This is a genomic window from Rhodoglobus sp. GW821-FHT12B09 (assembly GCF_058809925.1).
Map to the genome: position 1 here is coordinate 192,572 of NZ_JBXATB010000003.1, position 55,825 is coordinate 248,396.

The 55,825-nt window shown below is 69.8% G+C and carries 54 protein-coding genes and 2 tRNA genes (2 of these 56 cut by a window edge); 25 read left to right on the forward strand and 31 right to left on the reverse strand.

Going from position 1 to position 55,825, the window contains the following annotated elements; translation table 11 throughout:
* The 6 genes from AC1RTC_RS08065 to serS all read right to left on the reverse strand — a co-directional run.
* On the reverse strand, positions 1-303 hold the 5' portion of the coding sequence (locus AC1RTC_RS08065) for a hypothetical protein (protein ID WP_493154998.1). It extends 75 nt beyond the left edge of the window; the window shows 303 of its 378 coding nt (coding positions 1-303); the start codon lies at positions 301-303; its stop codon lies off the left edge, out of view.
* Positions 304-386: 83 nt separating this feature from the next.
* A tRNA-Ser gene (locus AC1RTC_RS08070) sits at positions 387-477 on the reverse strand.
* Positions 478-577: 100 nt separating this feature from the next.
* The gene (locus tag AC1RTC_RS08075; RefSeq protein ID WP_493154999.1) at positions 578-1,867 is read right to left on the reverse strand and encodes an LCP family protein; all 1,290 of its coding nucleotides are present in this window, start codon (positions 1,865-1,867) and stop codon (positions 578-580) included.
* A gap of 58 nt (positions 1,868-1,925) precedes the next feature.
* Positions 1,926-2,010, reverse strand: a tRNA-Ser gene (locus tag AC1RTC_RS08080).
* 59 nt (positions 2,011-2,069) lie between these two features.
* Positions 2,070-2,873, reverse strand: coding sequence for an HAD family hydrolase (locus AC1RTC_RS08085; RefSeq protein WP_493155000.1), 804 nt, complete (start codon positions 2,871-2,873; stop codon positions 2,070-2,072).
* Complete coding sequence (gene serS / locus AC1RTC_RS08090) at positions 2,870-4,138, reverse strand: serine--tRNA ligase (protein ID WP_493155001.1); 1,269 nt, start codon at positions 4,136-4,138, stop codon at positions 2,870-2,872. The genes AC1RTC_RS08085 and serS overlap by 4 nt, the downstream gene beginning before the upstream one ends.
* Positions 4,139-4,177: 39 nt before the next feature.
* Between serS and AC1RTC_RS08095 the strand changes: the two genes are divergently transcribed.
* Positions 4,178-5,167: a diacylglycerol/lipid kinase family protein gene (locus AC1RTC_RS08095; protein ID WP_493155002.1), complete on the forward strand. Its 990-nt coding sequence runs from the start codon at positions 4,178-4,180 to the stop codon at positions 5,165-5,167.
* Positions 5,168-5,170: 3 nt separating this feature from the next.
* On the opposite strand, the gene AC1RTC_RS08100 is transcribed toward AC1RTC_RS08095, so the two are convergent.
* From AC1RTC_RS08100 to pheA, 3 genes are read right to left on the reverse strand one after another with little or no spacing between them, the layout of a single operon-like run.
* Positions 5,171-5,425: a hypothetical protein gene (locus AC1RTC_RS08100; protein ID WP_493155003.1), complete on the reverse strand. Its 255-nt coding sequence runs from the start codon at positions 5,423-5,425 to the stop codon at positions 5,171-5,173.
* Positions 5,426-5,427: 2 nt separating this feature from the next.
* Positions 5,428-5,877 carry a hypothetical protein gene (locus AC1RTC_RS08105; RefSeq protein WP_493155004.1) on the reverse strand — a complete coding sequence of 150 codons (450 nt, stop codon included), beginning with the start codon at positions 5,875-5,877 and terminating at the stop codon, positions 5,428-5,430.
* Positions 5,877-6,821, reverse strand: a complete 945-nt coding sequence (pheA, locus tag AC1RTC_RS08110; RefSeq protein ID WP_493155005.1) for a prephenate dehydratase — start codon at positions 6,819-6,821, stop codon at positions 5,877-5,879. Before pheA ends, AC1RTC_RS08105 begins: the two co-directional genes overlap by 1 nt.
* A gap of 34 nt (positions 6,822-6,855) precedes the next feature.
* On the opposite strand from pheA, the gene pgm reads away from it, so the two are divergent.
* Positions 6,856-8,472, forward strand: coding sequence for a phosphoglucomutase (alpha-D-glucose-1,6-bisphosphate-dependent) (gene pgm, locus AC1RTC_RS08115; protein ID WP_493155006.1), 1,617 nt, complete (start codon positions 6,856-6,858; stop codon positions 8,470-8,472).
* Positions 8,473-8,512: 40 nt separating this feature from the next.
* On the opposite strand, the gene AC1RTC_RS08120 is transcribed toward pgm, so the two are convergent.
* Positions 8,513-9,355 (reverse strand): M15 family metallopeptidase, encoded by an 843-nt coding sequence (locus AC1RTC_RS08120; RefSeq protein WP_493155007.1) that lies wholly within the window; start codon positions 9,353-9,355, stop codon positions 8,513-8,515.
* A 237-nt stretch (positions 9,356-9,592) separates the two neighbouring features.
* On the opposite strand from AC1RTC_RS08120, the gene AC1RTC_RS08125 reads away from it, so the two are divergent.
* From AC1RTC_RS08125 to AC1RTC_RS08160, 8 genes are all read left to right on the forward strand, one after another.
* Positions 9,593-11,326, forward strand: coding sequence for an MDR family MFS transporter (locus AC1RTC_RS08125; protein WP_493155237.1), 1,734 nt, complete (start codon positions 9,593-9,595; stop codon positions 11,324-11,326).
* A gap of 292 nt (positions 11,327-11,618) precedes the next feature.
* Positions 11,619-12,926 (forward strand): ABC transporter substrate-binding protein, encoded by a 1,308-nt coding sequence (locus AC1RTC_RS08130; RefSeq protein WP_493155008.1) that lies wholly within the window; start codon positions 11,619-11,621, stop codon positions 12,924-12,926.
* Between the two features lie 99 nt (positions 12,927-13,025).
* Complete coding sequence (locus AC1RTC_RS08135) at positions 13,026-14,045, forward strand: carbohydrate ABC transporter permease (RefSeq protein ID WP_493155009.1); 1,020 nt, start codon at positions 13,026-13,028, stop codon at positions 14,043-14,045.
* On the forward strand, positions 14,042-14,935 hold the full coding sequence (locus AC1RTC_RS08140; RefSeq protein WP_493155010.1) for a carbohydrate ABC transporter permease: 894 nt from the start codon (positions 14,042-14,044) through the stop codon (positions 14,933-14,935). The genes AC1RTC_RS08135 and AC1RTC_RS08140 overlap by 4 nt, the downstream gene beginning before the upstream one ends.
* 51 nt (positions 14,936-14,986) lie before the next feature.
* Positions 14,987-15,994, forward strand: coding sequence for a LacI family DNA-binding transcriptional regulator (locus tag AC1RTC_RS08145; RefSeq protein WP_493155012.1), 1,008 nt, complete (start codon positions 14,987-14,989; stop codon positions 15,992-15,994).
* Between the two features lie 57 nt (positions 15,995-16,051).
* Complete coding sequence (locus AC1RTC_RS08150) at positions 16,052-17,458, forward strand: GH1 family beta-glucosidase (protein ID WP_493155013.1); 1,407 nt, start codon at positions 16,052-16,054, stop codon at positions 17,456-17,458.
* Between the two features lie 13 nt (positions 17,459-17,471).
* Positions 17,472-18,497 (forward strand): LacI family DNA-binding transcriptional regulator, encoded by a 1,026-nt coding sequence (locus AC1RTC_RS08155; RefSeq protein WP_493155015.1) that lies wholly within the window; start codon positions 17,472-17,474, stop codon positions 18,495-18,497.
* 9 nt (positions 18,498-18,506) lie between these two features.
* On the forward strand, positions 18,507-18,791 hold the full coding sequence (locus AC1RTC_RS08160) for a GNAT family N-acetyltransferase (protein WP_493155016.1): 285 nt from the start codon (positions 18,507-18,509) through the stop codon (positions 18,789-18,791).
* Here AC1RTC_RS08160 and AC1RTC_RS08165 read toward each other — a convergent pair.
* From AC1RTC_RS08165 to AC1RTC_RS08185, 5 genes are all read right to left on the reverse strand, one after another.
* Positions 18,780-19,160, reverse strand: a complete 381-nt coding sequence (locus tag AC1RTC_RS08165) for a hypothetical protein (RefSeq protein WP_493155017.1) — start codon at positions 19,158-19,160, stop codon at positions 18,780-18,782. The two genes, AC1RTC_RS08160 and AC1RTC_RS08165, sit on opposite strands and share 12 nt — an antisense overlap.
* Before the next feature lie 37 nt (positions 19,161-19,197).
* A complete protein-coding gene (locus AC1RTC_RS08170; RefSeq protein WP_493155238.1) occupies positions 19,198-19,953 on the reverse strand; it encodes a heme ABC transporter ATP-binding protein in 756 nt (251 codons plus the stop codon).
* Positions 19,953-21,011 carry a FecCD family ABC transporter permease gene (locus AC1RTC_RS08175; protein ID WP_493155018.1) on the reverse strand — a complete coding sequence of 353 codons (1,059 nt, stop codon included), beginning with the start codon at positions 21,009-21,011 and terminating at the stop codon, positions 19,953-19,955. The genes AC1RTC_RS08170 and AC1RTC_RS08175 overlap by 1 nt, the downstream gene beginning before the upstream one ends.
* Positions 20,990-22,039, reverse strand: coding sequence for a lipoate-protein ligase LplAB (lplAB, locus tag AC1RTC_RS08180; RefSeq protein WP_493155019.1), 1,050 nt, complete (start codon positions 22,037-22,039; stop codon positions 20,990-20,992). Before lplAB ends, AC1RTC_RS08175 begins: the two co-directional genes overlap by 22 nt.
* 61 nt (positions 22,040-22,100) lie before the next feature.
* Positions 22,101-22,964, reverse strand: a complete 864-nt coding sequence (locus AC1RTC_RS08185) for an alpha/beta hydrolase (RefSeq protein ID WP_493155020.1) — start codon at positions 22,962-22,964, stop codon at positions 22,101-22,103.
* Positions 22,965-23,078: 114 nt separating this feature from the next.
* Between AC1RTC_RS08185 and AC1RTC_RS08190 the strand changes: the two genes are divergently transcribed.
* Together AC1RTC_RS08190 and AC1RTC_RS08195 are read left to right on the forward strand one after the other, a co-directional pair.
* Positions 23,079-23,495, forward strand: a complete 417-nt coding sequence (locus AC1RTC_RS08190) for a MarR family winged helix-turn-helix transcriptional regulator (protein WP_493155021.1) — start codon at positions 23,079-23,081, stop codon at positions 23,493-23,495.
* On the forward strand, positions 23,492-24,793 hold the full coding sequence (locus AC1RTC_RS08195) for an MFS transporter (protein ID WP_493155022.1): 1,302 nt from the start codon (positions 23,492-23,494) through the stop codon (positions 24,791-24,793). Before AC1RTC_RS08190 ends, AC1RTC_RS08195 begins: the two co-directional genes overlap by 4 nt.
* A 245-nt stretch (positions 24,794-25,038) precedes the next feature.
* Here the strand turns inward: AC1RTC_RS08195 and AC1RTC_RS08200 are convergent, their stop codons facing one another.
* Genes AC1RTC_RS08200 through AC1RTC_RS08215 form a run of 4 tightly spaced genes read right to left on the reverse strand, consistent with a single transcriptional unit; the run spans position 25,039 to position 29,014 of the window.
* Positions 25,039-25,887, reverse strand: coding sequence for a transglutaminase family protein (locus AC1RTC_RS08200; RefSeq protein WP_493155023.1), 849 nt, complete (start codon positions 25,885-25,887; stop codon positions 25,039-25,041).
* Entirely contained in the window at positions 25,884-26,813 is a 930-nt protein-coding gene (locus tag AC1RTC_RS08205) for an alpha-E domain-containing protein (RefSeq protein ID WP_493155025.1), read from the reverse strand. Before AC1RTC_RS08205 ends, AC1RTC_RS08200 begins: the two co-directional genes overlap by 4 nt.
* A complete protein-coding gene (locus AC1RTC_RS08210; protein WP_493155026.1) occupies positions 26,807-28,537 on the reverse strand; it encodes a circularly permuted type 2 ATP-grasp protein in 1,731 nt (576 codons plus the stop codon). The genes AC1RTC_RS08205 and AC1RTC_RS08210 overlap by 7 nt, the downstream gene beginning before the upstream one ends.
* A gap of 36 nt (positions 28,538-28,573) precedes the next feature.
* Entirely contained in the window at positions 28,574-29,014 is a 441-nt protein-coding gene (locus AC1RTC_RS08215; RefSeq protein WP_493155027.1) for a nitroreductase family deazaflavin-dependent oxidoreductase, read from the reverse strand.
* A 205-nt stretch (positions 29,015-29,219) separates the two neighbouring features.
* Between AC1RTC_RS08215 and AC1RTC_RS08220 the strand changes: the two genes are divergently transcribed.
* The gene (locus tag AC1RTC_RS08220; RefSeq protein ID WP_493155028.1) at positions 29,220-29,636 is read left to right on the forward strand and encodes a nitroreductase/quinone reductase family protein; all 417 of its coding nucleotides are present in this window, start codon (positions 29,220-29,222) and stop codon (positions 29,634-29,636) included.
* Positions 29,637-29,811: 175 nt separating this feature from the next.
* On the opposite strand, the gene AC1RTC_RS08225 is transcribed toward AC1RTC_RS08220, so the two are convergent.
* From AC1RTC_RS08225 to AC1RTC_RS08255, 7 genes are all read right to left on the reverse strand, one after another.
* The gene (locus AC1RTC_RS08225) at positions 29,812-30,588 is read right to left on the reverse strand and encodes an endo alpha-1,4 polygalactosaminidase (protein WP_493155029.1); all 777 of its coding nucleotides are present in this window, start codon (positions 30,586-30,588) and stop codon (positions 29,812-29,814) included.
* 20 nt (positions 30,589-30,608) lie between these two features.
* Entirely contained in the window at positions 30,609-31,619 is a 1,011-nt protein-coding gene (locus AC1RTC_RS08230) for a LacI family DNA-binding transcriptional regulator (RefSeq protein WP_493155030.1), read from the reverse strand.
* A gap of 16 nt (positions 31,620-31,635) precedes the next feature.
* Entirely contained in the window at positions 31,636-32,649 is a 1,014-nt protein-coding gene (locus AC1RTC_RS08235; protein ID WP_493155032.1) for a LacI family DNA-binding transcriptional regulator, read from the reverse strand.
* An 82-nt stretch (positions 32,650-32,731) separates the two neighbouring features.
* Entirely contained in the window at positions 32,732-33,772 is a 1,041-nt protein-coding gene (gene rhaS / locus AC1RTC_RS08240) for a rhamnose ABC transporter substrate-binding protein (protein WP_493155239.1), read from the reverse strand.
* Positions 33,773-33,837: 65 nt separating this feature from the next.
* A complete protein-coding gene (locus AC1RTC_RS08245; RefSeq protein ID WP_493155033.1) occupies positions 33,838-34,887 on the reverse strand; it encodes an ABC transporter permease in 1,050 nt (349 codons plus the stop codon).
* Entirely contained in the window at positions 34,887-35,885 is a 999-nt protein-coding gene (locus tag AC1RTC_RS08250) for an ABC transporter permease (RefSeq protein WP_493155034.1), read from the reverse strand. Before AC1RTC_RS08250 ends, AC1RTC_RS08245 begins: the two co-directional genes overlap by 1 nt.
* Positions 35,882-37,399, reverse strand: a complete 1,518-nt coding sequence (locus AC1RTC_RS08255; RefSeq protein ID WP_493155035.1) for a sugar ABC transporter ATP-binding protein — start codon at positions 37,397-37,399, stop codon at positions 35,882-35,884. The genes AC1RTC_RS08250 and AC1RTC_RS08255 overlap by 4 nt, the downstream gene beginning before the upstream one ends.
* A 335-nt stretch (positions 37,400-37,734) precedes the next feature.
* Between AC1RTC_RS08255 and AC1RTC_RS08260 the strand changes: the two genes are divergently transcribed.
* From AC1RTC_RS08260 to AC1RTC_RS08275, 4 genes are read left to right on the forward strand one after another with little or no spacing between them, the layout of a single operon-like run.
* Positions 37,735-38,097, forward strand: a complete 363-nt coding sequence (locus tag AC1RTC_RS08260) for an L-rhamnose mutarotase (protein WP_493155036.1) — start codon at positions 37,735-37,737, stop codon at positions 38,095-38,097.
* Positions 38,094-39,260 carry an L-rhamnose isomerase gene (gene rhaI / locus AC1RTC_RS08265; RefSeq protein ID WP_493155037.1) on the forward strand — a complete coding sequence of 389 codons (1,167 nt, stop codon included), beginning with the start codon at positions 38,094-38,096 and terminating at the stop codon, positions 39,258-39,260. Before AC1RTC_RS08260 ends, rhaI begins: the two co-directional genes overlap by 4 nt.
* Complete coding sequence (locus AC1RTC_RS08270; RefSeq protein ID WP_493155038.1) at positions 39,260-41,302, forward strand: bifunctional aldolase/short-chain dehydrogenase; 2,043 nt, start codon at positions 39,260-39,262, stop codon at positions 41,300-41,302. The genes rhaI and AC1RTC_RS08270 overlap by 1 nt, the downstream gene beginning before the upstream one ends.
* Positions 41,299-42,696 (forward strand): rhamnulokinase, encoded by a 1,398-nt coding sequence (locus AC1RTC_RS08275; RefSeq protein ID WP_493155039.1) that lies wholly within the window; start codon positions 41,299-41,301, stop codon positions 42,694-42,696. Before AC1RTC_RS08270 ends, AC1RTC_RS08275 begins: the two co-directional genes overlap by 4 nt.
* A 71-nt stretch (positions 42,697-42,767) precedes the next feature.
* Here AC1RTC_RS08275 and AC1RTC_RS08280 read toward each other — a convergent pair whose 3' ends face one another.
* The 3 genes from AC1RTC_RS08280 to AC1RTC_RS08290 are packed head-to-tail and all read right to left on the reverse strand — an operon-like array spanning position 42,768 to position 45,239.
* Entirely contained in the window at positions 42,768-43,607 is an 840-nt protein-coding gene (locus AC1RTC_RS08280) for an amidohydrolase family protein (protein WP_493155040.1), read from the reverse strand.
* Positions 43,608-43,613: 6 nt separating this feature from the next.
* The gene (locus AC1RTC_RS08285; RefSeq protein WP_493155041.1) at positions 43,614-44,366 is read right to left on the reverse strand and encodes an SDR family NAD(P)-dependent oxidoreductase; all 753 of its coding nucleotides are present in this window, start codon (positions 44,364-44,366) and stop codon (positions 43,614-43,616) included.
* 24 nt (positions 44,367-44,390) lie between these two features.
* The gene (locus AC1RTC_RS08290; protein WP_493155042.1) at positions 44,391-45,239 is read right to left on the reverse strand and encodes a fumarylacetoacetate hydrolase family protein; all 849 of its coding nucleotides are present in this window, start codon (positions 45,237-45,239) and stop codon (positions 44,391-44,393) included.
* Between the two features lie 77 nt (positions 45,240-45,316).
* Between AC1RTC_RS08290 and AC1RTC_RS08295 the strand changes: the two genes are divergently transcribed.
* From AC1RTC_RS08295 to AC1RTC_RS08315, 5 genes are all read left to right on the forward strand, one after another.
* A complete protein-coding gene (locus AC1RTC_RS08295) occupies positions 45,317-46,603 on the forward strand; it encodes an enolase C-terminal domain-like protein (RefSeq protein ID WP_493155043.1) in 1,287 nt (428 codons plus the stop codon).
* Between the two features lie 52 nt (positions 46,604-46,655).
* A complete protein-coding gene (locus AC1RTC_RS08300; RefSeq protein WP_493155044.1) occupies positions 46,656-47,330 on the forward strand; it encodes a FadR/GntR family transcriptional regulator in 675 nt (224 codons plus the stop codon).
* Between the two features lie 7 nt (positions 47,331-47,337).
* Positions 47,338-47,751 carry an RbsD/FucU domain-containing protein gene (locus tag AC1RTC_RS08305; protein ID WP_493155045.1) on the forward strand — a complete coding sequence of 138 codons (414 nt, stop codon included), beginning with the start codon at positions 47,338-47,340 and terminating at the stop codon, positions 47,749-47,751.
* A 123-nt stretch (positions 47,752-47,874) separates the two neighbouring features.
* On the forward strand, positions 47,875-48,516 hold the full coding sequence (locus tag AC1RTC_RS08310; protein WP_493155046.1) for a GntR family transcriptional regulator: 642 nt from the start codon (positions 47,875-47,877) through the stop codon (positions 48,514-48,516).
* Positions 48,509-49,783 (forward strand): alpha-hydroxy acid oxidase, encoded by a 1,275-nt coding sequence (locus tag AC1RTC_RS08315; protein ID WP_493155047.1) that lies wholly within the window; start codon positions 48,509-48,511, stop codon positions 49,781-49,783. Before AC1RTC_RS08310 ends, AC1RTC_RS08315 begins: the two co-directional genes overlap by 8 nt.
* A gap of 138 nt (positions 49,784-49,921) precedes the next feature.
* Here AC1RTC_RS08315 and AC1RTC_RS08320 read toward each other — a convergent pair whose 3' ends face one another.
* Together AC1RTC_RS08320 and AC1RTC_RS08325 are read right to left on the reverse strand one after the other, a co-directional pair.
* A complete protein-coding gene (locus tag AC1RTC_RS08320; RefSeq protein WP_493155048.1) occupies positions 49,922-50,845 on the reverse strand; it encodes a M56 family metallopeptidase in 924 nt (307 codons plus the stop codon).
* Positions 50,845-51,189 (reverse strand): BlaI/MecI/CopY family transcriptional regulator, encoded by a 345-nt coding sequence (locus AC1RTC_RS08325; RefSeq protein ID WP_493155049.1) that lies wholly within the window; start codon positions 51,187-51,189, stop codon positions 50,845-50,847. Before AC1RTC_RS08325 ends, AC1RTC_RS08320 begins: the two co-directional genes overlap by 1 nt.
* A 161-nt stretch (positions 51,190-51,350) precedes the next feature.
* Between AC1RTC_RS08325 and AC1RTC_RS08330 the strand changes: the two genes are divergently transcribed.
* The 3 genes in view from AC1RTC_RS08330 to cydC are tightly spaced (at most 9 nt apart) and all read left to right on the forward strand, a layout consistent with a single transcriptional unit that may run on beyond the window.
* The gene (locus AC1RTC_RS08330) at positions 51,351-52,928 is read left to right on the forward strand and encodes a cytochrome ubiquinol oxidase subunit I (protein ID WP_493155050.1); all 1,578 of its coding nucleotides are present in this window, start codon (positions 51,351-51,353) and stop codon (positions 52,926-52,928) included.
* A 9-nt stretch (positions 52,929-52,937) separates the two neighbouring features.
* Entirely contained in the window at positions 52,938-53,969 is a 1,032-nt protein-coding gene (gene cydB, locus AC1RTC_RS08335) for a cytochrome d ubiquinol oxidase subunit II (protein ID WP_493155051.1), read from the forward strand.
* Positions 53,966-55,825: the 5' portion of a thiol reductant ABC exporter subunit CydC gene (gene cydC / locus AC1RTC_RS08340; RefSeq protein ID WP_493155052.1), read on the forward strand. Its footprint extends 1,428 nt past the window's final position; only the first 1,860 of its 3,288 coding nucleotides appear in the window; the start codon lies at positions 53,966-53,968; the stop codon falls past the right edge of the window. Before cydB ends, cydC begins: the two co-directional genes overlap by 4 nt.

Genomic DNA, 55,825 nt, shown 5'->3' on the forward strand with positions numbered 1-55,825 from the left:
GGCGCCGGGCCACAGCGTGCGGATCCGCTCGTCGACCGCCGGGCACGCGGTCCGGTCGCCGTCCGCCTCGCCGGTCGAGCTGAGGCGCGACGCGCCCCCGCCCTCCGACCAGAAGGTGAAGCTGCACGTGCCGCCATCCTCCGCGACCCCCGACACGTAGCCGTCGGCGGTGAGGTAGCCCGCGTCGTCGACCTGAGCCGAGGCGACGGTGGCCGTGACCGGTCCGCTCGGCGAGGGCGAGCAGGCGGCGAGGGCCACGAGCGCGGCGGCGGCCACGATCGCCAGCGGGATGCCCGATCTCATGCGGTCCAGTGTGCCGCAGCCGTGGCATCCGGCCAAGAAAAAAGACCGCCGGATGGGCGGTCTTAATTCGTCGTGACGCAGAGCGGAGACGGTGGGATTTGAACCCACGGAGGAGTTTAAACCCCTCTCCACCTTAGCAGGGTGGTGCACTAGGCCGAACTATGCGACGTCTCCAGTGTTCGACAACCATCATGCCACACGGCGGGGGCGGGGCCAGACTGCGGCGCCGGGGCATCAGCCCCTGCAGGCCCGGCGCCAGCCAGGCACGCCCGACCTAGCCCCAGTTGGGCCCGTCGCCGTTGGTCACGGTGCAGGTCTGGTCCGCTGCGGTCTGGCCGCGCACGCCCGACAGCACCGGGAGGGTGCTCGGGTCGACCGGCGGTGCCGTCGTGCTCGTCGGCAGCGGGGTGGCGTTCGGGTTGAGCGCGGAGCCCTCGCCGTCGCCGGCCTCGTCGAGCTTGAACGGCTGGTCGGCGAGGATGTACTGCATCATCTCGTCGCCGAGCTGCGAGTTCGGCTTGACCTTGCCCGTGTAGGGGGCCTCGGTGTTCCCGGTCGTGCCCGGGTACTGCACGAACGTCACGTTCTCGATCGGGATGTTCTTGAGCGCCAGCGCGATCGACACCATGGTCGGCGCATTGCCGAGGCTCGATGAGAGCGTCATGTTGCTGAGCGCGGCGTTGGCGAGGTTGTAGACCTTCTTGACGTCACCGAGCGTGTTCGAGCTCTGCAGAACGCGGACGAGCGACGAGAGGTACACCTGCTGCGAGCTAATGCGCGTCAGGTCACTGCCGTCGCCGACGCCCGAGCGTGTGCGGAGGAAGGCCAGCGCGTCCCACCCACTGAGGTTGTAGGTGCCCGCCTGGTCGAACGTGACACCGTCGCCGTAGAACGGGCCGTCGACGCACACCGGCACACCGCCGACGGCGTCCGCCATGGCGATGACGCCCTTGAACGTGATCATGCCGGCGAACTGGATGTCGAGGCCGGTGAGCTCTTCGACGGTGAGCACCACGCAGGGAAGGCCTCCGTAGTAGAGGGCGACGTTGATGGGCTCGGTCGAGTACCCCTTCACGTCGCCGGAGCCGTCATTCCACGGGCACTCTGGGATGCCCACGACCATGTCGCGCGGGATGCTGATGGCCACCGCGTTCGTCTGGTCCTGTGAGACGTGCAGCACGATGTTGACGTCGTTGAGCACGGAGGTCTCGTCCTCCGCGTCGCCGCCGATGCCGTCCTGGCCCTCGCGGGTGTCGCTGCCGACGATGAGGATGTTGAAACCGCCGTCGATCTTGCCGATCTCCGGGGGCGGGCCCTCGGTCTCGCCGATGAGCTGGACGGTGCTCGTCTTGGAGGTGAGGCTGTTGACCGCGATCGCGCCGACGGAGGCGCCGCTCACGAGGATGACCGCGAGGGCGGCGCCGATGAACTTGAGGACGGTCGGCCAGGGGTTCGCGCGGCGCAGACGCCCGTGGCGCGCGATGCCCGCGATCTTCGGCACGCCCGTGCGTGACCTTAGCTCGGAGCGGGGTCGCAGCTCCGAACGGGGAGTCAAGTCGCTCATGACAGTCCTTTTCGTTGTTCGGGACCGTATGGCCCGGCAAAAGTGCGGTCAGGCTGAGCGGAGGGCGTGGGATTCGAACCCACGAGACATTGCTGCCCACCAGTTTTCAAGACTGGCTCCATCGGCCGCTCGGACAGCCCTCCCGGCGTGACCAAGCTCCGAGTCTACCCGACAGGGCCGCGCAAAACCCTGAGGATACGCCCTAGAAGGCGTCCAGCACGGTCGCGACGCCGTCGTTGAGATCGGTGCCGGTGGTCTCGTTGGCGACCCGGCGAACCTCGTCCGGAGCTTGGCCCATGGCCACCCCGCGGCCCTCGACCGACGCCCACTCGAGCATGTCGATGTCGTTGCGGCCGTCTCCGATCGCCATCACGCGGTTGCGCGGGATGCCCAGCATGCCCCGCACCCGCTCCAGCGCCGTGGACTTGTTGACTCCGTCGGGGGCGATGTCGAGCCAGGCCGTCCAGCCCACGTTGTAGCTGACCTTGTGCAGGCCCATGCGCTCGACGACAGTGAGGAAGTCCTCGATCTTGTGGCCGGGAGAGATGACGACGACCCGGGTGGCGTGCTGCGCGAGGAGCTCCTCGAACGGCACCTTCTCGCTCACGGCGCCGAGCGTGCCGTCCGGGAACGACCCCGTGAACTTGTAGAGCCCCGCCTCGTCCTCCACGGCGTAGTTGGCGCCCTCGAGGTTCGTGCGGATCGTCGTGAGCACCTCGCTCGGGTCGAAGGTCTCCACGTGCTCGCGGCGGTAGCCGGTGGGGGCGTCCGGGTCGCGGCGCAGGGTGATCGCGCCGTTGGAGCAGACCACGTACTCGGGCGTGATCGACAGCCGGTCGAGGATCGGCAGGGTCATCGCCACGGACCGGCCGGTGGCCAGCATCACCTCGTGCCCCGCATCCCGAACCTTGCCCACGGCGGCGATCACGGCGTCGTTCATGACGCCGTCCTCGCGGAGCACGGTGCCGTCGATGTCGAGGGCGATCAGCCAGCGGCCCGCGCTCATGCGACGGGCTCGAAGACCTCGAGGCCTCCCAGGTAGGGGCGCAGCGCCGCAGGCACGACGACCGAGCCGTCAGCCTGCTGGTGCGTCTCGAGGATCGCGACGAGCCAGCGGGTGGTCGCGAGCGTGCCGTTGAGGGTCGCGACGGGCGAGGTCTTGCCCGACTCGGTGCGGTACCGGATGTCGAGGCGGCGGGCCTGGTAGGTCGTGCAGTTGCTCGTGCTCGTGAGCTCCCGGTAGGTGCCCTGCGTCGGCACCCAGGCCTCGATGTCGAACTTGCGGGCGGCGGACGAGCCGAGATCCCCCGCGGCGACGTCGATCACGCGGTAGCTCAGCTCACAGGCCGCGAGCATCGACTCCTGGTACGAGACGAGGCGCTCGTGCTCCGCCTCGGCGTCGTCCGGGAGCACGTAGGTGAACATCTCCAGCTTGTTGAACTGGTGGACGCGGAGGATGCCCCGGTTGTCCTTGCCCGCCGAGCCCGCCTCCCGGCGGTAGCAGGTCGACCAGCCCGCATAGCGGAGGGGGCCGTTCGACAGGTCGAGGATCTCGTCGGAGTGGTACCCGGCCAGCGCCACCTCGCTCGTGCCGGTGAGGTAGAGGTCGTCCTCTTTGTCGAGGTGGTACACCTCGTCGGCGTGCTCGCCGAGGAAGCCGGTGCCCGCCATGATCTCGGGCCGGACGAGGGTGGGGGTGATGAGCGGCACGAAGTCCTCGGCGAGCGCCTTGTCGAGGGCCATGTTCATGAGCGCGATCTCGAGCCGCGCGCCGACCCCCCGCAGGAAGTAGAACCGGCTGCCCGAGACCTTCACTCCGCGCGCGATGTCGATGGCGCCGAGTAGCTCGCCGAGGTCCGCGTGGTCGCGCGGCTCGAAGTCGAAGGTGCGGGGGGTGCCGACCTCGCGGAGGGTGACGAAATCCTCCTCGCCGCCGGCGGGAACACCCTCGATCGTCACGTTGCCGAGTGAGCCGACGATGCGCGTGAACTCGAGTTCGGCATCCGTCGCCTTCTGGCCTGCTTCCTTGACCTGGTTGGCCAGGGCCTGGGCCTGCAGGACGAGCGCCTTCTTCTGGTCGGAGGGCGCGGTGGCCACGGTGCGGCCGAACGCGTTCTGCTCCGCCCGGAGCTTCTCGAAAGCCTGGATGGTGGTGCGGCGCTCGGCGTCGGCTGCTATCGCGTCGTCGACGAGCTGCACGGAGGAGCCCCGCGACTCCTGCGACCGTCGAATGGAGTCCGGGTCATCACGCAGGAGCTGGGGATCGATCACCGGTCAATCCTACGCAGCGCATGGCGTACCGTTGGCAGCGTGGCGACTCCCTCGGTGGACAAGAAGATGCGGGCTGCTGTCGTGTACAACCCGATCAAGGTAGACATCTCCAAGCTCAAGGACGCGGTGCAGGCTGCGACGAAGGCGGCGGGCTGGGCTCCCACGATCTGGTTCGAGACGAGCGAAGAGGATGCCGGACAGGGCGTCACCGAGAGCGCGGTCCGCCGCGGCGCCAACGTCGTGATCGCAGCGGGCGGCGACGGCACTGTGCGTGCCGTGGCGGAGGCCCTGCGCGACAGCGGAGTGTCCCTCGCGCTCCTGCCCTCGGGCACCGGAAACCTCCTCGCCCGCAACCTCGAGCTGCCGCTCACCAACCTCGAGCAGGCCGTCGAGATCGCGTTCACCGGCGACGACCGCCAGGTCGACCTCGGCATGGTCGAGATCGTGCGGGCCGACGGCGACAGCGAGGAGCACGCGTTCCTCGTCATGGCGGGCCTGGGCCTCGACGCCAAGATGATCAAGAACACGAACACGAAGCTCAAGAAGGCCGTCGGCTGGCTCGCCTACATCGACGGCATCACCCGGTCGCTGCCCGAGCTCAAGCCCGTGCGCATCCGGTACCGCCTCAACGGGGCTGCGGAGCGGGCGATGAGCGTGCACACCATCATCGTGGGCAACTGCGGCATGCTCCCCGGCGGGCTGCTGCTGATGCCCGAGGCGAAGCCGGACGACGGCATCCTCGACATCGCCGCCCTGCGCCCCCGCGGCCCGTTCGGCTGGGCCAAGGTGTGGCGGAAGGTCGCGTGGGAGAACGGGGTGCTGCGCAAGTCGGCCCTGGGCCGCAAGATCATCGACCTCTCCGCCGACGTGCGCGACGTGACCTACCTCACCGGCACCGACCTTCGGATGACCGTCGAGGGCAAGCCCGAGGAGTTCCAGCTCGACGGCGACGAGTTCGGCGAGGCCCGCTCGGTGCACGCCTGGGTCGACCCGGGCGCGCTCACGGTGAAGGTGCCCGCGGCCGAGTAGCCGCTAGTCCGCCCGAGCCCTCCACAGGAGCCCGTGCACGGCGAGGACGACGACCAGCGAGACGAAGCCCGCGAGCAGCAGCGGTGACGCGCTGGTGCCGGCGATTGACGCCCAGTCCACGTCGGGCTCGACCATGGGGCCGGCGGCGAACTGGGCATACCTCTCGGCGGTGGCGACCGCGCTCACCCAGGCGACGGCGAACCCGAGAGCGACAAGGGCGACCGGGATGCTCCACAGCACCGCGAGGCGGATGCGCACCGCTACGCCCGCCCGGCCTTGACCGCGCCGATGGCCAGCCGGAGGACGATGCCGACGAAGCCCGCGACCAGGAGCGCCGGCGGCAGCATGTAGGCGAGCTGCTGCACCATCAGTTCGGCGCCGGTGGGCAGGTTCGAGCCGGAGTAGACATCGCGCTGGCCCACGCGCCACAGGAGCACTCCCGCCGCTATCAGCAGCCCGATGCTCACCAGCAGCAGCGCGAGCAGCCACGGGTTGCGGCGGGATGCCACGTCCTCGGGCTCCTCCTCGAGCACAGGTGCTGGCGCGGGCTCTGGCGCGCGCTCCGGAGGGGCCGGCAGCGGGGCGGGGCGCTCCGCGGGGGTGCGCAGTACCGAGCGGCGTGCCACAGGAGCGTGCACCGCGGGGTCGTAGCCGCGCTGGAAGACGGGGTCGAACCGGGGGTCGACCTCGGGCGCCTCGTCGTCCGCCACTACTCGTCCTCCCCTGCGACCAGCCCCCGCAACCAGTCCCGGGCGTCCACGAACGCGTCATTGTCGTAGCGGGGGATGACCGTGATCGGCAGCTTGTCGGCGCGCGGGTAGCTGCCGAGGAAGATCACCTTGGGGCTGAAGCGCTTGAGGCCGAGCAGCGCGTCCGCCACCCGCTCGTCGAGGATGTGCCCGTCGAGGTCGATGACGAAGCGGTACCGCCCGAGCGCGTCGCCGATCGGGCGGGACTCGAGCAGGCTCATGTTCACGCCGCGGGTGGCGAACTGCTCGAGCATCTCGAGCAGGCGGCCGGCCGTGTCATCCGGCAGCTCGGCAATGATGCTCGTCTTGTCGCTGCCCGTGGGGGCCGGCAGCGGCGCGACGCGGGAGACGAGCACGAAGCGGGTGACGGCGTTGGGGTTGTCGCCGATGTTCTCCGCGAGCACGGTGAGGTCGTGGTGGTCGGTGATGCCGGGGGGCGCGATCGCGGCGTCCGCCAGCTCCGATTCGAGGAGGGATGCCGCGGCGGCCACGTTCGACGTCGCCGGGATGTGCCCGTGCGACGGAAGGTGCTTGTCGAGCCACAGGTGCGTCTGCCCGTACGCGACGGGATGCGCGTTGATGACCTTCACGTCGGCGAGCGCCGTACCGGGCCGGGCGACGAGCACGAAGTTCACGGGGACCAGGTACTCCCCCAGGATGCGCAGGTTCGGGATGCTCGCCAGCGCGTCCTGCGTCGCGCTCACCCCGCCCTCCACCGAGTTCTCGATCGCGATCATCGCGGCGACGCTGCGCCCGGCGACCACGTCGTCCAGCGCCTCGCCCACGTTGTTGACCGACCGCCAGTTCTTGCCCACGGCGTCGGGCACCTGCTTGAGCGCCGCCTCCGTGAAGGTGCCGGCGGGACCCAGGTAGGAGTAGGTCTCGGGCGCGGTGCTGTCTGGCATGGTGACGAGTTTAGGGCGGTGCCAGACTGAGGGCATGAACGACCGCGCAGGCACTGCCGCCCAGCCCTCCGACCTCATCGACGTGCACGAGCTCGTGGAGGCGTACTACCAGCGGGTGCCGGATGTCTCGATCCCCGAGCAGCGCGTGGTGTTCGGCACGAGCGGCCACCGCGGGTCATCCCTCGACACCGCCTTCAACGAGACGCACATCGCCGCGATCACGCAGGCGATCGTCGAGTACCGGGCCGGCCAGGGCATCACCGGCCCGCTGTTCATCGGCAAGGACACGCACGGGCTCTCCCGCCCCGCGGAGACCACCGCCCTCGAGGTGCTGGAGGCGAACGGCGTGGAAGCCCTCGTCGACGAGTTCGACGACTACGTGCCCACCCCCGCGCTGAGCCACGCGATCATCAAGTACAACGTCGAGCACCCGGGCGAGCCGCAGGCCGACGGCATCGTGATCACGCCGAGCCACAACCCGCCCCGCGACGGCGGCTTCAAGTACAACCCGCCGCACGGCGGTCCCGCCGACAGCGACGCGACGACGTGGATCGCCGACCGCGCGAACGCGCTGATCGCCGACGGGCTCCGCGGCGTGCTCAGGGCCGAGCCCAGCGGCGTCGCCACCTACGACTACCGCAAGCACTACGTCGAGGACCTCGAGAACATCATCGACATCGACGCGATCAAGAAGGCTGGCGTCCGGATCGGGGCGGACCCGCTGGGCGGGGCGAGCGTGAACTACTGGAAGCTCATCGCCGAGCACTACGGGCTCGACCTCACTGTGGTGAACCCGCTCGTCGACCCGGCCTGGGCGTTCATGACGCTCGACTGGGACGGCAAGATCCGCATGGACCCGTCCTCCCCCAGCGCCATGGCCTCCGTCGTCGCGCGCCGCCACGACTACGACATCCTCACGGGCAACGACGCGGACGCCGACCGCCACGGCATCGTCACCCCCGACGGCGGCCTGATGAACCCGAACCACTACCTCGCGGTCGCGATCCGCTACCTCTATACCCACCGCGCCAACTGGCGCCCGGATGCCGCGATCGGCAAGACCCTCGTCTCGAGCAGCATGATCGACCGGGTGGCGGAGTCGCTGGGCCGGCGGCTGTGGGAGGTGCCCGTCGGGTTCAAGTGGTTCGTCCCGGGCCTTGTGGACGGCTCAGTCGGCTTCGGCGGCGAGGAGAGCGCGGGCGCCAGCTTCCTGCGCAAGGACGGCACGGCGTGGACCACGGACAAGGACGGGATCCTGCTCGCCCTGCTCGCGAGCGAGATCCTGGCCGTGACGGGCAAGACGCCCTCACAGCTCTACGCGGAGCTCGTGGCGGAGTTCGGCGATCCCGCGTACGAGCGCGTCGACGCCGTGGCATCCAAGGAGCAGAAGGCGCGCCTCGGCAAGCTGAGCGGCGGCGCGATCACGGCCACCGAGCTCGCCGGCGACCCGATCACCGCGCGGCTCTCGGAGGCGCCCGGCAACGGGGCCGCGGTCGGCGGGGTGAAGGTCGTCACCGAGTTCGCGTGGTTCGCGGCCCGCCCGAGCGGCACGGAGGACGTCTACAAGATCTACGCGGAGTCGTTCAGGGGGCCGGAGCACCTGAAGCTCGTGCAGGCGGAGGCCAAGACGATCGTCGACGCGGCGCTATGACCGGCGCCGTCCTGGCGCTCGCCGCGACGGTGCCGCGCGCTCAGTCCGCGTAGTCGGGCGCCGCGGGGAGCCCGAAGAACTCCTCGAGGGTCATGACCCCGGTGTTGTGCATCTCCGTGGCGAGGGCGACGCCGACGTAGCGGTAGTGCCACGGCTCGAACTCGTACCCGGTGATCGGCGTGTACCCGTTGGGGTAGCGCAGGATGAATCCGAAGCGCCACGAGTTCGCGGCGAGCCAGGTGCCCTGCACGGTGTCGGCGAAGCACTGGTCGAGCGAGCACGTCGCGTCGTCCGCGCTCAGGTCGATGGCGAGACCGGTCTGGTGCTCGCTGTAGCCGGGCCGAGCGCTCGTGAGGTCGGCGCCCTCCTGGCCGTAGGTCGCCACCCAGCCGGCGTAGACGCGCTCCTGGCTGGAGTACGGGCGGTAGGAGCTCTGGTTGCTCATGGTGCGGCCGCCGCTCTCCGACGTGAAGGCGGCGAGCATCCCCTCCAGCGCGGTGGCGGCCTCGGCGCGCAGGTACGGCACGTAGTCGGCGACATACGGCATGTTGACCTCGGTGAGGTCAGGTGCCTCGTAGTCCGCGGGGTTGAGGGGGCGCAGCTTGTCGACGACCAGCCAGATGCTCGCCGGGTCGTCGATGGAGAGGGCGGTCTTGTCGAAGGTGGGCGTCGGAGTGGGCGTCGGCGTCGGGCTCGGCGTCTTCGTCGGGGTCTTCGACGCGGTCGGGAGCGGGGTGGCGACCGGCTCCGCCTTGGGTGAGAGCACCACTATCGCGACGACGAGCGCGACCACCAGGGCGCCACCGATCACGGAGAAGAGGACGATGGTGCGCCGCTGTCTCACGGCCTTCGACGGCCTACGACGGGGGCGCAGATCTGACACCCCCCGATCATAAGCGCCGATTGACTCCCCAGGGAGTACGGGGGAGCTTGCCCACCTGTGTGCGTCGGGTGTAACTTTGCACTCCACGCAAACTTTTCTGGGCCATCGTCGGACGCGTCTCCGTCGATGGCCGTCTTTTTGCTCACCAACCACACCACGTCGAAGAGAGACACCATGTCGCGCGTCGAATCCAAGGGCAAGCAGCAGGCACAGGCAATCGCCGATGCCGGCGGCGTCATGACCCACCGCCAGATCCTGTTCGTGATCTTCGGGCTGATGGCGGGGATGTTCCTGTCCTCCCTCGACCAGACGATCGTCGGCACGTCGATGCGCACCATCGCCGACGACCTCGACGGGCTCAGCCTGCAGGCCTGGGTGACCACGGCCTACCTGATCACCTCCACGATCGCCACGCCGATCTACGGCAAGCTCAGCGACATCTTCGGGCGCCGGCCGCTGTTCATCATCGCGATCGTCATCTTCCTGGTCGGCTCGGTCGCCGCCGGGTTCGCCGACTCGATGTACCAGCTCGCGATCTTCCGCGCGATCCAGGGCCTCGGCGCCGGCGGCCTCATGGCCCTCCCGCTCGCGATCATGGGCGACATCCTCGCCCCGCGCGAGCGCGCCAAGTACCAGGGGTACTTCCTCGCCGTGTTCGGCATCTCCAGCGTCATCGGCCCGCTCATCGGCGGCCTGCTCTCCGGCACGCCTGAGATCCTGTTCATCACCGGCTGGCGCTGGGTGTTCCTGATCAACCTCCCGATCGGAATCGTGGCGCTCGGCATCGTCCTGCGCTTCCTGCACATCCCGCACACGCGCCGCAGGGTCCGCATCGACTGGTGGGGCGCCGCCACTGTCGTGGTCGCCCTCGTCCCGCTGCTGCTCGTCGCCGAGAAGGGCCGCGACTGGGGCTGGGACTCCCCCGCCGCCTTCGCCTGCTACGTGATCGGCGCCCTCGGCATCGCGGCGTTCATCGTGAGCGAGAAGCTCATGGGCGATGACGCGCTCATCCCGCTCAAGCTGTTCAAGAACCGCACGTTCTCGATGTCGACCGTGCTCGGAGTGCTCGTCGGCTTCGGCATGTTCGGCGCGATGATGACCATCCCGCTGTACCTGCAGCTCGTCGAGGGCGCGACCCCCACCGAGAGCGGCTTCCTCATGCTCCCGATGATCCTCGGCCTCATGATCGCCTCGATTGTGAGCGGCCAGATCATCGCCCGCACCGGCAAGTACGCGATCTTCCCCAAGACCGGCACCATCCTGATGGCGTTGGGCTTCTTCTGGCTCACCTTCCTCACCACGGACAAGCCCGTGATCTGGATCATGATCGGGATGTTCCTGATCGGCCTCGGCCTCGGCCAGCTCATGCAGACGCTGACGATCGCGGCGCAGAACTCGGTGGGCCCGCGCGACATCGGCGTGGCCACTTCGTCGAGCACGTTCTTCCGCCAGATCGGTGGGACGCTGGGCGTCGCGGTGCTGTTCTCCGTGCTGTTCTCGCGCATCCCGCAGACGATCGCCGACGCGTTCGCCTCGAAGAGCGTCCAGGAGGGCATCGCGGCGGCGACCGCCGACCCGGCGGTGCTCGCCGACCCGAAGAACAAGCAGATCCTCGAGCTCTTCCAGTCTGCCCAGAACGGCGGCTCGGTGGGCAACGCGCTCGACGGCGACACCTCGTTCCTGAACAACGCCGACCCGCGCCTCGCGGCGCCGTTCCTCGACGGGTTCAACAACGCGACGGTGTCGATCTACTGGGTCGGCCTCGCGGTCGTGCTCGTCGCGTTCGTGCTGAGCTTCTTCCTCAAGGCGGCGCCGCTGCGCGCGAAGTCCGCCCTGCAGGAGAACTCGGACAACGACGCCGCCCTCGCCGCCCAGGCGGCGGCCGCCGAGATGGGTGCGATGGTCGCGCCGGACGCCGAGTCCGAGCCTGCCGCCGAGGCTCCGGAGAGCCCCTCGCCGCGCAAGAAGTAGTTCCACCGAGAAGGGGCCGGATGCCGCATCCGGCCCCTTTTTCGCGCCTGCGCGTGGGAGTTTTTTCGGCAGCGCCCGACGGCGCCAGAGGCGCGGAATCTTGCGGGAGTAAGCGGTTGCAGCCCTCGCCTTCTCGTGGGAGCGCTCTCAGCCAGTACTTGACAGGGTTCGAAGAGCGCACCTACTCTGTCCCAGACCGCCGTGGGAGCGCTCTCACGCATCTGGAGAGAGCGCTCTCACAGCAGTAGAACCAGCCCAAAGAATCCCCCACCACGCACACAAAGGAGTGACCGTGAGAACATCACGACGCACAATCGCCGCGGTAATCGCCGGCGCAGCAACCATCGCCCTCGTCACCACCGGATGTTCCACCGGCGGCACGACGGGAGGCGGCGATGACGAGAAGATCACCCTCACCATCACCACCTTCGGCACCATGGGCATCGACGCGAACTACGACGCGTACATGAAAGAGCACCCGAACGTGACGATCGAGGCGACCAACCTCGCGGACGGCGGATCGGCTCGTGACGACGCCTACGCGAAGATCGCCGCGGGCACCGGCCTGTCGGACGTCGTGGCCATCGAGGAGGGCTGGCTCTCCAGCATCCGCGACGTCTCCGACGCCTTCGTCGACCTGAACGACTACGGCTTCTCCGACCTGGCCGACAAGGCGGGCTTCCTCGACTGGAAGGTCGCGCAGGGCACTGATGCGTCCGGCCGCCTCTTCGGCGTCCCGCTGGACATCGGCCCCGAGGGCCTCTGCTACCGCGGCGACCTGTTCGCGGCTGCCGGCCTGCCGAGCGACCGCGACGAGGTCCGCGACCTCTTCGGCGGCGACAACGCCACGTGGGCGGACTACTACGCCGTGGGCGCCAAGTACCAGGCGGCGACCGGCAAGCCCTTCTTCCACAACCCGTCGTTCCAGTGGAACGCCTTCGTGAACCAGCTCGACGAGGGCTACTACAAGAAGGACGGCACGACCCTCAACATCGAGGACAACCAGGCTATGAAGGACCAGCTGTCCCTCATCGTCGACAACGCCAAGCTCGGTGCGGGCCTGCCCGCCTGGGGCGTCGGCGACCAGGCCAAGCAGGACCTGTTCGCGACCTACATCTGCCCGAGCTGGATGCTCGGCGTGGTGAGCGGCTACTACGACGCGGGCACCACCGGCACCGGTTGGGACTTCGCTGACGTCATGCCCGGCGGCTCCGCCAACTGGGGCGGCTCGTTCCTCGGCGTCTCGGCCTCGTCCGAGCACAAGGAGGCTGCTGCCGAGCTCGCGCTCTGGCTTGCCGCGCCCGAGCAGAACAAGGTCGCCTTCGAGGCTGCCGGACCGTTCCCGAGCTCGAAGGAGGGCCAGTCCCTCGTGGCCGACTCGACCAACGCGTTCTTCAACGACGCTCCCGTCGGGCAGATCTTCTCGAGCCGCTCGCAGGGCGTCGTCGCGCAGGTGAAGGGCGCTGAGGACTCCGTCATCCAGGACAACGTGTTCGGTGCCGTGCTCGACAAGGTCAGCCAGGGCGAGATCACCACGGGTGCGGATGCGTGGGCGCAGGCCATGGACCTGCTCCACCAGCTCGTTCCCGAGAGCAACTAGCGCGACCGGTACAGCGCACACAGTTACCCGGTGGCCCCCCGCGCACGCGGGGGGCCACCCTCCCTCCCTCGCCACACCAGCACCAGATCGGCTTCCACCATGACCGCGACGCCCGCCCCGCGCATCCCGGGCCTCACCTTCCGCCAGCGCGCCTCGCGGTTCGACGTGAAGGTATCCCCGTACCTCTACGTCTCCCCCTTCTTCCTGCTCTTCGCCCTCATCGGGCTCTTCCCGATCCTGTACACGCTCAACGTGTCGCTCTACAACTGGCACCTGCTGAAGGGCCAGGGCGCGTTCGTCGGGCTGCAGAACTACGCCGACGTGCTCACCGACGGACTGTTCTGGAACGCCTTCGGCAACACCATCAGCATCTTCCTGCTGTCGGCGGTGCCACAGCTGGTCTTCGCGGTGATCATCGCCGCGGTTCTCGACCAGGCGCTGCGCTGGAGCACCTTCTGGCGGATGTCCGTGCTCCTGCCGTACATCGTCGCCCCCGTCGCCGTCGCCGTGATCTTCACGCAGATCTTCAGCCAGTTCAACGGCCCCATCGCGGGCTTCTTCGAGTGGATCGGCGTCGAGCCCATCCGCTGGTCGTTCGACGTCATCCCGTCGCACATCGCGGTGGCCAGCATGGTCAACTGGCGCTGGACCGGATACAACGCCCTCATCCTCCTCGCGGCCATGCAGTCCGTGCCCCGCGACCTCTACGAGTCCGCGGCGATCGACGGCGCCTCGCGCGTGCGCCGCTTCTGGTCGATCACCATCCCGATGATCCGCCCCACGATGATCTTCGTCATCATCACCTCCACCATCGGCAGCCTGCAGATCTTCGCGGAGCCGAAGCTCTTCGACCAGGGCTCGGCGGGAAACGTGTACGGCGGCTCCAACCGGCAGTACCAGACGCTCGTCCTCTACCTGTACGAGCTCGCCTTCCCCCGTCGTGACTTCGGCCACGCGGCCGCCGTAGCCTGGCTGCTCTTCCTCCTGATCGTGATCTTCGGGATCATCAACTTCCTGATCTCGCGCACGATCGCAGGACAGGACGCCCGCCCGCGCCGCGGAACACGACGGGCGCGCCGCGCCGTCGCCGGAGAGACCCTCGGAGGACCCCAGTCATGAGCGTGCTCATCCGCAACACCGAAGGAATGTCCGCGCCCGCCACGGCCGGCCGTCGTCGGCGCCCCATCGACCGGCCCGGCCCCTTCAGCTACGCGCTGCTGATCGCCGTCGTCGCCGGGGCCGCGTTCCCGCTCTGGTGGTCGTTCGTCATCGGCAGCCGCCAGGCCTCCGACATCAACCTGCAGCCGATCGCGCTCATCCCGGGACCGAACTTCCTCACGAACGTGGCGAAGGCCTTCGAGACTGTCGACTTCGCGAAGGCGCTGCTCAACAGCCTCATCATCTCGGGCACCATCACGGTCTCCGTGGTGTTCTTCTCCACCCTTGCGGGCTTCGCCTTCGCGAAGCTGCGCTTCCGTGGCCGCAACGGGCTCCTCGTCGGCGTCATCGTGACGATGGCGATCCCCACCCAGCTCGGCATCATCCCGCTCTTCATCCTGATGTCGAAGTACCTGCACTGGACGGGAACGCTCGGCGCCGTGATCGTGCCCGGCCTCGTCACCGCCTTCGGGGTCTTCTTCATGCGGCAGTACCTGGTCGACGTCATCCCGGACGAGCTCATCGAGGCCGCGCGCGTCGACGGCGCGACCATGTGGGGCACGTTCTGGCACGTAGGCCTGCCGGCGGCCCGCCCGGCCATGGCGGTCCTCGGGCTCTTCACCTTCATGGCGGCGTGGACCGACTTCCTCTGGCCGCTGCTCGTGCTCGGCCCGACGAACCCTAGCGTCCAGACCGCCCTCGCCGCACTGAGTGCTGCGGGCGGGCACACCCCGGACCACTCGATGGTCCTGGCCGGTGCCGTCGTCTCCGTCATCCCGCTGCTCATCCTGTTCATCGTCGCCGGCAAGCAGCTGATCGCCGGCATCATGCAGGGTGCCGTGAAGGGATGATCGCCCCGCTCCACCCGCTCGCGCCAGAACAGGCGGCTTAGACTGTCCGCCGTGACGACCGAGACCGCGCCGACCCTCGAGGCGGTCGCTGCCCTCGCCGGGGTATCGCGATCGACAGTCTCACGGGTGGTGAACGGATCGACCAAGGTCGCCCCCGAGGCGATCACCGCGGTCAACGACGCGATCGACCGGCTCGGCTATGTGCCGAACCGCGCGGCGCGCACCCTCGCGAGCCGCCACACCAACACGATCGCGCTCGTCATCCCGGAGAACACCGCGAAGTTCTTCGCCGACCCCTATTTCGCCTCGGTGATCCAAGGCGTGGCGATGTACCTCGCGACCACCGACTACACCCTCACCCTGCTCATCGCGTCGGAGACCGACCCCGAGAAGACCCGGCGGTACCTCCAGGGCGGCAACGTGGACGGCGCGCTGATCCTGTCGCACCACAGCGACGACCGCTCGTTCACCCAGCTCGCCCGAAGCCTCCCCGTCGTGTTCGGAGGCCGGCCGATGAGCCAGGAGGGCTCCGACAACTACATCGTCGATGTCGACAACGTGGATGCCTCGGCGCGCGCCACCCGGCACCTGATCGAGCACGGCCGCCGCAAGATCGCCACGATCACCGGCCCGCAGAACATGGCGGCGGGGCTCGACCGGGTCGAGGGGTGGCGGCTCGCGATCAGCGAGGCCGGCCTCGAGCCCGGCGCCCTCGAGGTCGGGGACTTCACCCCGGTGGGCGGTGCGGAGGCGATGCGCCGGATGCTCGCCTCGGGGGCCGAGTTCGACTCCGTGTTCGTGGCCTCCGCGCAGATGGCCTCCGGCGCCCTCGGGGTGCTCCGCGAGCACGGCCTCCGCGTGCCCGAGGACGTCTCCGTGATCACGATCGACAACGACTGGTTCGCGCAGAACTCGACGCCGCCCCTGACGACCATCGACCAGCCGTCGATGATCCAGGGCTCGACGATCGCCGAGGTGCTGGTGCGCATCCTGCAGGGGGAGGCCGTGCCCCGCACCACGATCATCCCCACCACTCTCGTCGAGCGAGCCTCGGTCTGACGCGATGATGACAACCGAGCGCTCCGGAACCCGGCGCGCCACGAAAGGACAGTTCCCGTGACCACCCGTCGCACCTTCCCCCCGACGTTCCTGTTCGGGGCGGCCACCGCCGCGTACCAGATCGAGGGCGCCGCCCATGAGGACGGGCGCACCGACTCCATCTGGGACACGTTCTGCCGCGTGCCCGGAGCCGTCGTGAACGGCGACAACGGCGATGTCGCGTGCGACCACTACCACCGGTACCGGGAGGATGTCGCGCTCATGTCCGACCTCGGCCTGCAGACGTACCGCTTCTCCACATCCTGGGCCCGGGTGCGGCCCGACGGCGGACCGGTGAACGCGAAGGGCATCGACTTCTACTCGCGCCTGGTGGACGAGCTGCTCGAGAAGAACGTGCTGCCCTGGCTCACCCTCTACCACTGGGACCTCCCGCAGGCGCTCGAGGAGAAGGGCGGCTGGACCAACCGCGACACCGCCTACCTCTTCCAGGACTACGCGCTCTCCGTGCACGACGCCCTCGGAGACCGGGTCTCGAACTGGACCACGCTCAACGAGCCGTGGTGCGCGTCCTTCCTGAGCTACATCGGCGGCGAGCACGCCCCCGGCCGGCAGGACCCCGCCGCCGGGCTCGCCGCCGGCCACCACCTCCTGCTCGCCCACGGCCTCGCCGTCCAGGCCCTCCGCGAGCGGGACGCGACGCTCAGCCTCGGCATCACGCTCAACCTCACCGTCCCCGACCCGGTCGACCCGACCGACGCGGGCGACCTCGATGCCGCCCGCCGCATCGACGGCCAGTTCAACAGGTTCTTCCTCGATCCGATCTTCCGCGGGTCCTACCCGGCGGACCTGCTCGAGGATGTCGCGCACCTCGGTTTCGACGCGGTCGTGCAGCCGGGCGACCTCGACGTGATCTCGGCGCCCATCGACGCCCTCGGAGTGAACTACTACCACGGCGAGCTCGTGAGCGCGCATCCCTCCGACCTGCCGATGAGCACCGAGGCGCCGTCGGAGCGCCCCAAGCGCTCGCCCTTCCCCGCCGCGGAGGGCGTCTACTGGCACCTGCGCGACCTGCCCCTCACCGCGATGAACTGGGAGGTGCAGCCGGAGGGCCTCACCCGGCTGCTCGAGCGCATCCACCGCGAGTACACGAGCGGCCCGGGAGTGAAGCTGGCCGTCACCGAGAACGGCGCCGCGTACAACGACGTGCTCTCCCCCGACGGCGCCGTCCACGACGCCGACCGCGCGGAGTTCCTCGAGCTGCACCTCGGCGCGATCCTCGACGCCATCGAGCTCGGCGTGCCCGTCCACGGCTACTTCTACTGGTCTCTCCTGGACAACTTCGAGTGGGCCTGGGGCTACGACAAGCGCTTCGGGATCGTGCGGGTCGACTACGACACGCAGGTGCGCACGCCCAAGGACAGTGCAATCGCTTACACCCGCATAATCACTGGGCGCGCCCTCTGATTAGACTCTCCCCATGACCCTCGACGCGACCAGCCGCCGCGCGGCGCCGACGCTCGAGGAGGTGGCCGCCGCGGCGGGCGTCTCGCGCTCCACGGTGTCGCGGGTGGTCAACGGGTCGAGCCATGTGCGGCCGGATGTCGTGACCGCCGTCACGGCGGCGATCGACGAGCTGCACTACATCCCCAACCGCGCCGCGAGGTCGCTCGCGAACCGCCAGACGATGGCCATCGCGCTCGTCGTGCCCGAGGACACCACGCGCTTCTTCGGCGACCCGTTCTTCGCGGAGATCGTGCAGGGCATCACCCAGGGCCTCGAAGACAGTGACTACGTGCTCAACCTGCAGCTAGCCTCCCCCAGCTCGCCCTCCGAGAAGACCATCCGGTACCTGCTCGGCGGCAACGTCGACGGCGCGATCGTCGTGTCGCACCACTCCGGCGACGACTTCTTCACGACTCTGGATGCCACGATCCCGGTGGTCTTCGGCGGGCGCCCGTTCCACCCCGAACGGCACCGCAACAACTACGTCGACGTGGACAACGCCGCGGGTGCTGCCATGGGGACGCAGTACCTCATCGGCCTCGGGCGGCGCCGGATCGCGACCATCGCGGGCCCCGCGAACATGCAGGCCGCCATCGACCGGGCCGAGGGCTGGGCCGGCGCGATGCGCGAGGCCGGGCATCCCGCAGACCTCTTGGAGTACGGGGACTTCACCCTGGCCAGCGGTGCGGCCGCCATGCGCGCCCTGCTCGACCGGGACCCCGCGCTCGACGCGGTCTTCGTGGCGAGCGACCTGATGGCGGCGGGCGCGATCTCGGTGCTGCGCGACCGCGGGCTTGCGGTGCCGGGGGACGTCGCCGTCGTGGGGTTCGACGACAGCTCCGCGGCGAAGAGCGGGGAGATCCCGCTCACGACCGTGCACCAGCCGTCGCGGGAGATGGGCGTCGAGATGGCTCGCATGCTGCTCGCGCTGCTGCGCGGCGAGACGACGGAGCGCGAGCGGGTCATGCCCACCCGGATGGTCGTGCGCGCGAGCGCGTAGGCTTGCCCCATGGCCACCGAAGTTATCCAGGACGCGTCGATGAACCGCTTCGAGCTCCTCGTCGACGGCCAGAGCGCCGGGGAGCTCGACTACCAGATCCGCGACAACACGATCGTGATCACCCACACCGAGATCGACCCCTCCCACCAGGGCGAGGGCCTCGGCGGCGAGCTCGTGCGCGGGGCGCTCAACCTCATCCGCGCGGAGACCGACTACCGCGTGGTGCCGACCTGCCCGTTCGCGGGGCCGTGGATCGACAAGCACCCGGAGTACCAGGACCTGCTAACGCGTTGAGTCGACGCCGTCGCTAGCCGCGTGCTTGCCGCGCTTCGACTCCTCGGTGTTCGAGAGGTCGATGCGCACTTGTCCGTCGTAGTTCTTGTTGTCCTCGACGGTCTGCGCCGCCACGCCGCGGATCTCGCCGAAGCCGAAGTCGTCGTCGCCCGGCAGCGGCGCCGGTGCGGGGAGGATGGTCTGCCGGTCGAGCTCGACCTGCGCCTCGTGGCGGGTGGGGTGGAACACCTCGTCGCCGATACCGGCGATCCCGCCGCCACCACCCGAGGTGCGGCTCTTGTTGCTCAGGTCGATCCAGCCGAAGTGCTGCGCCACCCAGAACAGGAGGCCGATCGCCACGACGATGACAATGACGACCCAGGGCTCCACCCGCACAGTTTACGCTGCGGGGGGCTCCGGCGGGCTGCTAGCGGCGGGGCACCACCACGGGCCGCCCGGCGACCTCGTGCAGTGACACCGGCAGGCCGTACACGCGCTCGACGCGCTCCTCGGTGAGGACCTCACCCGGGGTGCCGAGCGCCTCGAGCCGTCCGCCCGACACGAGGGCCAGCCGGTCGGCGTAGGCGCTCGCGAGCGAGAGGTCGTGCAGCACGACCACCACGGCGCGGCCCTCGTCGGCTGCCCGGCGGCCCACCCGCATGACGTCCTCCTGGTGCCGAAGGTCGAGAGACGCGGTCGGCTCGTCGAGGAGCACCACGGGCGTGCGCTGCGCGAGCACGCGGGCCAGCGACACCCGGGCCTTCTCGCCGCCGGAGAGGCTCGTGTACCGGCGCGCGGCGAGGTGCGCGATGTCCGCGGCATCCATCGCCTCGGCCACCGCCGCGATGTCGTCGCGGCCCTCGACGGTGCGCGCCCACGGGCTGCGCCCCATGGCCACCACCTCGGAGACCAGGAACGGGAAGCTCACCGTGTTCTCCTGCGTGAGCACGCTGCGCAGGCGGGCGAGCTCTGCGTGGCGGATGCTGCCGAGCTCGCGCCCCTCGAGGGTGACGCTCCCCCGGCTGGGCCGGCGTTCGCCGCTCAGCACTCCCAGCAGCGTGGACTTCCCCGCGCCGTTCGGCCCGACGAGCACGAGCAGCTCGCCCGGCACCACGTCGATCGAGACCCCCGCGAGGATCGTGCGCCCCTCGAGGTCGACACCCACGTCCACTGCGCTGATCATCATGCCCACCCGCCGCTGCGCCGCCGCTGCCGGAACAGGAGGAAGAAGAAGAACGGGCCGCCGATGAGCGACGTGAGCAGGCCGATCGGCAGGTCGGCCCCCGCCACGACCGAGCGCGCCAGCAGGTCGGCGAGCACCATGAGCGCAGCGCCGCCGAACGCGCTCGCCACGATGAGCGGCCGGTGCGCGGGGCCGATGGCCATGCGGATGACGTGCGGCACCACGAGGCCGACGAACGCGATGATGCCGCAGAACGCCACCGCGACGCCGGTCAGCAGGGCGACCAGCACGATCGATCCGATGCGCAGCGCCTCCACGTTCACGCCGAGGTGGCGGGCGTTCCGCTCGCCGAGCGCGAGCAGGTCGTAGCGCCGGCCCAGCACGATCGCGACCGCGGTGCCGAGCGCGGCAACCACGACGACGATGAGCACCTCCGCCCAGAGCGAGCCATTGAGCGACCCGAGCTGCCAGAACACGATCTGCTCCCGGCCGCCGGAGTCGGCGACGAACAGCAGGAAGGCGAGCCCGGCCCCCGCGAAGGCGTTCACCGCGATGCCGGTGAGCAGCAGCGTGACCACCTCGGTGCGGCCGTTCGCGCGCGAGACCGCGTAGACGAGGAGGGTGGCAAGTAGCCCGCCCGCGAACGCGAACACCGCGACGGTGCCGCTGCCGAGGGCGGTGAGCCCGAGCACGATCGCGACGGACGCGCCGAACGCGCCGCCCGAGGAGACGCCGACGACGCCGGGCTCCGCGAGGGGGTTGCCGAAGATCGCCTGCATGACCGCACCGGCCACCGCGAGCGCGGCCCCCACCCCGAGCCCCATGGCGATGCGCGGGAAGCGCACGATCCAGAGCGTGGACTCGATGATCGGGTCATCCGGCGCCCAGGGGTTCTGGATGCCCGCCGCCCTCAGCACCGAACCGACGACCTCAGCGGGGCTGACCGGCAGCTGCCCGACGATCGCCGACGCGATGATGCCGCCCAAGAGCAGCACGGCGAGCGCGGCGGAGAGGATGGCCGCCCGGCGGGTGCGCGTCACGGAACGCGGTAGAGCCACTCCTCGGTACCGAACTTCTCGGTAACGAGCTGCTCCGCTTTCGCGTACTCCTCCGGCGTGATCTCGCTGGGAGTGAGGCCGTACAGCCCCTTGAAGGTGCCGACCATCTTCTCGATGATCTCGGCCCGGGGGAGCCCGGTCTGGCTGCGGAGCGGGTCGACCCGCTTGTTGGCGCTCTTGGTGCCCTTGTCGCTCATCTTCTCGCGGCCGATGCGGAGCACCTCCACCATCCTGTCGCCGTCCATGTCGTAGCTCATGGTGACGTGGTGCAGCACCGCGCCGCTGCCGAGGCGCTTCTGCGCGGCTCCGCCGATCTTGCCGGTCGGGCTCGTGATGTCGTTGAGCGGCACGTAGGCGGCCTCGATGCCGAGCGACTTGAGCGCGACGATCACCCACTCGTCGAGGAAGGCGTACGAGTCGGCGAAGCTCATGCCCTGCACGAGCTCGCTGGGCGCGTAGATCGAGTAGGTGATGACGGATCCGGCCTCCATGAACATCGCGCCGCCGCCGGAGATGCGGCGCACGATGTCGAAGCCGTACTTCTTCGCGTTGTCGAGGTCCACCTCGTTCTTCACCGACTGGAAGCTGCCGATCACGACGGCCGGCTTCTCCCACTCCCAGATGCGCAGCGTGGGCTTGCGGCGGCCCCCGCCGACCTCCTCGCTCAGCACCTGGTCGAGTGCCATCTGCAGCACGGGGTCGACAGCCGGGCCCCGGATGATCTGCCACTCGTAGTCCGTGAACGCCGTCGCCTTCTGGAGTGCGCGGCGGATCGTCGTCGCCACCGACTCGGGGCCGAAGCCGAGTAGGAGGGCGCCCTCGGGCAGCGCGTCCCGCACGGCCTTGGCGAGCGCGGGGGCCTCGGTGTCCGCGGGCAGCCCGTTGACGGCGCCGTTGATGGACGCGAGCGCGTCATCCGGCTCCAGGAAGAAGTCACCGGCCAGGCGGAAGTCGGCGATCCGGCCGTCCACGACATCGAAGTCGACTACGACGAGCTTGCCGCCAGGAACCTTGAACTCACCGTGCATAAGGCAAGCCTAACTCGCGGGTTGAGCAGGTGCTCGAAGCCGGTTTCGATACGCGCCCTGCTCAACCCGCCAGGTGCTCGTCGAGCCACGCCACCAGGTCGCCGATGACCTCGTCCCGGTTCGTCTCGTTGAAGATCTCGTGCCGCGCCTCCGGGTAGACGATCGCCTTCACGTCGCTCAGCTTCGAGCGCGTCACGTACGCCGACGCGAGCTTGGCGATGCTCTTCTCGCCGCCCAGCGTGTCCTCGCTGCCGATCATGATGAGCAGCGGGATGTCCTTGGCGAGGTTCTTCGCCGGCCGCCCCAGCAGGCGGAGCCCGTCGGCGAGGCCGAACAGCTGTATCGCCGCCGCGTAGAACGTCAGCGGGTCGTCCGCGAACGCCTGCGCCACGGCCGGGTCACGGCTCAGCCACTCGTTGCCCGTAGTGCCGAGGTGCTGGTGCTGCTTGTTGAGGTTGCCGCCGTTCATGTCCGTGAGCGTGCGGTAGGCGGTGCCGGTGAGCACGGCGACGTCGTAGTCCGCGGCGTGCTCGTTGAGGATGCTCTGCACCATGAGGGAGCCCCAGGAGTGGCCGAGCAGCGCGAGCGGCAGCCCCGGGTTCGCCTCGCGGATCACCCTGGTGAACTGGCGCACGTCCTCGATGGTGGCGCGCAGCCCGCCCGGTCCGAGTTTGCCGAGCTTCGTGGCATCCCCGCCGTACTGCTCCATGCCGGTCGCGCCGTGGCCGCGGTGGTCGTCGGCATAGACGGTGTAGCCCGCGGCGACGAGGTCCTGCGCGACCTGCTCGTAGCGCAGAGCGTGGTCGCCGAGGCCGTGGGTCAGCTGCAGCACGGCCTTGGGCTTGGGGGCCTTCCACGCGTAGTAGTGGATGGTGACGCCCTGGGCGTCGACGAACGTGCTGGCGGTGCGCGTGACTGTGGGCATGGGAGCCTCCTCGCTCAGCATCATCGTATTGCCACAGGTTTCGATGCGGCCCCGGGCGGCCCACTCGATCAGCCAGGATTTTAGTTAGCAAGGCTAATTTGCTACGCTAACGATATGACCGAGACCTCCGATGACGACCTTCGTCTCGCCATCCTGCGGCTCGCGCGGCGCACCCGGGCGGAGCGCGCGGGCGAGGACGTCACCGACGGCCAGCTCTCCGTGCTCTTCGTGCTGTGGAAGGAGGGCGCGCAGACCCTCGGCTCCCTCGCCGAGCACGAGCGGGTGACGCCCCCGTCGATGAACCGCACAGTCAACGCCCTCGTCGAGGCCGGGCTCGCCACGCGCGACAGCTCGCCGGACGACGGCCGCAAGGTGCTCATCCAGTCCACCGAGGCCGGGCTCGAAATCGCGAAGGAGACCAAGCGCCGCCGGGTCGCCTGGTTCGCCCGCCAGCTCGCCACCCTCACACCGGACCAGCGCGCCATCATCGACGCGGCCACCCCGATCCTCAGGGAGCTCGCCGACTCGTGAGTGCCATGTTCCGTTCGCTCCGCGTCTTCAACTACCGCCTCTGGTTCGCCGGGGCACTCGTCTCCAACACCGGGGCGTGGATGCAGCGAACCGCACAGGACTGGATAGTCCTGACGGAACTGACGAATCGGGATGCCGCGGCGCTCGGCATCACCATGGCCCTGCAGTTCGGCCCGATCCTCCTCCTGATGCCGGTCTCGGGCCTCATGGCGGACAGGTTCGACCGCCGCCGCCTCCTGATCTGGACCCAGGCCGTGCAGTGCGTGCTCGCCCTCGGCCTCGGCGTTCTCGTGCTCTCGGGGCACGTGCAGCTGTGGCACGTCTACGTGTTCGCTCTCCTGCTCGGGGTGTGCACGGCGATCGACGCCCCCGCGCGGCAGGCCTTCGTCTCCGAGCTCGTGACCGACAAGGACATCTCCAACGCGGTCGCGCTGAACTCCACGTCCTTCCAGAGCGCCCGGCTGATCGGCCCCGCGGTGGCCGGCGTGCTCATCGCGTGGATCGGCTCCGGCCCGGTGTTCCTCGTCAACGGGGTCTCGTTCATCGGGGTCATCCTCTCGCTGGTCCTCATCCGCAAGAGCCAGCTCGTGCCGTCGCCGCGGCTTCAGAAGGCGAAGGGGCAGATCCGCGACGGGCTGCGCTACGTGCGCGACCGCAAGGACATCCTCGTGGTGCTCGTCATGGTGTTCCTGGTGGGCACGTTCGGCTTCAACTTCCCGATCTTCATCTCGACGATGTCGACTGTCGAGTTCGGCAAGGGGTCCGCCGAGTTCGGCCTGCTGTCGTCGGTCATGGCCGTGGGAGCGGTGGCGGGCTCGCTGCTGGCGGCGCGGCGTGAGCGCGTTCGCTTCATCATCGTGGTCGTGGCATCCGGAGCGTTCGGGCTCGTCTGCGTCGTCGCCGCGCTCTCGCCCACGTACCTGTTCTTCGCGGTCGTGCTCGTGCTCGTCGGCGCGTGCTCGCTCACGATGATGAACACCGCCAACGCCTACGTGCAGACCACGACGGCGCCGGCGATGCGCGGGCGCGTGATGGCGCTGTACATGGCGATCTTCGCGGGCGGCACTCCGATCGGCGCGCCCATCGTCGGGCTCGTCGCCAACGTGTGGGGGCCGCGGTGGTCGCTCGCGATCGGGGCGGCCTCGGGCATCCTCGCCGCCCTCATCGCCGTGGTCTGGCTCTCCCGCAAGCGCAACCAGGCGACGGCCACCGCGGCGATCCCCGTCGTGCGCGAGAACCGCGAGCTCGCGACCGAGGAGATCGGGATCGTCGGGGCGACGGCCGAGCGCACGTCGTAGCGGCGCTCGCCCGGCGGCTCGTGCTGCTCGTCCCGCTGCTCCCGCTGCTCCCGCCCCTCCCGCTGCTCCCGCTGCTCCCGTGCCTCGCGCTCGTCCTGCTGCTCCCGCCCCTCCCCCGGCTGCTCATCGGCGCGGAGCATCCGGCCCCATGCGGTGGTTTCGGCGGGCGCATGGTGTCGAAAGGTCCGCATGGGTGGAGCGGGCGCGGTGGGGCGCGGGGTGGAGGGGATGAGCGGAGCGGCGCCCTACGCCTCGCGCGTGATCTCCACCTTCACGAACAGGGTCGAGCCGAACGGGCCGGCGTAGACGCCGCGCAGCGGGGGCACGTCGTTGTAGTCGCGGCCGCGGCCCACGAGCACGTGGCGGTCGCCGATGTCGATGAGGTTGGTGGGGTCGTAGCCGCGCCACTCGCCGCCGCAGAACCACTCCACCCACGCGTGGGACTCGCCCGCGACCGTCTCGCCGATCGCGGCGTTCGGCTTGGGGTGGAGGTACCCGGAGACGTACCGCGCCGGAATGCCCACCGACCGCAGCGCGCCGAGTGCGAGGTGCGCGATGTCCTGGCAGACGCCCTTGCGCTGCGCCCAGGCCTCGGCGGCAGTGGAGTGCACCCCGGTCACACCCTGCATGTACTCGACGGCCTCGCCGATCGCCTTGCAGATCTCGAGCGCCGCGTCGCACACGTTGTCGGTCGCGCTCCGGATATCGCGGGCGATCGTCTCGACGTCGGCCGGCGGGTTCGTGCGCCGGGTCTGCTTGAGGTGCTCGACGGTCTCGGTGGTGGTCTCGACCGCGAGCTCGAGCTCGGCCCAGCTGAGGCTGTCGTCGGCGTGGGGGCGCGGCCGGACCTCGACGAGCGAGGTGGCGGTGAGCGAGAGCTCCTTGTGCGGCGTGAGGATCTCGAACGACGACACCCGCGAGCCCCAGTAGTCCACATAGCTGTGGTGGCTCGACATCGGCAGGATCTCGAGGTTCGAGAACAGCACGAGCTGTCCGTCGGAGCTCACGGGGAGCATCCGGGCCTCGTTGTAGGAGGCGGTGACGTCGCCGCCGTAGTGGAAGCCCGTCATGTGCTTGATGCGCAGGCGGTTCAACTCGTCTCCCCCACCCAGCTTGGTGCCGCGTTGGTCGGGAAGTAGCGCTGGCGGATCGCCTCGCTGGCAGCGCTGGTGGCGAGCTGCACGTTGTCCATGTGGAACGGGAGGTCTTCGAGGATCTCGGCGATCGGCCGGTACTCGAGCTCGCTGCGGATCTGGCCGAGCAGGCGCTGCGACAGGTCGGAGACCCCGACGCGGTCCGTGCGCGGCTCGATCTCGCGCATGCAGGCCTCGGCGCGCGACACGGAGAACAGGATGCTGCGCGGGAACAGCCGGTCGAGCAGCAGGAACTCGGCGGCGTTCTTCGCGCTCGGCACGCCGCGGTAGGTGCGCAGGTACGCCTCGTAGGCGCCGCACGACCTGAGGATGGTGGTCCACGAGGGCCCGGATGCCTCGGTCAGCGACCGCGTCGCGAGCAGTCGCGCGGTCATGTCGGCACGCTCGATGGAGCGGCCGAGCGTGAAGAACTGCCACGCCTCATCCCGGCTCGTCGCGGACTCGATGATCCCCACCGCGAGCGCACTGCGCTCTCTCACCCAGGCGAAGAACTCGTGCACCTTGTCGCTCGACACCTTGCGGGGCATCCGGGCGCGCGTCGTATTCAGGCACTCCCAGAGCTCGGTGCTCACGATCTCGCGGGCGCGGCGGGCGTTCTCGCGGGCGGCCCCGAGCGAGTAGGCGATGGATGCGGGCTCCGAGCGGTCCACGGCGAGGATCGACAGGATGTCCTGGCGCGTGAGCTCGGCGTCGTCGGGGGCCTCGGCGCCCATGACGCTCAGGAGTGAGCGGCAGGCGAGGTCCTCCTCGATCCAGGGGTCCTCGAGGAGCAGCTGGAGGTGCACGTCGAGGATGCGCGCCGTGCCGTCGGAGCGCTCGATGTAGCGGCCGATCCAGAAGAGCGACTCGGCTATGCGGCTCAGCATGATCCACCATCCGCTGGTTGAGTAGGTCGCTCTGCGACCGTATCGAAACCGAGTAGTGGCACAGCCGGTCTCGATACGGCCCTGGCGGGCCCGCTCAACCCGCCGGACTGCTGCTGCTGCTCCTGCTGCCCGTGGCCGAGCGGTCGCTCGTGCGGGCCGTGGTCCTGCGAGGCGGCCTTGAGCATCTCGGGCGTGATGACCGAGATCGACTCGGTCGCGGCGGCCTGGCCGGCCACGAGTCCCTGGATGCTGTGGCGGGAGACCGTGAGCGGGTCCTGGCCGACGACCCAGGTGTCCTTCGAGCCGCCGCCCTGCGAGCTGTTCACCACGAGCTCGCCCTCGGGAAGGGCGACCCGGGTGAGCCCTCCGGGGAGGACCCAGACATCCGTGCCGTCGTTCACCGCGAAGGGCCGCAGGTCTGCGTGCCGGGGCCGCATGCCGTCGTCGACGAGCGTCGGGATGGTCGAGAGCTGAACGACGGGCTGCGCGATCCAGCCGCGCGGGTCGCGGAGCAGGCGCTGCTTGAGCTCCTCCAGCTCGGTCTTGGACGCTGCCGGGCCGATGACGAGCCCCTTGCCGCCGGAGCCGTCGACGGGCTTGACCACCAGCTCGTCGAGGCGGTCGAGCACTTCCTCGAGGGCTCCAGTGTCTTCGAGGCGCCAGGTCTGCACGTTGGGCAGGATCGGCTCCTCGCCCAGGTAGTACTTCGTGAGCTCGGGCAGGTACGTGTAGACGAGCTTGTCGTCGGCGACGCCGTTGCCCACTGCGTTCGCAATGGTGACGTTGCCGAGGCGGGCGGCGAGCATGAGGCCGGGGCTGCCGAGCATGGAGTCCGCGCGGAACTGCAGCGGGTCGAGGAACTCGTCGTCGACACGGCGGTAGATCACGTCGACGCGCGTGGGACCGGCGGTCGTGCGCATCCAGACCCGCCCGCCGGAGCAGAACAGGTCGCGGCCCTCGACGAGCTCGACGCCCATGAGGCGCGCGAGCAGGGTGTGCTCGAAGTAGGCGGAGTTGTAGACGCCGGGGGTCAGCACGACGACGGTGGGGTCGTCGACACCGGGAGGGGCGGACGCCCGCAGGGCCTGCAGCAGCTTGTGGGGGTAGTCGCCCACGGGTCGCACGCGCATGGAGACGAACAGCTCGGGCAGCGTCTGCGCCATGACCCGGCGGTTGGAGATGACGTAGCTCACGCCGGAGGGCACGCGCACGTTGTCCTCGAGCACGCGCCACGCGCCCTGCTCGTCCCGGATGAGGTCGATGCCGCTGACCTGGATGCGCACGCCGTTGGCCGGCTCGATGCCGGCGGCCTCGCGGTGGAAGTGGCTGGAGCTCGTGATGAGCTTGGCCGGGATCACCCCGTCCTTCACCGCGGCCTGAGGCCCGTAGATGTCGGCGAGGAACATCTCGAGCGCGCGGACGCGCTGCTTGATGCCGGCCTCGACGTTCACCCACTCCGCCTGGTCGATCACGCGCGGCACGGCGTCCAGCGGGAACGGGCGCTCCTCACCCGCGAAGTCGAAAGTGACTCCCTGGGCGAGGTAGGAGCTGGCCAGGGCATCCGTGCGACCGCGCAGCTCGTCCTGCGTCATCTGCGCGAGAGCGGCGTGGATCTCCTTGTACGACTGCCGCGCGGCGCCCGGCGTGGCGAACATCTCGTCCCAGGCGGGCGTGCCGGTTCTCTTGGTGGCAGTGGCGCCATAGCCATCGAACAGGTCAGCCATGGAGCGAGCATATGCCCGCCGTGTTGCGCGGGTGTTTCAGGGCTCGAACGGGTCGAGCACGAACAGCTGGATCTGCCGATCCGTCTTCTTCTGGTAGTTCGCGTAGTCGGGCCAGGCCTCGACCGCGCGCTCCCACCAGGTGGCATGCTCGTCGCCCTCGAGCTGGCGCGCCAGGTAGTCCTTCTTGACGGCGCCGTCCTGCAGCTCGACGTGCGGGTTGGCCTTCAGGTTGTAGAACCACGTGGGCGGCTCGGGCGTGCCGCCGCGCGAGGCGACTACCGCGTACGTGCCGTCGTGCTCGACTCGCATGAGGGCGTTCTTGCGCAGCTTGCCGGTCTTCGCGCCGACCGACGTCAGCACGATGATCGGCCTGCCGCGGAGGGTGTTCGCCTCCTGGCCGTTCGTGGCCTCGAACAGCTCGGCCTGCTTGCGCGCCCATTCGGACGTGCTCGGTTCGTACTCTCCGGTCAGTGGCATGGTTCCATTGTCACCCGCTGGGTTTCGATACGGCGCCAGGGCGCCTACTCAACCCGCTCGATGTGCACGCCTACCTCAAACCGCTCGATCCGGGGTACGTCCTGCCAAAACCGGGGGGCAGACCACCCTGATCCTCCGCGGTTCAGCGGCCGGTTTGTCCACGAATCACCCCTGCAAGCGGTTGCTACTGCGCCACACTGGGCGGATGGACGACGCCGCCCGAGACGCCCTCGCGCTCACCCCCGCCTCCACCGCCTGGGACCGCACCGCCGAGATCACCACCGTCGGCGCCCGGAGCGGCCTCCCCCGCCGCATCGAGATCTGGTTCTACCGCGTCGGCGACACCAACTACCTGAGCGGGATGCCCGCCGCCACGCCCGACTGGTTCCGCAACCTCGAGGCCAACCCGAGGTTCACCCTGCACCTCAAGCACGGCGTGCAGGCGAACCTCCGCGCGACCGCGCATCCGGTCATCGACGAGGGGGAGCGCCGCCGTGTCTTCACCGCGATCGTGGACGACCTGAACCAGCCCGGCAACCCCGGCAACATCGCCCAGCCGACCTCGGTGCAGGCCTGGCTCGACGGCAGCGTCCTCGTCGAGATCGAGTTCGACGAGCCCTAGCCCCCCCTCCCCGCCGACTCGTCAGAAACTGCTCCACAATCGGCTGGGAGGAGCAGGTTGTGACGACTCACGGTTGGAGCTCCTCGGGAGACCCGGGTGACGACTCACGGTTGGAGCTCCTCGGGAGACCCGGGTGACGACTCGCCCACGGGACGACTCGCGAGCGCGCCCGGGCTCAGCAGTGCTCGTAGACGTAGTCCGACGAGCCCTTCGGGGTGAGGTCGCGGTCGCGCAGGATCGTCGTCGCGGGGGTTGCGGCATCCGCGCACACCTCGGCGAAGGGCCGCCTGAGCGCGTCCGTGTACTCGATGTCGATGACCCGGTCGCCGTACACGTCGGTGAACGACGCGCACTCGTCGAACTGGTCGCACTCCTCAACGACGGCGAAGTCGAAGCCGATCTCGTCGCGGCCGCGCGCGCCGAGCTCCCCCGTGTTCTTCTGGCCCACGGCGAGGCCCGCCGCGTGGGCGTGGTCCGCGAGCAGGGACGCGAACTGCACAGCGTCGTCGAGCGTGAGGCGGTCGCCGGAGCGGCTGTACGAGTCCAGGTTGTCGAACTCGACGGCGTCGAAGCCCTTGGCTGCGCAGGAGTCGATGTCTGCGAACAGCCGATCGGCCGCCCGCTGACGCCGGTCGGGCGTGGAGATGTCGATGATGTTCTCGTCCGGCCAGTTCGGGTCGACGAGACGCTCGCCGGAGGCGTCGTGCAGCACCAGGCCGTCCGGCCACTCGACGCCCGGCTGGGTCTGGAACCCGTTGAGGTAGCAGATCGAGTAGAGGCCGTCGGCGGGCTCGTCGAGGCTGTCCCGCTCCACCACGGTCACACCGCCGGGCGGCGGGTAGGCGCCGCCGAGCTGGTAGTCCGCGACCGCTCCGGCGGCGAACACGGCCGGCCCGGGCGACGCGCAGCCCGCGAGCGCCAGCACACTGAGGACCACGGCGGCGCGCTTCATCCGGCCAGCCTAGGCGGCAGCTAGGAGCGGGTGGATGCCCGCACGACGAGCTCGGGCTGGAACACGATCTGGCGCGCCGCGATGTCCGGGTCGGCGGCCTCCTCGAGCAGGATCTCGACCGCGGTGGCGCCGATGAGGGCACTGGGCTGGCGGATCGACGACAGCGGCACGACGGCGGCCGACGCGAAGTCGATGTCGTCGTAGCCGATGAGGGCGATCTCGGCCGGCACGTTCACGACGGCGCCCTGCATCATGAGGGCCTGGAGCACCCCCATGGAGACGAGGTCGTTGGCGGCGAAGATCGCGTCCGGCCGCTCGGACTTCGGGCGGGCAACGATCGCGGCACCGGCGGCCCGGCCCGCGATGACGCTGAGGGCCTCGATCTCGATGACCTCCAGCGTGACATCCCGATTCACTGCGACAGCCTGCCGGGCGCCCTCCAGGCGGTCCGCGACCTGGCGGATCTCCAGCGGGCCGCCCACGAACGCGATGCGGCGGCGGCCCTGCGAGACGAGGTGCTCGACGGCGAGGCGGCCGCCCGCGAGGTCGTCGACCGAGACGGAGCTGATCGTGAGGTCGTTGCTGGTGCGGTCGACGAGCACCGCGGGGATGCCCCGCTGGCGCAGGGCGTGGAGCCGCCCGGTGATGTCGGCGTAGGGCGAGATGAGCACGCCGTGCACGCGCTGCTGCTCGAACAGGTCGAGGTAGGTCGCCTCGCGGAGGGTGTTCTCGTCGCTGTTGCCGAGGGTCACGGTGAGGCCGGCGCTGGCCGCCTTGTCCTCGGCGCCGCGGGCGACGTCGGTGAAGAACGGGTTGCGCACGTCGAGCACGACGAGGCCGATGGTCTTGCTGCGCCCGTCGCGCAACTGGCGCGCGGCCTCGTTGCGGATGAAGCCGAGCTCGTCGATCGCCGCCTGCACCCTGGCGACCGTCGACTGCGCCACCTTGTCCGGGTGGTTCATCACGTTCGAGACAGTGCCGACCGAGACCCCGGCGCGCAGGGCTACATCTCGGACGCTGACTGTGGACATTGCCCCCATAGTGGCACTAGTGGGGCTGCGTCGAGGCGCGCACCACGAGTTCCGGGCGGAACACGGTCTGCCGCGGGATCATGCCCGGGTCGTTGGATTCCTCGATCAGAACCCGCAGCGCGGTCTGGCCGATCATCCGGCTCGGCTGGCGCACCGACGAGAGCGGCACGGCCGCGGCGCCGGCGAACGCGATGTCGTCGAAGCCGATGAGCGAGATCTGGTCGGGCACGAGCAGGCTCCCGCCGACCACCAGCGACTGGAGCAGCCCGAGCGCAAGCAGGTCGTTCGCGGCGAACAGCGCGTCCGGGCGGGCGGAGGGCGGGCGCTCCATGATGCGGCGGCCGGCCAGCACGCCCTCCTCGACGGTGAGGGCCTGGGTCGCCACCACCTCGATGTCCACGTCGTGGTCGCTGTTGTCCACGGCCACGCGCGCGCCCTCGAGGCGATCGCGCACCTGGCGGATGTCGAAGGGGCCGCCCACGAACGCGATCCGACGGCGACCGGAGTCGATGAGGTGCTGCGCGGCCATCTCGCCCCCGGCCACGCTGTCGACGGCCACGGAGCTGAACTTGCCGTCGACGTTGATGCGGTCGACGAGCACGGCCGGGATCTGGCGCGACTTGAGCCGGTCCAGGCGCGAGCCGATATCGCCGTGCGGCGAGATGAGGACGCCGCGCACGCGCTGCTCCTCGAAGAGGTCGAGGTACATTCCCTCGCGGCGGGTGTCCTCATCGGTGTTGCCGACGAGGATGGCGATGCCGTTCTTGGACGCCTCGTCCTCGGCGCCGCGGACCACCTCGTTGAAGAACGGGTTCTGGCCGTCGAGGACGACGAACCCGACTGTCGAGCTCACGCCGGCGCGAAGCCGGCGCGCGGCGTCGTTGCGGATGTAGCCCAGCTCCTCGATCGCCCGCTGCACGCGGCCGATCGTGTCGGACGAGACCTCGTCGGGCTTGTTGAGCACATTGGAGACGGTCCCGACAGAGACCCCGGCAAGCCGCGCGACATCGCGGATGCTCGTGGTGGTCATGTCTCTCCTAGGGCGACGGTGCTCAGTGGTGGACAAGTGCGGCCCGACCGGCGTCAGCCGGCCGGGCCGCACCCGAAGGGACTTAGAAGTTGAAGTCCGCGATGTTGTCCTTGTTGAACGTGAACGGGTCGCCCAGGAGAACGGTGCCGTCCTTGCCAACGGTGTAGCTGCCGAGCTTGCCGGCGTCGAACTTGTCGCCCTCGGCGCCGGTGATGGTGCCCTCGATGAGCGCCTTGGCCGCGTAGGCGGCAAGGTAGCCGAGGTCAGCCGGGTTCCACAGCGCGAACGCGGTGACCGTGCCGTCGTTGACGAAGTCGCGCATCTGGTTCGGGGTGCCGAGGCCGGTCAGTGCGACCTTGCCCTTGAACTCCGAGGTCTGCAGGTAGCGCGCAGCGGCAGCGATGCCGACCGTGGTGGGCGAGATGATGCCCTTGAGGTCGGGGTAGGTCTGCAGCAGGGCCGCGGTCTTGTCGAACGACGTCTGGTCGTCGTCGTCGCCGTACACGACATCGACGAGCTCGATGTTCGGGTGGTTGGCGGCGAGGTCGGCCTTCATGAGCTCGATCCAGGCGTTCTGGTTGGTGGCGTTCGCCGTGGCGGAGAGGATCGCGATCTTGCCCGCGTCACCGATCTGCTCGGCGATGAGGTCGACCTCGACCTTGGCGATGCCCTCGGCCTCGGCCTGGTTGATGAAGATGTCGCGGCAGTCCTTGTTGGTGTCGGCGTCGAACGTGACGACCTTCACTCCGGCGTCGCGGGCCTCGCCGATCGCGTCGCACAGGGCGTCGGGGTCGTTGGCCGAGAGGGCGATCGCACCCACGCCCTGCTGGGTGAGGGTGTTGATGTAGCTGACCTGGCCGTCGGGCGACCCGGTGGCGGGGCCGACCTCGGCGTAGGTGCCGCCGAACTCCTTGATGGCATCGGCACCGCCCTTGTCGGAGGTGTCGAAGTACGCGTTGCCGAGGTTCTTCGGCAGGAACGTGATGGCGAGGTTGGCGTCGCCGCTGCCCTCACCGGAACCGCTGTCGGTGCCGGTGGCGGCACAACCGGTCGCGACGAGCGCGACGGTCACCGCGATGGCGGCGAAAGCGCCGACGCGGGCCTTCCTGGTGAATCCAAACATCATTGTTCTCCCTGTTGTTGTCGAATAGAGCCGATGTGATTGCATCGACGGTGTCGCTGGAGGTCCTAGCCCTTGGCGGCGGCGAGGTTCTCCGTTTTCTTGCCGGCCGGTCGCGCGCGCTTGGTGCGCAGCCAGGCCAGGAAGCTTGTTGCCACCACGGACGCGACGAGCAGCGTTCCCGTGATGATGTTGATGACGTCGGAGGTGACGTTGGCGAGCCGCAGCGCACTCGCGAGCACTCCGATGAGGAAGACGCCGCCCAGCGGGCCGACGATCGAGCCGCGCCCGCCGAAGATCGAGACGCCCCCGAGCAGGACGGCCGCGATCACCTGCAGCTCGTAGCCGGTCGCGTTGTCGCCGCGGGCGCTGCTGAAGCGCAGCGTGTAGTAGAGCCCGGCGAGGGCGGAGATCAGGCCGCTCAGCGCGAACAGGATGAACTTGGTGCGCTCGACCTTCACTCCGGAGAACCGGGCGGTCTCGGGGCTGAGGCCGATCGCGAAGATGCCGCGGCCGAAGGGCGTGAAGTGCAGCAGCGCCACGAAGATGATCGCGAGCGCGAGGATCACGATGACCACGCTCGGCACCGAGGTGCCCGCGATCTTCGACTTCGCGAGGTCGGTCCAGAACTCCGTGAACTCGGTGACGGCGGTCGTGCCGAGCAGCCCGACGGCGAGGCCGCGGTAGAGGGCGAGGGTTCCGATGGTGACGGCGAGCGAGGGAAGTCCCACCACCGTGATGAGGAACCCGTTGAGCGCGCCCGCGATGGCGCCCACGACGAGGGCGATCGCGCCGGCCAGGGGGATGGGCATCCCGGACTGGTGCAGTACGCCGAGCGTGACGCTCGCCAGCCCCATGGTGCTCGCGACCGAGAGGTCGATCTCGCCCGTGATGATGATGAGCGTCATCGGCAGGGCGATCAGGAGGATCGGGGTGATGTCGAGCAGCAGGTAGGTCAGCGTGATCGGCTGCGCGAAGTGCGGCACGAAGCTGATCGCGAAGACCACCACGAGCACGAGCGCGGCGATCACCGCTCCCTCGCGCGAGACGAGGAGGCGGCGCCACAGCGGCTGGGCGTAGTCGCGGTACGTGCGGGTGGACACGGTGTTGTCCGTCATCAGATGTTCCTCGCTACCGTGAGTCGTTTGGCCTGTCGCAGTGCGAGCACCCGGTCGAGCACGATCGCGCCGATGATGAGGATGCCGACGACGAACCGCTGCCAGAAGTCCTGCACGCCGAGGATCGGCAGTGCGCGGTTGATGGTGAGCAGCAGGTACGCGCCGATCGCCGCGCCCCACACGCTGCCGCTGCCGCCGAAGATGGCGACCCCGCCGATCACCGCGGCGCCGACGGCCTGCAGCTCGAAGCCGGTGCCGGCCTGCGAGTTGACCGTGCCGTAGCGGGCGGCGTAGAGCACGCCCGCGAGCCCGGCGAGAGCCCCGGAGAGCACGAACGCGACGAGCAGCCGCTGGGTGACCTTGAGGCCGTAGAGGTTCGCGGCATCCGGGTCGGAGCCGATCGCGTAGAGCTCCCGGCCCGCGCGGCGGTTGCGCAGGTACCAGGCGGCGGCCACGAGCACGACCACGGCGATGATGGTGAGCACGGGGATGAAGAGGATCGACTGCGTGCCGAGCGCGAGGAAGGCCTTCGGCATGTCCGAGGAGTTGATGCGGTCGCTGCCGGTCCACACCACGTTGATGCCGCGGTACGCGTAGAGGGTTCCGAGGGTGATCACCAGCGCGGGCACCTTCGCGAACGCGACCAGAGCGCCGTTGACGAGCCCGAGCAGCCCGCCGAAGACGATGCCGACGAGGAACACGACGATGATCGGGATGCCCGGCACATCGATGAACAGGCGGCCGGTGAGGTACGCGGTGAGGCCGAGCACCGAGCCGACCGACAGGTCGACGTTGCGCGTGATGATCACGATGGCCTGGCCGACGGCGAGCAGGAGCAGGATCGACGGCGTCAGCAGCAGGTCGCGGAACCCGTCGGAGCTGAACAGGAACGTCGGGTTCTTGATCGTCGCCGCCGCGATGACGATGACGAGGGCGAGGAGGATGCCCGTCTCGCGCGCCGTCACGAAGGCGCGCAGGCCCCTGGTGAATGAGTTCATCGGGCAACCTCCGCGGCGCTGTGGGTGGCGGCGAACATGACGGTCTCGGCCGTGGCATCCGCCCGGTCGATCTCGGCGGTGATGCTCCCCTCGTGCACGACGAGAACGCGGTCGGCCATGCCGAGCACCTCGGGCAGCTCCGACGAGATCATGATGATCGCCATGCCCTGGCCCGCGAGCTGTGAGAGCAGGCGGTGCACCTCGGCCTTCGTCCCGACGTCGATGCCGCGGGTGGGCTCGTCGACGATGAGCACGCTCGGGTTGGTGGCGAGCCACTTCGCGAGCACGACCTTCTGCTGGTTGCCGCCGCTCAGGGTGCCGGCCTCCGTGTCGAGCGACGCGGTCTTGACCTCGAGGCGGCTGTCCCAGATGCGGGCGGCGGAGTTCTCGGCCCGGTCGGTGATGAACCCGAACCTGGCGAGCGAGCGCTGGATGGCGAGGGTGGTGTTGCGGGCGACGGATGTCTCGAGCACGAGCCCCTGCTTGCGCCGGTCCTCCGGCACGAGCGCCAGACCGAGCTTCATCGCGGCGGCGGGATTGCGGCGCGGCACCTTCGCGCCGTTGATCGTGACCGTTCCGGAGCTGTACGGGTCGACCCCGAACACGGCGCGCGCGATCTCGCTGCGGCCGGCGCCCACGAGGCCCGCGAGTGCGACGATCTCGCCCGACTTCACGGTGAACGACACGTCGTGGAAGACCCCGGGCTGGCTGAGGCCCTCGACCACCAGCACGTCGTCGCCGATCACGGCGTCCTCCTTGGGGAAGAGCGCCGAGACATCCCGGCCGACCATCTGGCGCACGATCTGCTCGACAGTCGTGTCGGCGATCGGGCTGGTGGCGATGTACGCGCCGTCGCGCATGACCGTGACCGTGTCGCACAGGTCGAAGACCTCGTCGAAGCGGTGCGAGATGAAGAGGAGCGCGCGCCCCTCGTCGCGCAGGCTGCGGGCGACGGTGAAGAGGCGCTCGACCTCGACGCCGGAGAGGGCGGCGGTCGGCTCGTCCATCACCAGGACCTTGGCGTCGAGCGAGATGGCCTTGGCGATCTCGATGATCTGCTGGTCGGCGATGGAGAGGCCGAGGGTGGGGCGGTCGGGGTCGATGCGCACGCCCAGCCGCGAGAAGAGCCCGACGGCCTCCTCGCGCATCAGCTTGCGGTCGATGCGGCCCAGCGAGCGGGTGGGCTGGCGGCCCATGAAGATGTTCTCGGTGACCGAGAGGTCGGGGAAGAGCGTGGGCTCCTGGTAGATGACCGCGATGCCGGCGGCCTTCGACTGCGCGGTCGAGCTGAAGTCGACGCTCTCGCCGTCGAGCAGGAACTCGCCGGTGTCGCGCTGGTACAGGCCGGCGATGATCTTGACGAGGGTGGACTTGCCAGCGCCGTTCTCGCCCACGAGCGCGTGGATCGAGTTCCTGCGCAGCTGGAGGGTCCCGTTGGTCAGGGCGATGACCGCGCCGAAGGCCTTCGCTATTCGCGAGAGCTCGAGAGCGGGCGGCTCGGTGCTGTTCGACATCGTCGTCATTACCTCTGGTGGAAGTGGATCGTTTCAAACTGAATCGATTCAGTTCGGTGTTCAGTCACGATAGAGGCAGCGGAGCGCGACGTCAACTGCGGCTTTCGCCGGACCGGCCCGCCGAGCATCCCGCCAGCCCGTCACCGCGTGCCGCGCTACAGCTTCTGCGTGGCGCGCCAGCAATTTCAGTCGCGCGGCGCGAATCCTGTAGCGCGAGCGAGGTGGCGGCCCCCGCCAGCACCCGGGGAACGGCCCCGCAGAGGCGCCTCGCACGGAGCGGGCTTGCGCTGCAGTCGGCACTGGATCTAATCTCATCGCGTAGTTAAAACGATTCAATGGCGAAAGGACGGGTCACAGTGCAGCGCGTCTGCTTCCAGCTTCAGGTGAAGCCCGACCGGCTCGCCGAGTACCGCGAGCGCCACGCCGCGGTCTGGCCGGAGATGCTCCAGGCCATCGCCGACTCAGGGCGGCACAACTACTCCCTCTTCCTCCGGGAGGACGGCATGCTCATCGGCTACTACGAGACCGAGTCGGTCGCCGCATCCCAGGCAGCCCTCGAGGCCGACCCGCGCACCGCCTCATGGGAGGCCGACATGGCCGGCTTCTTCGTGAGCCTCGACGGCCGGCCCGACCAGAACTCCCTCCGGCTCACGGAGATCTTCAACCTCGAACACCAGCTAGAAAAGGACAACTCGTGACCAGCTTCGACACGATCGCACCGCGCCTCGCGGAGCAGGCGATCGAACTTCCCTCCTGGGCCTTCGGCAACTCGGGCACCCGCTTCAAAGTGTTCGGCACCCCCGGCACCCCTCGCACACCGCAGGAGAAGATCGCCGACGCCGCCCAGGTCAACAAGTACACGGCGCTCTCCCCGACCGTCGCCCTGCACATCCCCTGGGACAAGGTCGACGACTACAAGGCCCTGGGCGACTTCGCGCAGGAGCACGGCGTGAAGCTCGGCACGATCAACTCGAACACGTTCCAGGACGACGACTACAAGTTCGGCTCGCTCACGCACACCGATGCCGCGGTCCGCCAGAAGGCGATCGACCACCACTTCGAGTGCATCGACATCATGAATGCGACCGGATCCCGCGACCTCAAGATCTGGCTCGCCGACGGCACCAACTACCCCGGCCAGGGCGACATCCGCGGTCGGCAGGACCGCCTCGCCGACTCGCTCGAGAAGATCTACGCGCGCATCGGTGAGAACCAGCGCCTGGTGCTCGAGTACAAGTTCTTCGAGCCGGCGTTCTACCACACCGACGTCCCGGACTGGGGCACCAGCTACGCCCAGGTGGCCGCACTCGGCGACCGCGCGCTCGTGTGCCTCGACACGGGCCACCACGCGCCCGGCACCAACATCGAGTTCATCGTCATGCAGCTGCTGCGCCTCGGCAAGCTCGGCTCGTTCGACTTCAACTCGCGCTTCTACGCCGACGACGACCTGATCGTGGGTGCGGCGGACCCGTTCCAGCTGTTCCGGATCCTCTTCGAGGTCGTCCGCGGCGGCGGCTACGGCACGGAGTCGGGCGTCGCCTTCATGCTCGACCAGTGCCACAACGTCGAGGACAAGATCCCCGGCCAGATCCGCTCCGTTCTCAATGTGCAGGAGATGACCGCGCGAGCGCTGCTCGTCGACCTCGACGCGCTCAAGACCGCGCAGGACGCGGGCGACGTGCTCGGCGCCAACGGCATCCTGATGGACGCGTTCTACACGGATGTGCGCGGCGACCTCGCTGCGTGGCGCGAGTCGCGCGGCCTGGCGGGCGACCCGATGGCGGCGTACGCGGCATCCGGCTACCAGAAGCAGATCGCGGCAGAGCGCGTCGGCGGCGTGCAGGCGGGATGGGGCGCCTGATGGTTTCGACAAGCTCAACCAGCGCGGAACTCGTGGCCCGCAGCAACCGCCTCGGGTCAGACCCCCGCGTCACCAACTACGCCGGCGGCAACACCTCCGCCAAGGGCACCGAGACCGACCCCGTCACGGGCGAGCCGGTCGAGCTGCTCTGGGTGAAGGGCTCCGGCGGCGACCTCGGCACGCTCACCGAGTCGGGGCTCGCAGTCCTCCGCCTCGACCGCCTCCGCGCGCTCGTCGACGTCTACCCGGGCGTCGACCGCGAGGACGAGATGGTCGCGGCCTTCGACTTCACCCTCCACGGCAAGGGCGGGGCCGCCCCCTCCATCGACACGGCCATGCACGGCCTCGTCGATGCGGCCCACGTCGACCACCTGCATCCCGACTCGGGCATCGCGTTCGCGACCGCCAAGGACGGCGAGAAGCTGACCAAGAAGGCCTTCGGCGACAAGGTCGCCTGGGTCGACTGGCGCCGCCCCGGCTTCCAGCTCGGCCTCGACATCGCGGCGATCAAGGCGGCCAACCCGCAGGCGATCGGCGTCATCCTCGGCGGCCACGGCATCACCGCGTGGGGCGCGACGAGCAAGGAGGCCGAGAAGAACAGCCTCTGGATCATCAAGACCGCGGAGGAGTACATCGCCGCCAAGGGCAAGAAGGCGCCGTTCGGCCGCACGATCGCGAAGAACGCCGCACTGCCCGTCGCTGAGCGCCACGCCAAGGCCGCCGCGATCGCCGCGCACATCCGCGGCCTCGCCTCCACGGACGACCCCAAGGTCGGCCACTACAACGACTCCGACGTGGTGCTCGACTTCCTGGCCGCCGCGGACTACCAGAGGCTCGCGGCCCTCGGCACGAGCTGCCCCGACCACTTCCTGCGCACCAAGGTCAAGCCGCTCGCGCTCGACCTGCCGTCGAGCGCGACGGTCGAGGCGACCCTCGCGCGCCTCGACGTGCTGCACGAGCAGTACCGCAAGGACTACGCGAAGTACTACGACAAGCACGCGGTCGCCGACTCCCCCGCCATGCGCGGCGCCGACCCGGCCATCGTGCTCGTGCCCGGTGTCGGCATGTTCAGCTACGGCGCCAACAAGCAGACCGCGCGCGTGGCAGGCGAGTTCTACGTCAACGCGATCAACGTCATGCGCGGCGCCGAGGCCATCTCGACCTACTCCCCCATCAGCGACGCGGAGAAGTTCCGCATCGAGTACTGGGCGCTCGAAGAGGCGAAGCTGGCCCGGATGCCCAAGCCGAAGCCGCTCGCCGGCCGCATCGCCCTCGTCACCGGGGCCGCCAGCGGCATCGGCAAGGCCATCGCCACCCGTCTCGCAGCGGAGGGCGCCTGCGTCGTGATCGCGGACCTCGACCTCGCCAAGGCGCAGGAGGCTGCCGCCGAGCTCGGCGGCAGCGACGTGGCCGTGGGCATCGTCGCGAACGTGACGGACGAGGCGGCTGTGCAGTCCGCGATCGACCAGACCGTGCTCGCGTTCGGCGGCCTCGACCTCGTCGTGAACAACGCCGGCCTCTCGCTGTCGAAGAGCCTTCTCGAGACCACGGTCGCGGACTGGGACCTGCAGCACAACGTCATGGCGAAGGGCTCGTTCCTGGTCTCGCGGGCCGCCGCGAAGGTGCTCATCGACCAGAAGCTCGGCGGCGACATCATCTACATCTCGTCGAAGAACTCGGTGTTCGCCGGGCCGAACAACATCGCGTACTCGGCCACCAAGGCCGACCAGGCCCACCAGGTACGGCTGTTGGCGGCCGAGCTCGGCGAGTACGGCGTGAAGGTCAACGGCATCAACCCCGACGGGGTCGTCCGCGGGTCCGGCATCTTCGCCGGTGGCTGGGGCGCCAAGCGCGCCGCCGTCTACGGCGTGCCCGAGGAGGAGCTGGGCAAGTACTACGCCCAGCGCACCCTGCTCAAGCGCGAGGTGCTCCCCGAGAACGTGGCGAACGCGGTGTTCGTGCTCTGCACGAGCGACCTGAGCCACACGACCGGCCTCCACATCCCCGTGGACGCGGGCGTCGCGGCGGCGTTCCTGCGATGACCGCAGCCGTCGCAGCAGTCGATCTGGGTGCCACCAGCGGCCGGGTCATGCTGGGGCACGTCGGCCACAACGAGTTGAGCGTGCGCCCGGTCGCCCGGTTCCCCAACGGTCCGGTGCGCGCGGGGACGGACCTGCACTGGGACGCGACCGGCCTGCACGTGCGCATCCTCGAGGGGCTCGCGAGCGCCCTCCGCGAGGAGCACGGCGTCACGAGCATCGGCGTGGACTCGTGGGCAGTCGACTACGCGCTCATCAAGGACGGCCAGCGCCTCGGCGAGCCCTTCCACTACCGCGACGAGCGCAACCAGCGCGCCGCGGACCGCGTGCACCAGAGCGTGACCCCCGCCGAGCTGTACGCCGCGAACGGCCTGCAGTTCCTGCCGTTCAACACCCTGTACCAGTTCAGTGCAGAGACAGACCTCGACTCCGCCGACTCCTTCCTCCTCATCCCCGACCTGGTGAACTTCTGGCTCACCGGCCGGCAGTTCGCGGAGCGCACGAACGCGTCGACGACCGGCCTGCTCTCCATTGCGACCGGCGAGTGGGATGACGCGCTCATCGAGCGGCTCGGACTGCCGAGGCGGCTCTTCCCGCAGCTCGTCGACGCCGGGTCCCTCGTCGGCCCGCTCGACCCCGCGGTGGCGCAGCAGATCGGCGCGACGGGGCCGATCTCGGTCACGAGCGTCGGCTCGCACGACACGGCGTCGGCCGTGGTGGCGATCCCCGCGCAGACCGACGAGTTCGCCTACATCTCGTGCGGCACCTGGGGCCTCGTGGGGGTCGAGCTCGAGCATCCCGTGCTCACCGAGGCGAGCCGGGCGGCGAACTTCACCAACGAGGGGGGCGTCGACGGCCGCGTGCGCTACCTGCACAACGTGATGGGCCTGTGGCTGCTGAGCGAGTGCGTGCGGGAGTGGAGGCACGACGACCTGCCCGGCCTGCTGTCCGCGGCGGCCGCGCTCGAGACCCCGGTCGGGGTGTTCGACGCCAACGACCCCGTGTTCCTCGCGCCCGACGGCATGCCCGAGCGCATCGCGGCCTGGCTGCGCGAGCACGGCCAGCCGGTGCCGGCGACCCCGGTGGAGTACGTCCGCAGCATCGTCGAGAGCCTCGCCGTGGCGTTCGCCGCCGCCGTGCGCACCGCGAGCGAGCTCTCCGGTAAGACCGTCCGCGTGATCCACATCGTGGGCGGCGGCTCGCAGAACGAGCTGCTCTGCCAGCTCACCGCCGACCGCAGCGGGCTGCCCGTCCTGGCCGGCCCTGTCGAGGCCACCGCGATCGGGAACGTGCTCGTGCAGGCCCGCGCCCAGGGCTTCACGTCGGGCTCTCTCGAGTCGCTGCGCGCCCTGGTGGCCGCAGCCTTCTCACCGAAGCGGTACAGCCCCCGAGGGTGACACCTTCTCCCGGCGGACTGTGGTGGGCCGCCGGGAGACTCACCCCTCGGTGCCTCTCGCGAGCCTCTGACTCAGCGGGCCAGCCCGTAGACCCGCGTCGCGGTGCCGCTGAACAGCTCCCGCTGCTCAGCGGGCGAGAGGGCCGCCGTCGCCGACCTGGCGAGCTCGACCACCTCGCCGTAGCTCGCGGCCAGTAGCGAGACAGGCCAGTCCGAGCCGAACATGCAGCGCTCGGCGCCGAACAGCTCCAGCACCGCGTCGATGTACCTCGGTATGCCCTGCTCGCGCCACAGCGAATGGGAGGCCTCGGTCACCAGCCCCGAGACCTTGCACGCCACGTTCTCGTGGGCCGCGAGCGCGGCGAGGTCCGCGTGCCAGTGGCTCCACTCCCCCTCCGCGATGCCGGGCTTGGCGGCGTGGTCCACCACGAACTGCACGCCGGGCAGCGCTCGCACGAGGCGCTCCGCCGCTGCCGACTCCTCGCGCTTGATCAGCAGGTCGTAGACCAGCCCCGCCTCCCCCACGGAGCGCACGCCGTCGACGACCTCCGGGCGCGCGAGCCAGCCGCGATCCGGGCCGCCCTGCGCCGGGTGCCGGATGCCCCGCACGAGAGCACTGCGCTCGACGAGCTGCGCGAGCCGGTCGCCGACTCCCGCGCTGTCGAGCGCGACCCAGCCCACGACGCCGACGATCTCGGGCGCGGACTCGGCCAGCGCCACGAGCCAGTCGGTCTCCTCGTCGGTCGTCGCGGCCTGCACCACGACCGTCCCGGTGACCCCCGTCCCGGCGATCGCGCCGCGGAGGTCGTCGACCACGAACGGCCGGTCCAGTACTGCGTCGCCCGCCATCCAGGGGTACTCGCGGGCCCGCGGGTCCCAGAGGTGGTGGTGGGCGTCAATCGCCGCAAACATCGGACCTCACTCCGGGCGGAGCCTGAGGTTCTGCATCCCGCCGTCCACCGCGATGCTCGTGCCCGTGGTCGAGCCTGAGCTCGGGCTCGCGAGGTACAGGATCGCGCCGGCGATCTCCTCGCCGGAGACCAGGCGGCCGTGGGGCTGCCGCGCGTTGAGGGCGACGCGCTCCGCGCCCGGGTCGTCGGCCTTCTGCAGCAGTCGGTTCACCCAGGGGGTGTCGGCCGTGCCCGGGTTGACGCAGTTCACCCGCACGCCCTCGCGCAGGTGGTCCGCAGCCATCGCCCGGGTCAGCGCGAGAACGGCGCCCTTGGAGGCGCTGTACAGCGCGCGCTGGGGCAGCCCTGCGGTCGCCGCGACCGAGCACGTGTTGACGATCGCCGCCGCCGAAGACTTCCGCAGGTGCGGCAGGGCCGCGCGGCTCACCCGCGCCATGCCGACCACGTTGATGTCGAACACGCGGGCCCACTCGTCGTCGGAGTTGTCCTCGACGGTACCCTGCGCTCCGATTCCCGCGTTGTTGACGACGATGTCGATGCCGCCGTACTGGGCGACCACGGCCTCGACGCCGGCACGGACGGAGGCGTCGTTGCTCACATCCGCGACGACGCCGAGAGACGCGGGATGCGCGGTCGCGACGTCGATGTCGAACACCGCGACGCGGGCACCCCGGTCGATGAGCTGGCTCACGACGGCGGCGCCGATTCCGGACGCCCCGCCCGTGACGATGGCGACAAGGCCGTCGAACTCCTTGGACATTTCTCTTCCTCTCCCTCGGGCGGCCTACGCCTGCCCGAACACCTGTCGCTGGTGGCCCAGGCCCTCGATCTCGATCTCGACGACGTCCCCGGCCTTGAGGTACGGGAAGCGGCCGGAGAGGCCGACGCCCTCGGGCGTGCCGGTCAGGATCACGTCGCCCGGCTCGAGCGCCAGGAACTGGCTCAGGTGCCAGATGAGGAAGTCGACCGGGAAGATCAGGTCGGCGGTGTTCGAGTCCTGCCGCGGCTCGCCGTTGACCCAGCTGCGCAGTCGGAGGTTCGCGGGGTCGACGTCCTCGGGCGTGACGAGCCACGGGCCGAGCGGGCTGAAGCCCGGCGCCGACTTGCCCTTGCTCCACTGGCCGCCGGAGACCTCGAGCTGGAACTCGCGCTCGGAGAGGTCGTTCGCGACGAGGTAGCCGGCGATGTGGTCCGCCGAGTCGGCGGGCGAGTCGAGGTACAGGGCGCGCTTGCTGATCACGACGCCGAGCTCGACCTCCCAGTCGGTCTTGGTGCTCTTGCGCGGGATGTCGACCGGGTCGTTCGGCCCGCCCACAGTATTGGGGGTCTTGAGGAACAGCACGGGGCTGGTCGGCGGCTGCGAGCCGGACTCGAGCGCGTGCGCCGCGTAGTTCATGCCGATGCACAGGATGGTGCCCGGCCGCGAGATCGGCGAGCCGATGCGGAGGTCGGCAGCGCCGTCGAGCACCGGCAGGCTCCCGCTGGCGACCGCGGCGCGGATCCGGTCGAGCGCTCCGCCCTCGAGCGAGGCGGGTGTGATGTCGTCTACCGCCCCGGAGAGGTCGTAGTAGGTGCCATCGACGACCAGAACGGGAGTCTCCTGCCCGGGCTCGCCCAGTCTTGCCAGCTTCATCAACTTCTCCGTCTCATGTTTGACACTGCATACATCCGATCTTTAGGCTCGGCACAACCATACAGGGAGGAAACCCCGTGTCCAGAGTCATCGAGTTCGAGACCATTGACGTTCGGTTTCCGACCTCGGCGCTGCTCGACGGCTCCGACGCCATGAACCCGGATCCGGACTATTCCGCCGCGTACGTGCGCATCGGCACCGACGCGCAGGACGGCCTCGAGGGCCATGCCTTCGTCTTCACCATCGGGCGCGGCAACGACGTCGAGGTCGCCGCGATCGACGCGCTGAAGGGCTACCTCCTCGGCCGCGACGTCGAGGCGCTCCTCTCCGACCTGGGCGGGCTGTGGCACGAGCTCGTCTACGACTCCCAACTGCGCTGGCTCGGGCCCGAGAAGGGCGTCATGCACATGGCCATCGGCGCCGTGGTCAACGCGTTCTGGGATCTCAAGGCCAAGCGCGCCGGGATGCCCCTCTGGCAGCTCCTCGCGCGGCTGAGCCCCGAGGAGCTCGTCGACCTCGTGGACTTCCGCTACCTCTCGGACGCCCTCACCCGGGACGAGGCGCTGGCCATCCTCCGGGCGGCCGAGCCCGGCCGAGCCGAGCGCGAGGCGCTCCTGCTCGCGGAGGGCTACCCCGCGTACACCACCACCCCGGGCTGGCTCGGGTACTCCGACGAGAAGCTCGAGCGCCTCTGCCGCGAGGCCGTCGCCGAGGGGTTCCAGCAGATCAAGCTCAAGGTGGGCGGCGACCGCGGCGACGACCGCCGCCGCCTGGCTATCGCCCGCGAGGCCGTGGGCCCGGGCATCCGGATCGCAGTCGATGCCAACCAGCGCTGGGACCGCGACGAGGCGATCGAGTGGATCCGCGAGCTGGAGCCCTTCGACCTGGCCTGGGTCGAAGAGCCGACGAACCCCGACGACGTGCTCGCCCACGCGGCGATCGCGCGGGCCGTCTCACCCATCCCGATCGCCACGGGCGAGCACGGGGGCGGTCGCGTGATGTTCAAGCAGTTCCTGCAGGCCGAGGCACTCCAGGTGCTCCAGATCGACGCCACCCGGGTTGCGGGCGTCAACGAGAACATCGCCATCCTGCTTCTCGCCGCCAAGTTCGGGGTGCGGGTCTGCCCGCACGCCGGCGGCGTCGGCCTGTGCGAGGCGGTGCAGCATCTCGCCATGTTCGACCTCATCGCGGTGTCCGGCCGTCTCGACGACCGGGTGATCGAGTTCGTGGACCACCTGCACGAGCACTTCGTCACCCCGATCGAGGTGCACTCCGGCCGCTACTGGGCGCCCACCGCGCCCGGCGGCGGGACCGAGATGCTCCGCGCCTCGATCGACGAGTACACGTTCCGCGCCGATGGCTGAGCCCCGCCGGGCCAGCGCGAGCGCCATGGTCAGGCGACTCTAGGATGTCGACATGGCGGTGACCGACGAGGCGATCCTTCGGATCAAGGAGATGATCGTCTCCGGCGACCTCCAGCCCGGCCAGCGACTGCCGCCGGAGAAGGAGCTGAGCGAGCGCCTCGGCCTCTCGCGCAACTCGCTGCGCGAGGCGGTGAAGGGCCTCGAGCTCATCAAGGTGCTCGACGTGCGCCAGGGGGACGGCACCTACGTGACCAGCCTGGAGCCCCACCTGCTGCTCGAGGCGATGTCGTTCGTGGTCGACCTGCACCACGACCAGTCGATCATCGAGATCTTCGAGGTGCGCCGCGTGCTCGAGCCGCACGCGGCGTGGCGAGCGGCTCGCGACATCACCGACGAGCAGATCGCCGCGCTCCGGGAGATGCTCTCCGCTGTCGACGAGTCCACCCCGGTGGAGGAGCTCGTGGCGCACGACATCGAGTTCCACCGCCTCATTAGCCAGGCCGGCGGCAACGCGTACCTCGCCAGCCTCCTCGACGGGATGTCGAGCTCGACCATCCGCGCCCGGGTGTGGCGCGGCATCACCGAGGATCGGGCCGTCACACGGACGCTCGAGGAGCACCGCGCGATCCTCGATGCCCTCGCCTCGCGGGACCCCGAGATGACGAGGTCCTGGGTCACCGTCCACGTGAGCGGCATCGAGTCCTGGCTCCACACCGCACTGAACTGAGAGACCGATGCTGAACACCGACCTCATCCACCCGCAGTTGCTCGCCGCCCTCGGTCGCGCCGGGCACGGTTCGAAGATCATGCTCTCCGACGGCAACTTCCCGCACGGCACCGGGGCGAACCCGGCGGCGGAGCGCATCTACCTCAACGTCGCGCCCGGGCTGCTGCGGGTGGACCAGGTGCTCGCGCCCCTCCTCGCCACTGTGCCGGTGGAGGCGGCCGAGGTCATGGCGTCGCCCGACGGCGAGGTCGAGGCGGTCGCCGGGTACCGCGCGATGCTGCCGGGCGTTCCCTTCACCACTCACGAGCGCCTTGAGTTCTACGCGGCGGCGCGGGCATCGGATGTCGCAATCGTGATCGCCACGGGCGACCAGCGCGTGTTCGCGAACCTGCTGTTGACGATCGGCGTGCGCGCGGGTTGAGTAGGGCGCTCTGGCGCGCGTATCGAAACCGCGGGTTGAACTGCCGGTTTCGATATGGCCGCGGGCGGCCTACTCAACCCACCGTTAGGATTGTCTGACAATCTGCTAGATTGCTAGACAATCATGACAACCGAGTCCACCGCTGTACTCCCCGGCGCCATCGCCGAGCAGCTGCGCGCCCGCATCATCGCGCAGCTCGAGGCGCCCGGCTCCACGATCACAGAGTCCGCCGTCGCCGTCCGCTTCGGCGTCGCGCGGCCCACGGCGCGCATTGCCATCGAACGGCTCGTGGCCGACGGCATCCTGCGCCGCGAGGCGCACCGGGCCGCGCGGGTGCCCGAGCTCGGGCGCGAGGACATCCTCGACCTCTACACGACCCGCGCGATCGTCGAGGGCGCGGCGGCCGCCCGGCTCGCGAGCGGCGGCACCATCCCGGCACGGGCGCTCGAGGCGCACCGCGCTCTCTCCGCCACGGACGAGTTCGCGCCGCACGACATCGCGTTCCACCGCTCACTCGTCGAGGGGCAGGACAGCCCCCGGCTCGCACACCTCCACGGCCTGCTCATGGGAGAGGTGGAGCTCTGCATCGGCCAGGTGCAGGCGGCCCACCTCCTGACCACCGCCGAGGTCGCCGCCCAGCACCAGGGCATCCTCGACGCCATCACCGCCGGCGACCCGACCACCGCCGAACGACTCGCCCGCGAGCACATCGAGTACTCGCGAGACGCCCTCCTCACCCACCTGGATAGGAAAGCCCATGGTTAAGCGCCAGTTCCCCAACCCCGTCGAGCTCGCCAAGCTCATGAAGTTCAAGGCGCCGGAGCTCAACGGCAAGAAGCGCCGCCTCGACGCCGCCCTCACCATCTACGACCTCCGCGACATCGCGAAGCGCCGCACCCCGAAGGCCGCCTTCGACTACACGGACGGCTCGGCCGAGGGCGAGCTGTCGCTCGCCCGCGCGCGGCAGGCGTTCGAGGACATTGAGTTCCACCCCTCGATCCTCCGCGACGTGTCGAAGCTCGACACCACCACGAGCGTCCTCGGCGGCACCTCCTCGATGCCGTTCGGCATCGCCCCGACCGGCTTCACGCGCCTCATGCAGACCGAGGGCGAGATCGCGGGCGCCGGCGCGGCCGCGGCGGCGGGCATCCCGTTCACGCTCTCGACCCTGGGCACCTCCACCATTGAGGCGGTGAAAGAGGCGAACCCGAACGGGCGCAACTGGTTCCAGCTCTACGTGATGCGGCAGCGCGAGATCTCCTACGGCCTGGTCGAACGAGCGGCGGCGGCGGGATTCGACACGCTCATGTTCACCGTCGACACCCCGGTGGCGGGCGCCCGACTGCGCGACAAGCGCAACGGCTTCTCCATCCCGCCGCAGCTCACGCCGGGGACGATCATCAACGCGATCCCGCGGCCGTGGTGGTGGTGGGACTTCCTGACCACGCCTCCGCTCGAGTTCGCGTCGCTCGCCTCGACCGGCGGCACCGTGGGCGAGCTGCTCGACTCCGCGATGGACCCGTCGATCAACTTCGAGGACCTGAAGATCATCCGCGCCATGTGGCCCGGCAAGATCGTGATCAAGGGCGTTCAGAACGTCGAGGACTCACGCCGCCTTGCCGATCTCGGCGTCGACGGCATCCTGCTCTCCAACCACGGCGGCCGCCAGCTCGACCGCGCGCCCATCCCGTTCCACCTCCTGCCCGAAGTGGTGCGCGAGGTCGGCAACGACACCGAGGTCATGGTCGACACCGGCATCATGAACGGCGCGGATGTCGTCGCCGCCATGGCGCTCGGAGCCAAGTTCACCCTCATCGGCCGCGCCTACCTGTACGGCCTCATGGCCGGCGGGCGCGCGGGAGTCGACCGCACGATCCAGATCCTCTCGGACCAGGTCGTCCGCACGATGAAGCTCCTCGAGGTCGCGTCGATCGCCGAGCTCGAGCCCAAGCACGTGACGCAGCTGCAGCGGCTGGTGCCGCGGGCCGTGCCGCAGTCGTTCGAGGCGCCCGTGAAGCGCGCGGCTGGTTGAGTAGGCCGTCCGCGGCCGTATCGAAACCGACGTAGACCGCGGTCGACGAGAAGCCCGTAGCGGAGGACGGCGCGCCGGCCGAAGGCCATCCCGAGCCCGTCGCGCGGCGTGGCGTCCTCCGTAACGAAGGGGCCGCGGCTACAGCAGCGCGACGAGCGCCGGGGCGAGCAGCAGCACCGTCGGCACGGCGAGCAGCGCGACCGCCACGGCGACCACGAGCGCCTCGACCGCCCGGGGCAGGGGCGCCGCGTCGAGGCGCGAGAGGCGGGCGCCGAGTTCGGTGACGGATGCCTCGCCGCCCCACTCCGCCGGGCCGGGCTCGGCCACGGGGCGGTCCTGGCCGGCGCCGACGAGCACGATCGCGCGCGCGAGCACCCCGTCGGGGACGGCCCTGCGGGCGGTGTCGTCCGCGAGCATCTCCACGAGCATCCCGACCTCGCGCTGGGCGCGGAACGCGATCGGGAACCACGGGAGCGACGCGTACCAGGCACGGAACAGCACGAGCACGACGTCGTGCCGCTGGGTGACGTGCGCCTTCTCGTGCTCGATGACCGCCTCCATCTCGTCGTCGGAGAGCAGCGCGACCAGTCCGGCGGAGACGACGGTGATGGAGCGCAGCGCGCCGGGCAGGCAGTAGGCGACGGGCGCCGGGCTGTCGAGCAGGCGCGCGCCGGACTCGAGCGGCGAGCTCAGCAGCCGGACGAGCTGCTCGTGCCGGCGGCGCTGGCGCTCCGACCGCACCACGGTCAGCACGAGGTTCAGCAGCAGGTGCCCGGTGAGGAGCGCGGCACCGGCCAGCGCGAGGGCGTTCCACGACTCGATGCGGTCCACCTCGCCGGTCACGAGGTTCACGGAGGCGGTGAGGAGGTCGGGGCCGAACGGCGCGAGCCCGAAAGTGAGCAGCGCGCCGATCATGGAGAGGCCTCCCGCGATCGCGATGGCCTGCCACAGCACGAGCGCGGCGGCCGGGGAGCGGGACGGCCAGGCGGCGCGGGCGAGGAGGAGGGGGACCGGCCACGCCAGCAGCACCGCCAGAGCGGCGAGCGCGATCGGCGCGATCACTAGCTGCCGAGCAGGCGGCGGAGGGTCTCGGCCTCCTCGGGGCTGACCTGGCCGACGAACCGCTCGAGCACGGCCGTGCGGTCGGAGGCACCGCCGAGCACCTCGTGCATGAGGTCGGCCATGTGCTCCTCGCGGCTTGCCGCTGCACGGTACTGGTGCGGGCGGGCATCCCGCGAGCGCTTCACGAAGCCCTTGTTCTCAAGGCGGGAGAGCACAGTGAGGATCGTGGTCGACGCGAGCTTGCGGTCGGCGAGCTCCTCCTGCAGGTCGTACGCGGAGAGGCTCGCGTCGTTCGCCCACAGCAGTTCCATGATCGATCGCTCGAGCTCGCCCAGGGTTGCCATGCGGACCATTCTACGCACAGTAGAAAAGTTTTCTACCAAGGTGTAGAACTAATTCTACAAGCAGTAGAAAAACGGAAGGGACGTTGGTCCCTACCGGCCGGCAGCCCGCTGCCGGAGCCTTGGTTCCGGCACTCGCCAGTCCCATGCCCATAAGGAGAACCGTGGACCCGCTCGACATCGCCCGCTGGCAATTCGGAATCACGACGGTGTACCACTTCGTCATGGTGCCGCTCACCCTGGGCCTCGGCCCGATGGTCGCGATCATGCAGACCATGTGGGTGCGCACCGGCAACGAGCGGTACCTGCGGATGACCAAGTTCTGGGGCAAGCTCTACCTGATCAACTTCATCGTCGGCGTCGTCACCGGGCTCGTCCAGGAGTTCCAGTTCGGCATGGCGTGGAGCGAGTACGCACGGTTCGTCGGCGATGTCTTCGGGGCCCCGCTGGCGATGGAGGGCCTGCTCGCGTTCTTCTTCGAGTCGACCTTCCTCGGCCTCTGGATCTTCGGCTGGAACCGCCTGCCGAAGAAGATCCACCTCGCCACGCTCTGGATCGCCGTGCTCGGCAGCATCGTGAGCGCCTTCTTCATCATCGTGGCGAACTCCTGGATGCAGCACCCGGTCGGCGTCGAGCTCGTCGACGGCCGTCCGGTACTCACCGACATCTGGGCCGTGCTCACCAACAACACCGCCCTGACCGCGTACTCGCACACCATCATGGGAGCCCTCGCGGTCGGGGCCGCGTTCCTCGTGGGCATCTCGTGGTACCAGCTCTGGCAGCGCCGCCGCGATGGCATCGACACGGTGGATGCCACGGGCCGCGTCGTCGTCGGCGAGAACCCGGCCATCCCGGGCCGCGACCGCGTCGACCACTCGGTCTGGATCCGCAGCCTGCGCATCGGCGCCGTGGTCGCGATCATCGGCTTCGGCGGAGTCGCCCTCACCGGCGACCTGCAGGCCAAGCTCATGTTCGAGCAGCAGCCGCTCAAGATGGCAGCGGCAGAGGCGGCCTGCGCGGACGGCACGAGCTTCTCCGTCCTCTCGATCGGCAACCTCGGCGCGCAGAACTGCAACGACGTGGTGGGCATCATCGAGATCCCCGGGCTGCTGTCGTTCCTCGCGCACGGCGACTTCACCACCGAGATCAAGGGCGTCAACACCCTCATCCCCGAGTACCAGGCGAAGTACGGGACGACGATCCCGGATGACCCGATCTACGGCGAGCGCGCCGGCCAGAGCATCAACTACCTCCCGGTCATGGAGGTCACCTACTGGGGCTTCCGCCTCATGATCGGGTTCGGCATCCTCGCCGCGGCCTTCGCCGTCCTGGCCCTCTGGCTCACCCGCAAGGGCACAGTCCCGAAGTCCAAGCTCATGATGGGCACGGCGCTGCTGAGCATCGCAGCACCGTTCGGGGCGAACATCGCCGGCTGGGTCTTCACCGAGATGGGCAGGCAGCCCTTCGTGGTGGCGCCCAACCCGACGCCCGGCGGCGTGGACGGCGTCTACATGTTCACCGCGGCGGCGGTCTCCCCCGGCGTCTCGGGCGAGGAGATCGTGTTCTCGCTCATCGCGTTCGCGCTGGTCTACGGCGTCATGCTCGCCCTCGAACTGCGGCTTCTCGTCCGGTACGTGCGCGGCGGTGTCGCCTCCGCGATGCCCGAGCTCGCGCATCCGGCAGACCACCCCGACGACACCGACCCCGACAAGCGCGACGACGTGCTCGCGTTCGCCTACTAGGAGCAGACCATGGACTTCCTCCCCACCCTCTGGTTCGTCGCGATCGCGGCGCTGTGGATCGGCTACCTGCTGCTCGAGGGCTTCGACCTCGGCGTCGGGATGCTGCTGCTCACGAGCACGAAGGACGACAAGCAGCGCCGGCTCATGCTCAACACCATCGGTCCCGTCTGGGACGGCAACGAGGTGTGGCTGATCACGGCGGGAGCGGCCACGTTCGCGGCCTTCCCCCTCTGGTACGCCTCCCTGTTCTCGGCCCTCTACATCCCGCTGACGCTCGTGCTCATCGGGCTCATCCTGCGGGCGGTCGCGATCGAGTTCCGCGGCAAGGGCGCGTCCGACACGTGGGTGCGCTGGTGGGACCGCGCGCTCGGGATCGGCTCGTTCGTCGCCGCGTTCGGCGTCGGCGCGGCGCTCGCCCTCACCACCACGGGGCTCCCGATCGACGCGAACGGCGACCGCGTGGGCGGCCCGTTCGCCTGGCTGACGCCGTACGCGGTGCTCGGCGGGCTCGCGGTTGTCGGGTTCTGCCTCGTGCACGCCTCGGCCTTCCTCGCGCTCAAGACCCTCGGCGACGTGCGCGAGCGCTCCGGCCGGTTCCTGGTGCGCTGGGCTCCCGTGGCCCTGCTGCCGATCGTGGCCTGGGTGCTCGTCATCCAGTTCCGCACCGGCTCGATCCTGACCTGGGCGCTGGTGGTGCTGGCCGTGGTCGCCGTCGCCTTCGCCTGGCTCTCGGCGCGGAAGGGCCGGGAGGGTCGCGCCTTCATCGGCCTGTCGCTGTTCCTCGTGCTCGGCGCCGCCTCGATCTTCGCGGCGGTCTACCCGGTGGTGCTGCCCTCGACCCTCGACGGGGCATTCGACCTCACCATCGACAATGCGTCGAGCGGCAGCTACACGCTCGGCGTCATGAGCGTCGTCACCGCCTTCGGCCTCCCGCTCGTGCTGCTGTACCAGGGCTGGACGTACTGGGTGTTCCGCCGCCGCCTCGGAGTACAGCACCTGCCCGAGGCCCACGTCGTGAAGCCGGCAACGGCCCAGCGATGAAGCTCGACGCGCGACCGTCTGCGCTGTTCGTCTTCGGTCTGCTCGCGGCGCTCAAGGCCGCTGCACTCGTGGGCATCGCGCAGGCGGTCGCGACGGGCATCGTCTCCGTGATCGCGGGCACGGACGCCTGGCACGGCGCGGTCGCCCTGGGAATCGCGTCGGGCGCCCTGCGCGCGGTGGTGACCTGGGCGGTGCCGGTGTTCGCGGCGCACGTCGCCCAGGGCCGCAAGGAGGGTCTGCGCCACGACCTCGCCGCACGGCTCGTGGCCGGCGGCTCCACCCGGGTCGGCGGCGCGACGGCCGTGGCCACGGTCGGGCTCGACGAGCTCGACACGTACTACCGCTCGGTGATCCCCGCGGTGGTCACCACGGCGGTGGTGCCCCTGCTCATCGGCACCCGCATCCTGTTCGCCGACTGGGTGAGCGCGCTCGTCATCGTCGTGACGGTGCCTCTCGTGCCCGTGTTCATGGCGCTCGTGGGGATGCACACCCGAGAGCGGGCCGACGCGGCATCCGCCTCGCTGCAGCGCCTCTCCGACCACCTCGTGGAGCTCGCCAAGGGACTGCCCGTGCTCGTCGGGCTCGGGCGCGTCGTGGAGCAGTCGGCGGCCCTCGCCGCGGTCTCCACCGCCCACCGCTCCACGACCATGGCGACACTGCGCAGCGCGTTCCTCTCGTCCCTCGTGCTCGAGCTGATCTCGACGCTCTCCGTGGCCGTGGTCGCGGTCTTCGTCGGCGTCCGGCTCGTCTCGGGCGACCTGCCGCTCGAGGTCGGGCTGATCGCGCTCGTGCTGGCACCGGAGTGCTTCGCGCCGTTCCGCGAGCTCGGGTCGGCGTTCCACGCCTCCCAGGACGGGCTGGCGGCGGTGCGGCGCGTGGAGGAGATCACGACCGCCCCCCTCTCCACCGCGCACCACGTGACCGGGCCGCGGCTGCACCTCGAGCAGCTCGTCGTGCACTACGACGACCGCCCGACGGCGGCGCTCGAGGGCTTCGACCTGGTCGTCGACCGGCACTCCACGGTCGCGCTCGAGGGGCCGTCCGGGTCCGGCAAGTCGACGGTGCTGGGCGTGCTCGCCGGCATCGTGCCCGTGCGGGCCGGGACGGTGGCGGGGATCGACGACCACCGAGTGGCCTGGGTGCCGCAGCATCCCGCCACCGTCGCGGACACCGTCAGGCACGAGCTCGAGCTCTACGCGGACGACCCCGCGGACGCGCAGCGCGCCCTCGAGCAGCTCGCGCTCACCGCGGTCGCGGATGCCGACCCGCAGCGCCTGAGCCCCGGGGAGCTGCGGCGGCTGGCCGTCGCCCGCGGCCTGGTCAGAGTAGCCGCCGGAGCAGACCTGCTGCTGCTCGACGAGCCGACGGCGCACCTGGACTCCGCGCACGCGCGACTCGTCGAGCGCGCCATCGCCGACCTGCGCGGAACGGTCACCATCGTGTTCGCGTCGCACGAGGCGGGCATGACCCGTCTCGCCGACCGGCGGGTGCTGCTCGCCGGCACCGGCGGCGCGCGCGAGGTGGAGGCCGCCGAGCCCCTGACAAGAACGCAGGAGAACCGCGGCAGTGATGCGGTTGACGGCAGCGCGGGGCGCGAGTTGCGCGCGTTCCTCCTGCGTTTTGGGTGGCGGCTGCCGGTGGGCGTGCTGCTCGGGGCCGCCGCGGCGCTCTTCGCCGTCGCGCTCACGGCGCTCTCGGGCTGGCTGATCGTGCGGGCGAGCGAGCAGCCCCCGATCATGTACCTCACGGTCGCGATCGTGGGCGTGAGGTTCTTCGGCATCGGCCGCGCGGTACTCCGGTACGCCGAGCGGCTCGCCACGCACGACGGGGTCCTCACCGCGGTCGGCGACCTGCGG

What these genes read in the sequence shown, in the direction of transcription:
- lplAB (WP_493155019.1), bottom strand. Translation starts at nt 22,039, where the DNA reads ATGCACGGTGAGTTCAAGGTTCCTGGCGGCAAGCTCGTCGTAGTCGAC.
- AC1RTC_RS08285 (WP_493155041.1), bottom strand. Translation starts at nt 44,366, where the DNA reads ATGTCCAAGGAGTTCGACGGCCTTGTCGCCATCGTCACGGGCGGGGCG.
- AC1RTC_RS08225 (WP_493155029.1), bottom strand. Translation starts at nt 30,588, where the DNA reads ATGAAGCGCGCCGCCGTGGTCCTCAGTGTGCTGGCGCTCGCGGGCTGC.
- AC1RTC_RS08290 (WP_493155042.1), bottom strand. Translation starts at nt 45,239, where the DNA reads ATGAAGCTGGCAAGACTGGGCGAGCCCGGGCAGGAGACTCCCGTTCTG.
- AC1RTC_RS08140 (WP_493155010.1), top strand. Translation starts at nt 14,042, where the DNA reads ATGAGCGTGCTCATCCGCAACACCGAAGGAATGTCCGCGCCCGCCACG.
- pgm (WP_493155006.1), top strand. Translation starts at nt 6,856, where the DNA reads ATGAACGACCGCGCAGGCACTGCCGCCCAGCCCTCCGACCTCATCGAC.
- AC1RTC_RS08300 (WP_493155044.1), top strand. Translation starts at nt 46,656, where the DNA reads ATGGCGGTGACCGACGAGGCGATCCTTCGGATCAAGGAGATGATCGTC.
- AC1RTC_RS08170 (WP_493155238.1), bottom strand. Translation starts at nt 19,953, where the DNA reads ATGATCAGCGCAGTGGACGTGGGTGTCGACCTCGAGGGGCGCACGATC.
- AC1RTC_RS08155 (WP_493155015.1), top strand. Translation starts at nt 17,472, where the DNA reads ATGACCCTCGACGCGACCAGCCGCCGCGCGGCGCCGACGCTCGAGGAG.
- AC1RTC_RS08275 (WP_493155039.1), top strand. Translation starts at nt 41,299, where the DNA reads ATGACCGCAGCCGTCGCAGCAGTCGATCTGGGTGCCACCAGCGGCCGG.
- rhaS (WP_493155239.1), bottom strand. Translation starts at nt 33,772, where the DNA reads ATGTTTGGATTCACCAGGAAGGCCCGCGTCGGCGCTTTCGCCGCCATC.
- AC1RTC_RS08220 (WP_493155028.1), top strand. Translation starts at nt 29,220, where the DNA reads ATGGACGACGCCGCCCGAGACGCCCTCGCGCTCACCCCCGCCTCCACC.
- pheA (WP_493155005.1), bottom strand. Translation starts at nt 6,821, where the DNA reads ATGCCAGACAGCACCGCGCCCGAGACCTACTCCTACCTGGGTCCCGCC.
- AC1RTC_RS08205 (WP_493155025.1), bottom strand. Translation starts at nt 26,813, where the DNA reads ATGCTGAGCCGCATAGCCGAGTCGCTCTTCTGGATCGGCCGCTACATC.
- AC1RTC_RS08230 (WP_493155030.1), bottom strand. Translation starts at nt 31,619, where the DNA reads ATGTCCACAGTCAGCGTCCGAGATGTAGCCCTGCGCGCCGGGGTCTCG.
- AC1RTC_RS08270 (WP_493155038.1), top strand. Translation starts at nt 39,260, where the DNA reads ATGGTTTCGACAAGCTCAACCAGCGCGGAACTCGTGGCCCGCAGCAAC.
- AC1RTC_RS08245 (WP_493155033.1), bottom strand. Translation starts at nt 34,887, where the DNA reads ATGACGGACAACACCGTGTCCACCCGCACGTACCGCGACTACGCCCAG.
- AC1RTC_RS08325 (WP_493155049.1), bottom strand. Translation starts at nt 51,189, where the DNA reads ATGGCAACCCTGGGCGAGCTCGAGCGATCGATCATGGAACTGCTGTGG.
- AC1RTC_RS08315 (WP_493155047.1), top strand. Translation starts at nt 48,509, where the DNA reads ATGGTTAAGCGCCAGTTCCCCAACCCCGTCGAGCTCGCCAAGCTCATG.
- AC1RTC_RS08125 (WP_493155237.1), top strand. Translation starts at nt 9,593, where the DNA reads ATGACCCACCGCCAGATCCTGTTCGTGATCTTCGGGCTGATGGCGGGG.
- AC1RTC_RS08250 (WP_493155034.1), bottom strand. Translation starts at nt 35,885, where the DNA reads ATGAACTCATTCACCAGGGGCCTGCGCGCCTTCGTGACGGCGCGCGAG.
- AC1RTC_RS08305 (WP_493155045.1), top strand. Translation starts at nt 47,338, where the DNA reads ATGCTGAACACCGACCTCATCCACCCGCAGTTGCTCGCCGCCCTCGGT.
- AC1RTC_RS08310 (WP_493155046.1), top strand. Translation starts at nt 47,875, where the DNA reads ATGACAACCGAGTCCACCGCTGTACTCCCCGGCGCCATCGCCGAGCAG.
- AC1RTC_RS08280 (WP_493155040.1), bottom strand. Translation starts at nt 43,607, where the DNA reads ATGTTTGCGGCGATTGACGCCCACCACCACCTCTGGGACCCGCGGGCC.
- AC1RTC_RS08190 (WP_493155021.1), top strand. Translation starts at nt 23,079, where the DNA reads ATGACCGAGACCTCCGATGACGACCTTCGTCTCGCCATCCTGCGGCTC.
- AC1RTC_RS08185 (WP_493155020.1), bottom strand. Translation starts at nt 22,964, where the DNA reads ATGCCCACAGTCACGCGCACCGCCAGCACGTTCGTCGACGCCCAGGGC.
- cydB (WP_493155051.1), top strand. Translation starts at nt 52,938, where the DNA reads ATGGACTTCCTCCCCACCCTCTGGTTCGTCGCGATCGCGGCGCTGTGG.
- AC1RTC_RS08085 (WP_493155000.1), bottom strand. Translation starts at nt 2,873, where the DNA reads ATGAGCGCGGGCCGCTGGCTGATCGCCCTCGACATCGACGGCACCGTG.
- AC1RTC_RS08160 (WP_493155016.1), top strand. Translation starts at nt 18,507, where the DNA reads ATGGCCACCGAAGTTATCCAGGACGCGTCGATGAACCGCTTCGAGCTC.
- AC1RTC_RS08215 (WP_493155027.1), bottom strand. Translation starts at nt 29,014, where the DNA reads ATGCCACTGACCGGAGAGTACGAACCGAGCACGTCCGAATGGGCGCGC.
- AC1RTC_RS08210 (WP_493155026.1), bottom strand. Translation starts at nt 28,537, where the DNA reads ATGGCTGACCTGTTCGATGGCTATGGCGCCACTGCCACCAAGAGAACC.
- AC1RTC_RS08260 (WP_493155036.1), top strand. Translation starts at nt 37,735, where the DNA reads ATGGCGAAAGGACGGGTCACAGTGCAGCGCGTCTGCTTCCAGCTTCAG.
- AC1RTC_RS08135 (WP_493155009.1), top strand. Translation starts at nt 13,026, where the DNA reads ATGACCGCGACGCCCGCCCCGCGCATCCCGGGCCTCACCTTCCGCCAG.
- AC1RTC_RS08235 (WP_493155032.1), bottom strand. Translation starts at nt 32,649, where the DNA reads ATGACCACCACGAGCATCCGCGATGTCGCGCGGCTTGCCGGGGTCTCT.
- AC1RTC_RS08075 (WP_493154999.1), bottom strand. Translation starts at nt 1,867, where the DNA reads ATGAGCGACTTGACTCCCCGTTCGGAGCTGCGACCCCGCTCCGAGCTA.
- AC1RTC_RS08255 (WP_493155035.1), bottom strand. Translation starts at nt 37,399, where the DNA reads ATGTCGAACAGCACCGAGCCGCCCGCTCTCGAGCTCTCGCGAATAGCG.